Source organism: Rhodococcoides kyotonense, from assembly GCF_900188125.1.
Classification (GTDB): Bacteria; Actinomycetota; Actinomycetes; order Mycobacteriales; family Mycobacteriaceae; genus Rhodococcoides; species Rhodococcoides kyotonense.
In genome coordinates this window covers 1-44,359 of sequence record NZ_FZOW01000031.1, presented here as the reverse complement: position 1 = coordinate 44,359, position 44,359 = coordinate 1, and the positions used below count along the sequence as shown (strand labels likewise).

43 protein-coding genes are annotated in these 44,359 nt (G+C 62.9%); 28 read left to right on the top strand and 15 right to left on the bottom strand.

The window, feature by feature from the left end; all coding sequences use genetic code 11:
- Positions 1 to 543, top strand: a 543-nt coding sequence (locus CHB96_RS28270) for an ATP-binding cassette domain-containing protein (protein WP_089252638.1), incomplete at its 5' end; no start/stop codon positions are given.
- Positions 544 to 566: 23 nt separating this feature from the next.
- Here CHB96_RS28270 and CHB96_RS30335 read toward each other — a convergent pair.
- Positions 567 to 836: an FAD-dependent oxidoreductase gene (locus CHB96_RS30335; RefSeq protein WP_089252636.1), complete on the bottom strand. Its 270-nt coding sequence runs from the start codon at positions 834 to 836 to the stop codon at positions 567 to 569.
- A 313-nt stretch (positions 837 to 1,149) separates the two neighbouring features.
- Between CHB96_RS30335 and CHB96_RS28260 the strand changes: the two genes are divergently transcribed.
- A complete protein-coding gene (locus CHB96_RS28260; protein WP_089252634.1) occupies positions 1,150 to 3,042 on the top strand; it encodes a carbohydrate-binding domain-containing protein in 1,893 nt (630 codons plus the stop codon).
- A gap of 8 nt (positions 3,043 to 3,050) precedes the next feature.
- Here CHB96_RS28260 and CHB96_RS28255 read toward each other — a convergent pair whose 3' ends face one another.
- Both CHB96_RS28255 and CHB96_RS28250 read right to left on the bottom strand, forming a co-directional pair.
- Positions 3,051 to 3,452 carry a MarR family winged helix-turn-helix transcriptional regulator gene (locus tag CHB96_RS28255; protein ID WP_089252632.1) on the bottom strand — a complete coding sequence of 134 codons (402 nt, stop codon included), beginning with the start codon at positions 3,450 to 3,452 and terminating at the stop codon, positions 3,051 to 3,053.
- On the bottom strand, positions 3,449 to 4,873 hold the full coding sequence (locus CHB96_RS28250; protein WP_089252630.1) for an MFS transporter: 1,425 nt from the start codon (positions 4,871 to 4,873) through the stop codon (positions 3,449 to 3,451). Before CHB96_RS28250 ends, CHB96_RS28255 begins: the two co-directional genes overlap by 4 nt.
- A 115-nt stretch (positions 4,874 to 4,988) precedes the next feature.
- Here CHB96_RS28250 and CHB96_RS28245 point away from each other — a divergent pair, with 115 nt between their 5' ends.
- Positions 4,989 to 5,345: a hypothetical protein gene (locus CHB96_RS28245; protein WP_089252628.1), complete on the top strand. Its 357-nt coding sequence runs from the start codon at positions 4,989 to 4,991 to the stop codon at positions 5,343 to 5,345.
- Positions 5,346 to 5,358: 13 nt separating this feature from the next.
- On the top strand, positions 5,359 to 5,763 hold the full coding sequence (locus CHB96_RS28240) for a VOC family protein (protein ID WP_089252626.1): 405 nt from the start codon (positions 5,359 to 5,361) through the stop codon (positions 5,761 to 5,763).
- Here CHB96_RS28240 and CHB96_RS28235 read toward each other — a convergent pair whose 3' ends face one another.
- The 4 genes from CHB96_RS28235 to CHB96_RS30265 form a co-directional block, all read right to left on the bottom strand.
- Positions 5,764 to 6,567, bottom strand: a complete 804-nt coding sequence (locus CHB96_RS28235) for an SDR family NAD(P)-dependent oxidoreductase (protein ID WP_089252624.1) — start codon at positions 6,565 to 6,567, stop codon at positions 5,764 to 5,766. It lies immediately after the preceding gene.
- A 32-nt stretch (positions 6,568 to 6,599) separates the two neighbouring features.
- Positions 6,600 to 6,905, bottom strand: a complete 306-nt coding sequence (locus tag CHB96_RS30485; protein ID WP_176444550.1) for a GntR family transcriptional regulator — start codon at positions 6,903 to 6,905, stop codon at positions 6,600 to 6,602.
- A 146-nt stretch (positions 6,906 to 7,051) separates the two neighbouring features.
- Positions 7,052 to 7,999: an ABC transporter substrate-binding protein gene (locus CHB96_RS28225; protein WP_281254466.1), complete on the bottom strand. Its 948-nt coding sequence runs from the start codon at positions 7,997 to 7,999 to the stop codon at positions 7,052 to 7,054.
- Between the two features lie 91 nt (positions 8,000 to 8,090).
- Positions 8,091 to 8,600, bottom strand: coding sequence for a phosphorylase family protein (locus CHB96_RS30265; protein ID WP_371829064.1), 510 nt, complete (start codon positions 8,598 to 8,600; stop codon positions 8,091 to 8,093).
- On the opposite strand from CHB96_RS30265, the gene CHB96_RS28215 reads away from it, so the two are divergent.
- Positions 8,601 to 9,842, top strand: coding sequence for a DUF3500 domain-containing protein (locus tag CHB96_RS28215; RefSeq protein ID WP_371829063.1), 1,242 nt, complete (start codon positions 8,601 to 8,603; stop codon positions 9,840 to 9,842).
- Between the two features lie 66 nt (positions 9,843 to 9,908).
- Here CHB96_RS28215 and CHB96_RS28210 read toward each other — a convergent pair whose 3' ends face one another.
- Complete coding sequence (locus tag CHB96_RS28210) at positions 9,909 to 10,490, bottom strand: phosphoribosylanthranilate isomerase (protein WP_089252618.1); 582 nt, start codon at positions 10,488 to 10,490, stop codon at positions 9,909 to 9,911.
- 216 nt (positions 10,491 to 10,706) lie between these two features.
- Positions 10,707 to 12,008 (bottom strand): MmgE/PrpD family protein, encoded by a 1,302-nt coding sequence (locus tag CHB96_RS28205; protein ID WP_141136595.1) that lies wholly within the window; start codon positions 12,006 to 12,008, stop codon positions 10,707 to 10,709.
- 216 nt (positions 12,009 to 12,224) lie between these two features.
- On the opposite strand from CHB96_RS28205, the gene CHB96_RS28200 reads away from it, so the two are divergent.
- Together CHB96_RS28200 and CHB96_RS28195 are read left to right on the top strand one after the other, a co-directional pair.
- A complete protein-coding gene (locus CHB96_RS28200) occupies positions 12,225 to 13,037 on the top strand; it encodes a cyclase family protein (RefSeq protein WP_089252614.1) in 813 nt (270 codons plus the stop codon).
- Positions 13,034 to 14,446 carry an MmgE/PrpD family protein gene (locus CHB96_RS28195; RefSeq protein WP_089252612.1) on the top strand — a complete coding sequence of 471 codons (1,413 nt, stop codon included), beginning with the start codon at positions 13,034 to 13,036 and terminating at the stop codon, positions 14,444 to 14,446. Before CHB96_RS28200 ends, CHB96_RS28195 begins: the two co-directional genes overlap by 4 nt.
- Positions 14,447 to 14,495: 49 nt before the next feature.
- Here the strand turns inward: CHB96_RS28195 and CHB96_RS28190 are convergent, their stop codons facing one another.
- Both CHB96_RS28190 and CHB96_RS28185 read right to left on the bottom strand, forming a co-directional pair.
- Complete coding sequence (locus CHB96_RS28190; protein ID WP_089252610.1) at positions 14,496 to 15,335, bottom strand: HpcH/HpaI aldolase/citrate lyase family protein; 840 nt, start codon at positions 15,333 to 15,335, stop codon at positions 14,496 to 14,498.
- Positions 15,332 to 16,132, bottom strand: coding sequence for an IclR family transcriptional regulator (locus tag CHB96_RS28185; protein ID WP_176444549.1), 801 nt, complete (start codon positions 16,130 to 16,132; stop codon positions 15,332 to 15,334). Before CHB96_RS28185 ends, CHB96_RS28190 begins: the two co-directional genes overlap by 4 nt.
- A 248-nt stretch (positions 16,133 to 16,380) precedes the next feature.
- Between CHB96_RS28185 and CHB96_RS28180 the strand changes: the two genes are divergently transcribed.
- The 9 genes from CHB96_RS28180 to CHB96_RS28140 are packed head-to-tail and all read left to right on the top strand — an operon-like array spanning position 16,381 to position 25,724.
- Positions 16,381 to 17,601, top strand: a complete 1,221-nt coding sequence (locus CHB96_RS28180; RefSeq protein ID WP_089252606.1) for an ABC transporter substrate-binding protein — start codon at positions 16,381 to 16,383, stop codon at positions 17,599 to 17,601.
- Positions 17,598 to 18,590, top strand: a complete 993-nt coding sequence (locus CHB96_RS28175; protein WP_089252604.1) for a branched-chain amino acid ABC transporter permease — start codon at positions 17,598 to 17,600, stop codon at positions 18,588 to 18,590. Before CHB96_RS28180 ends, CHB96_RS28175 begins: the two co-directional genes overlap by 4 nt.
- Positions 18,587 to 19,630 (top strand): branched-chain amino acid ABC transporter permease, encoded by a 1,044-nt coding sequence (locus tag CHB96_RS28170; protein WP_089252602.1) that lies wholly within the window; start codon positions 18,587 to 18,589, stop codon positions 19,628 to 19,630. Before CHB96_RS28175 ends, CHB96_RS28170 begins: the two co-directional genes overlap by 4 nt.
- Positions 19,627 to 20,349, top strand: coding sequence for an ABC transporter ATP-binding protein (locus CHB96_RS28165; RefSeq protein WP_176444548.1), 723 nt, complete (start codon positions 19,627 to 19,629; stop codon positions 20,347 to 20,349). The genes CHB96_RS28170 and CHB96_RS28165 overlap by 4 nt, the downstream gene beginning before the upstream one ends.
- On the top strand, positions 20,346 to 21,050 hold the full coding sequence (locus CHB96_RS28160; protein ID WP_217900003.1) for an ABC transporter ATP-binding protein: 705 nt from the start codon (positions 20,346 to 20,348) through the stop codon (positions 21,048 to 21,050). Before CHB96_RS28165 ends, CHB96_RS28160 begins: the two co-directional genes overlap by 4 nt.
- Positions 21,051 to 21,061: 11 nt before the next feature.
- Positions 21,062 to 21,694, top strand: a complete 633-nt coding sequence (locus CHB96_RS28155; protein ID WP_089252598.1) for an aspartate/glutamate racemase family protein — start codon at positions 21,062 to 21,064, stop codon at positions 21,692 to 21,694.
- The gene (locus CHB96_RS28150; protein WP_089252596.1) at positions 21,691 to 23,046 is read left to right on the top strand and encodes an FAD-dependent oxidoreductase; all 1,356 of its coding nucleotides are present in this window, start codon (positions 21,691 to 21,693) and stop codon (positions 23,044 to 23,046) included. Before CHB96_RS28155 ends, CHB96_RS28150 begins: the two co-directional genes overlap by 4 nt.
- Before the next feature lie 27 nt (positions 23,047 to 23,073).
- A complete protein-coding gene (locus CHB96_RS28145; RefSeq protein WP_089252594.1) occupies positions 23,074 to 24,537 on the top strand; it encodes a dihydroorotase in 1,464 nt (487 codons plus the stop codon).
- Positions 24,534 to 25,724: a CaiB/BaiF CoA transferase family protein gene (locus CHB96_RS28140; protein WP_089252592.1), complete on the top strand. Its 1,191-nt coding sequence runs from the start codon at positions 24,534 to 24,536 to the stop codon at positions 25,722 to 25,724. Before CHB96_RS28145 ends, CHB96_RS28140 begins: the two co-directional genes overlap by 4 nt.
- A 65-nt stretch (positions 25,725 to 25,789) precedes the next feature.
- Here CHB96_RS28140 and CHB96_RS28135 read toward each other — a convergent pair whose 3' ends face one another.
- Together CHB96_RS28135 and CHB96_RS28130 are read right to left on the bottom strand one after the other, a co-directional pair.
- Positions 25,790 to 27,280, bottom strand: a complete 1,491-nt coding sequence (locus CHB96_RS28135) for an aldehyde dehydrogenase (RefSeq protein ID WP_089252590.1) — start codon at positions 27,278 to 27,280, stop codon at positions 25,790 to 25,792.
- A gap of 142 nt (positions 27,281 to 27,422) precedes the next feature.
- Entirely contained in the window at positions 27,423 to 29,363 is a 1,941-nt protein-coding gene (locus tag CHB96_RS28130; protein WP_089252588.1) for an FAD/NAD(P)-binding protein, read from the bottom strand.
- A 279-nt stretch (positions 29,364 to 29,642) separates the two neighbouring features.
- Between CHB96_RS28130 and CHB96_RS28125 the strand changes: the two genes are divergently transcribed.
- Positions 29,643 to 30,575, top strand: coding sequence for a transporter substrate-binding domain-containing protein (locus CHB96_RS28125; protein ID WP_176444547.1), 933 nt, complete (start codon positions 29,643 to 29,645; stop codon positions 30,573 to 30,575).
- A 58-nt stretch (positions 30,576 to 30,633) separates the two neighbouring features.
- Here the strand turns inward: CHB96_RS28125 and CHB96_RS28120 are convergent, their stop codons facing one another.
- Complete coding sequence (locus tag CHB96_RS28120; RefSeq protein ID WP_089252584.1) at positions 30,634 to 31,674, bottom strand: proline racemase family protein; 1,041 nt, start codon at positions 31,672 to 31,674, stop codon at positions 30,634 to 30,636.
- Positions 31,675 to 32,005: 331 nt separating this feature from the next.
- Between CHB96_RS28120 and CHB96_RS28115 the strand changes: the two genes are divergently transcribed.
- The 4 genes from CHB96_RS28115 to CHB96_RS28100 all read left to right on the top strand — a co-directional run bounded on the left by CHB96_RS28115 (position 32,006) and on the right by CHB96_RS28100 (position 35,787).
- On the top strand, positions 32,006 to 32,926 hold the full coding sequence (locus CHB96_RS28115) for a transporter substrate-binding domain-containing protein (protein WP_089252582.1): 921 nt from the start codon (positions 32,006 to 32,008) through the stop codon (positions 32,924 to 32,926).
- A gap of 61 nt (positions 32,927 to 32,987) precedes the next feature.
- A complete protein-coding gene (locus tag CHB96_RS28110; RefSeq protein WP_089252580.1) occupies positions 32,988 to 33,914 on the top strand; it encodes an amino acid ABC transporter permease in 927 nt (308 codons plus the stop codon).
- Positions 33,911 to 34,711 (top strand): amino acid ABC transporter ATP-binding protein, encoded by an 801-nt coding sequence (locus CHB96_RS28105; RefSeq protein ID WP_089252578.1) that lies wholly within the window; start codon positions 33,911 to 33,913, stop codon positions 34,709 to 34,711. Before CHB96_RS28110 ends, CHB96_RS28105 begins: the two co-directional genes overlap by 4 nt.
- On the top strand, positions 34,708 to 35,787 hold the full coding sequence (locus CHB96_RS28100; RefSeq protein ID WP_217900002.1) for a proline racemase family protein: 1,080 nt from the start codon (positions 34,708 to 34,710) through the stop codon (positions 35,785 to 35,787). Before CHB96_RS28105 ends, CHB96_RS28100 begins: the two co-directional genes overlap by 4 nt.
- Before the next feature lie 8 nt (positions 35,788 to 35,795).
- On the opposite strand, the gene CHB96_RS28095 is transcribed toward CHB96_RS28100, so the two are convergent.
- Complete coding sequence (locus tag CHB96_RS28095; protein WP_089252576.1) at positions 35,796 to 36,458, bottom strand: GntR family transcriptional regulator; 663 nt, start codon at positions 36,456 to 36,458, stop codon at positions 35,796 to 35,798.
- Between the two features lie 175 nt (positions 36,459 to 36,633).
- On the opposite strand from CHB96_RS28095, the gene CHB96_RS28090 reads away from it, so the two are divergent.
- From CHB96_RS28090 to CHB96_RS28060, 7 genes are read left to right on the top strand one after another with little or no spacing between them, the layout of a single operon-like run.
- Positions 36,634 to 37,515, top strand: a complete 882-nt coding sequence (locus CHB96_RS28090) for a dihydrodipicolinate synthase family protein (protein ID WP_089252574.1) — start codon at positions 36,634 to 36,636, stop codon at positions 37,513 to 37,515.
- A gap of 37 nt (positions 37,516 to 37,552) precedes the next feature.
- A complete protein-coding gene (locus tag CHB96_RS28085) occupies positions 37,553 to 38,659 on the top strand; it encodes a mandelate racemase/muconate lactonizing enzyme family protein (protein ID WP_245866277.1) in 1,107 nt (368 codons plus the stop codon).
- A 43-nt stretch (positions 38,660 to 38,702) separates the two neighbouring features.
- Positions 38,703 to 39,617 carry a dihydrodipicolinate synthase family protein gene (locus CHB96_RS28080; protein ID WP_089252572.1) on the top strand — a complete coding sequence of 305 codons (915 nt, stop codon included), beginning with the start codon at positions 38,703 to 38,705 and terminating at the stop codon, positions 39,615 to 39,617.
- Positions 39,618 to 39,643: 26 nt separating this feature from the next.
- A complete protein-coding gene (locus tag CHB96_RS28075) occupies positions 39,644 to 40,873 on the top strand; it encodes a D-arabinono-1,4-lactone oxidase (protein WP_089252570.1) in 1,230 nt (409 codons plus the stop codon).
- 25 nt (positions 40,874 to 40,898) lie between these two features.
- Positions 40,899 to 41,933 (top strand): proline racemase family protein, encoded by a 1,035-nt coding sequence (locus CHB96_RS28070; RefSeq protein ID WP_089252568.1) that lies wholly within the window; start codon positions 40,899 to 40,901, stop codon positions 41,931 to 41,933.
- A complete protein-coding gene (locus CHB96_RS28065) occupies positions 41,930 to 42,697 on the top strand; it encodes an SDR family oxidoreductase (protein WP_176444546.1) in 768 nt (255 codons plus the stop codon). Before CHB96_RS28070 ends, CHB96_RS28065 begins: the two co-directional genes overlap by 4 nt.
- 35 nt (positions 42,698 to 42,732) lie before the next feature.
- A complete protein-coding gene (locus CHB96_RS28060; protein WP_089252640.1) occupies positions 42,733 to 44,256 on the top strand; it encodes an aldehyde dehydrogenase (NADP(+)) in 1,524 nt (507 codons plus the stop codon).
- Positions 44,257 to 44,359 lie beyond the last annotated feature (103 nt).

Below are 44,359 nucleotides of genomic sequence, written 5' to 3'. Positions count from 1 at the left end.
GACGCACTCGGCAAAGGCATCGCCACCGTCTACCAAGACCTCGCGGTGGTGTCGTTGATGCCGGTGTGGCGCAACTTCTTCCTCGGCCAGGAACTCCGCAAAGGCCCGTTCAAAACCCTGGATGCGACCGCGATGCGCGCCACCACCATCGAAGAGCTCCACAAGATGGGCATCGATCTGCCCGACGTCGACGCCCCCATCGGATCACTGTCCGGTGGTCAGCGTCAGTGTGTGGCGATCGCGCGTGCGATCTTCTTCGGTGCCCGCGTGCTGATCCTCGACGAGCCGACGGCTGCACTCGGTGTGAAGCAGTCCGGGATGGTGCTGCGCTACATCTCCGCTGCCAAGGAACAAGGGTTCGGGGTCGTGTTCATCACCCACAACCCGCACCACGCGTACATGGTCGGAGACCATTTCGTGCTGCTGAACCGCGGCAAGCAGAAACTGGACTGCACCTACGACGAGATCAGCCTCGACGACCTGACCCGCGAAATGGCAGGCGGCGACGAACTCGACACCCTCACCCACGAACTCCGCCGATAATGCGCTCCGCGATGCCTAAGGACCTACAGGTGCCGAAAGTGCGATTCGAGTAGATCTGCGCGACGACGGAACGACCGACGTTCGGGAGAATCCCGAGAAGTAACTCCTGCCGACGTTCTGTACCTCGGTGGTCGAGGTGCCGTGCATCCGGTCGTTTCGCTCGTCGCCCGGCCACCTGCTCGGTCGGCCGCCTCCTCGACCAGAACGTCGATACCCCGACGCTGCAGCTCTCGGGCTGCCGTCAGTCCGGCCAACCCGGCGCCCATGACACGAACTGTCGTGTCTCGCTCCATCGCGCATCTTCGTTAATCGAGTGCAGTGAAATCGACTTCTGTGCGGTCTACCGTACGGCCGCACGTCGCGAATCGGGAACGTTGTCGGAGCGGGCGTGGCGGTCGTTACCGACAAGTGGTTCGAATTGCTAAGCACGACAATCGTTCTGAACAACGACGCGTGTCTCGGTTATTCGTCGGTACCAAGCCGAATGCCGGTATTTCCAGGAAGAGCAACCGCTCGGTTCCTAAAGCCGCGGAAGACAAACTCTGTGCACATTGTGAACTAGTGGGGTTCATGGTGCTATTGGGATCTCCCTACCGAGGCGGGTTGATGAACCGTTCTGCACTGGTCCCTTTTGCTGTGTTGACTGTCCTTGCGGGCGCGCTGATCCATCCATCGCAGGCCGTGGCGCAAACCGGCACTGCAGTGGCATCGGCCTTCGTGCTGTCACCACCGACGGCGGGAGCGATGTTCGACGAGTCCGCAGCGCCGGGCGGGCGGACCCTCGGCATGTGGTCCGAGTCGACGGCGACGACACAACTGACCACCCCTGCAGCGACCCGACTGACGCTGCGAGCTCGCGGTGACAGCTGCCTGGGTGCGGCGAGAGTAACGGTGAAGGTCGACGGTAAATCGGTGGGAAGTACAGCGTTGTCCAGTGGATGGGCCGACTACACGTATCGGACATCTCTCACCGCTGGAAGTCACTCTGTCGCAATCACCTTCGCAAACGACTATCGCTACGGGTCCTGTGACCGCAACGCGTACATCGGCTCGGTGACCGCAGTAGGCGCGACGACACCTACGACCACCACACCTCCGACGACGACGAAGCCGCCGACGACCACTGTGGCTCCGACGACGACGAGGCCGCCGACGACCACTGTGCCCCCGACCACCACTGTGCCCCCGACCACGACTACGCCGCCCACGACGGCGCCTCCGGTCGATACCGGCACGTGCGGCGTGAACATGTACCTGGCGACCTACTTCAACAATCTCACCGCGACCGGCACGCCGGTCACGAGTCGCTGCGAGTATTCGGTCGGAAGTACATGGGAGGGAAGGTCTCCCGCCGCCGGAGTGAACGCGGGTAATTTCTCCGTGCTCTACACGGGGTCGATCAACTTCCCCACATCGGGCACGTACAACGTCAATGCGCAGACCGGGTTCGTCGGAATTCAGGCGAAGATAGACGGCAAGACTTTGATCGACTATTGGCCGGCTCAGACGTGGGGCCGTTACAACACGACGACGACCGTCTCCAAAGGAATCCATTCGGTGTCGGTCGCGGTGTCCAACCCCACCAGGAACGGTCACCAGCATTTCTCGATCACACCGACAGGCACGAGTCCGGCATCGAACAACGGCAACTACTTTGCGGCGAACTCCTTTTGGAACCAACCGATTCCATCGAACGCCATCCTGCATCCGAACAGCGACACCTGGCGGAACATGGTCGCCAACGACTCCCGAAACAACGCGATCAACGTGAACTCATCGCAATGGTCGACCGGAATCTACAAAGCGCCTCCAGGAACACCTACTGTGTCGGTGCGAGTGACGAATTCGAACAAGACGATCACCATTCCGTACCTGCCGTCCTACAGGCCGACGCCGGATGCCGACGCGCACTTGTCGATCATCGACGAGAGCAACGGTTGCTTGTACGAGTTCCAGGCATTCAACGCCGGCAGCAAGAGTGCGATCGCGCAGGCGACGTACCCGGCGTACACCGGTTCGGGCGCTCACGCGAGCGGGCCCGCACATTCCGGTGGCGAGCTGTCCTACGTCGCCGGTATGATCACCCCGCAAGATGTGAGTTCCGGAGTGATCGACCATGCGCTTCGCTTCGCGATCCCCAACAATTCTGCCGACTTCTTCTATCCGGCAACGCGATCGGACGGCACGGTGTCGGGTGGTGTCCCGGAAGGGATCAGGATTCAGCTGGACCCGAGTATCAACCTCGACACATTGGGCCTCACTCCGTTCCAGAAAATGGTCGCCAAGGCGCTGCAGACGTACGGCGGGTTCAACGCGGACGGTGCGGAGAACTTCGCCATCTACGCTCAAAGCCCAGACGACGGCTCCACGTATCCCATGTCCCTAGACGCGCTGCCGAAGTCGCTCATCAGCAAACTGCGTTACCTGGCGCCCACCCTTACGTCGACCGACATCCAGATGGCGACGGCGTTCGACACGGGCTGCCAGCAGCAACGCTGACCGGTTCGTCAACGGAGCAACGACGACACGATCTGACCGAGTGCATGAATGTCGTTGTCGGACAACGCAGAGAGCGACGCCGGAGGCGCCGCGAGTGCACGGTCTGCCCGGGCTGCGATCTCGCGACCCTCGCCGGTGAGCTCCACGAGGCGTCGTCGGCGATCCTTCGGGTCTTCGGTGCGGACCAGATAGCCGCGAGATTCCAGCTCTCGCAACGTGATCGACACGTACGGGGGATCAGATCCGATCACTTCGGCAAGTTCGCCTGCGGACATCGGGCCGGGCTGAAGCCGTCGCAGCAGCTTGCATCTGAAGAAGCTGACGCCCGTTGCGGCGACGACGGATCCATGGGGGTCGGCTTGCTCGAACATCAGCGTCCGCAGATCTCGCCAGACGTCCTCTGCGTTCACGACACCACCTCCGGTACCCGATCGGCGACGCGCTGCGCGGTGCCTCGCGCCCAGGATCCGGTCGTCACCAACGCGAGCGTCAGCACGACTGCACCGGCACCCACCATCACGAACCACGCAGGACGGGCCGCGTCGACGAATCCGTCCGCGAAGCTGCCTACCATTCCGGCGGTCACTATCGAGCCCACCACTGCGACACCGAGGGACTGCCCGACCTGACGGCTGGTCGATGCTATCGCCGACGCAACGCCCGCCTGGCTGCGCGGCATCCCGGACACCGCGGTGTTGGTGATCGGCGCATTGACCATTCCGAAGCCGATCCCGAAGACGATGTACGGTACCGCAAGCCATACGAACGTTGTGTCGGGTCCGAGTCGAGTCAGCATGGTCGACGAGACGATGAACCCGATTCCCGCCACCACCAACGAAGTTCGGGGTCCGCGTGAGCCGGTGAGGCGGCCGGAGATCGGCGCGAGAATCAACGTCATCAACGCCATCGGCAGCGTGTACAGCCCGGCGTGCAACGGCGAATACCCGCGCACATCCTGCAGATACAGAGTATTGAGGAACAGGAATCCGCCGAGTGACGCGAACGAACAGACCGCGATGATCGTCGCGCCCGAGAAGGGGACGGACCGGAAGAATCCGAGTTCCACGAGAGGCTCCTTCTGCCGCGTCTCGACGAACAGGAATCCGATCAGCGACAGCACGGCAACCGTCGTCGACGCCAGGATGAGGGGAGAGGTGAATCCCTTCGCGGGTGTCTCGATGATCGTGAACACGACACTCGCGAGCAGGGCGATCATCAGGATCTGGCCGACGGGATCGAAACGGCGTGCATGCGCGGCCTTGGACTCGGGCACGTACTTCCAGGTCATGAACAACGCAACCAGTCCGATGGGAACGTTGACCCAGAAGATCGATTGCCACCCGGCGGACGTCACGAGTGCACCACCGATCAACGGACCCCCGGCCATCGAGATCCCGACGACGCCGCCCCACACGCCGATCGCGCCTGCGCGTTCTTTCGGGTCGGTGAACGTGTTGGTGATGATCGACATCGCGACGGGGTTCATCATCGATCCGCCCACAGCCTGCACCATGCGGAACGCCACGAGCCAGGCCAGCGAGGGGGCGACGCTGCACAGCAACGAACCGACGACGAAAGCGGCGGTTCCGATCATGAAGAACCGCTTACGTCCGTACCGGTCCGCGCTCGAACCGCCGAGCATCAACAACGACGCCAGCACGAGTGTGTACGCGTCGATGATCCACTGGAGTCCCGACACCGACGCGTTCAGGTCGGTGCGAATCGAGGGGAGTGCGACGTTCACGATCGTGTTGTCGATGCTGACGAGGAACAGGCTCATACAGCAGATCGCCAACACCAGATAGCGGTGTCGCTTGGTCAACTCGGTCATCTGATTCCAATACTTGTAGTACTACAACTATTAGCTCGAGTATGGAACTAGTTGGGGTGTACACGCAACTTCGCGGGATGCGGCCGTATCCTGGACCACTACAGAGGGAGTCGAAATGGTCGACGGTGGACAGATCTTCAGAACGATGGCGAACGTCGTGAACAAGGGGGTCGTGCCCCTGTTGAGACACGGTGGCCCTGTCGGCGCGAAACTGAAGGAATCCATGGCCGAGGTGTCCTATGTCGGTCGTAAGTCCGGCAAGGAGTTCACTCTGGTCGTCGGGTACAAGCGCACAGGCGACACAGTGATCATCGGATGTGTGATGCCCGACGCGAAAACCTGGTGGCGCAATTTCCTCGGAGAGGGCGCGCCCATGCGGTTGACGTTGAACGACACGACGTACGACGCACACGCCGTCGCCACGCGGGATGCGGACGGGGCGGTCACTATCGTCGCGACGCTCCAGGCCTGAAAGGGCGTCGACCATGCTCCTGGACGGACTCAATCACATCGCTGTGATCACCGGCGACATCGACCGACTGCGTGAGTTCTACGCGTCGGTGTTCGACGCGGAGGTCGGCCCGACGCGGCCGCACGGTAAGAAGGATGACGAGACGATGACGACGATTCGCATCGGCCCGCACACCGAACTCAACGTCGTGACCATCGAGGGTAACCGCGAGCCCGATCGTCAGACACCGATGTGGGGGCGCGGGAGGCTCGACCATTTCGGACTACAAGCCGCGTCGCGCGATGCGTTCGACATCATCGCACGGCGGTTGGTCGACCGTGACGCCAGCGACGGAAGGGTCAACGACTTCGGCCCTGTTCTCAGCCTGTTCTTCCGCGACCCCGACGGGCTCGAAGGCGAAGTGGTTCTGCCGAAGTAGTCATGGGTGTAGGTACGACGCGCCGTTGACGTCGACAACCGTTCCACTGCACCACGCCGCATCAGGCGATGCCAGATAGAGGATCGTGGACGCGACTTCGTCCGGTGTGCCGACGCGACCGAACGGGCTCTGACGGCGAATCTCGTCGCCCTGGGGTCCGGCCAGCTTCTCGTGCTGACGGTCGCTCGAGATAAACCCCGGCGCCACCGCAGTGACCGAAATTCCGTGGGGTGCAAGCGCGATGGCCATCGACTGGCCGAACGCATGGAGGCCCGCTTTACTCGCGCCGTAGGCCGGGAAGTCCGGTTCACCACGAAGCGCACCACGTGAACCGACCTGCACGATCGCACCCGGCCGACCGCGGTCGATGAGGTGCCGCGCGAACGCCCAACTCAGGTGAGCTGCACCGATCAGATTGACCTGCACCATCTCTCGCCACTGCGACTCCCATTGCTCGAACGAGGCGTCGGTGATGTTGTGGCTGTTCGTCGAGGTGGGACCGACTGCCGCGTTGTTGACCAAGACGTCGAGTCCTCCGAGTCGTTCGACGGCCTCGGCGACGAGATCGGGGCCACCCGTCGTCGTCGATAGATCGCCGGCAATGGTGATGTGTCCTGTGCCGTCGAGTAATTCGACCGTTTCGCGGGCGGCATCCGAACCCGTCGCGTAATGCACGGCGACGCGATGTCCCGAAGCGGCGAACGCAACAGCGGTAGCTCGACCGATTCCGCGAGAGGCGCCGGTGATCAGTACATTTCGGGTGGCGGACGCGTCGTCGGGACGAGGGTTGGGTTCGGTGCTCATGAATCGACTGTAGACATGCCCGTTGCGCAGACCTACGCGAATCGAAAGTCGCTGCCCTGGCGGTGCAGTCGACAGTCGCTTTCCAGCACTGCCAGAGCGGATCTCACTGTCTTCCGGCCGACCCCTGTCCACGAAGCCATGCTGTGCAACTGTGGGAGAAGCTCCCCGGATGCTATGACGCCGCGTTCGTGAAGTTCGCGAAGCTGCGTCGCAAGCTGAAAGTAGACCGGGACCGCATGCCAGTGCCGCAGCGTGAGCGTCTGGACCCAGGACGGCTTGGTCTGCGAAGTGTACGAGCGCAGGGGGTCGGCGGTACTCCGGCAAAGCTGGTCTGTCATGGCGTTCGCCTCCTGCGAGTAGTTTCGATCGTGTCGACAACGACGAAGTAACTCACATTCTGGGCCACTCGAGGCCACGGCGAACAGTCTTGAAACCATCAATTTGCCATCAGAGCGTTACGGGGATTGGATCAGCCTTTGTCGATTCACGGAACCAGAGTGTCGATGGCGTAAGGAATCGACAGGACCGAGTTGTAGGTGATCGCCCCGCGCTGATCGATCGACGTCGCGATGATGTTGTCTTCTTGCGCAGCGGGCAGGGTGCCGAACAAAGGGTGCTCGGCGACGACGTCGATGTTCTCGTCTGTTCCGAGGAACAGGATGACGTCGGCGTCGAGCATTCCGATGTTCTCGGCCGACACGGGAACGAAGAAGCTCTCGCCGGTGTCCTGGCTGGTGATGGCGTCGGGGATGGACAGTCCGAGTGAGTTCAGGAACTGCCCACGCGCGTCTCCGGGGAGAAATGCTCCGTACTGGCCGTCGTAGGGCAGTACGGCAACGCCGGTCCTACCGGCGAATTCCGGATGCTCTGCCTTTGTCTTGTCGAGCAATTCTGCTGTCTCGCGGTTCAATTCGTCTCCGCGCTCCGGAACGCCCAGAGCCGTCGCGATGGTCTCCGTGGCCTTTACCCGGCTGACGGTGTAGGCCGCGGTGTCCGCTGGGCGTGCGATTGTTGGAGCGATCTCGCTGAGCTTGCCGTAGACGGCTTCGTCGAATCCGGCATTGATACCGATGATCAGATCCGGCGCGAGCTCCGCGATCTGTTCGAGGTTGGGTTCGGAATCCGATTCGATCAGAGTCAAGGGGCTGTCTCCGACCGCGTCGTCGGTCCACGGGCCGAGGCCGGTCTCGTAGAACGAGTACCCGGTGTTTCCGACGGGCACCGTTCCGAGTGCGATCGCGGCGTCGGCGTCGGAAACGCCCAGGGTGACCACCCGCTGCGGGGTCTCCTCGATGGTGGTGCTGCCGTAGATGTGCTCGATGGTGACGGATGAACTGCCCGCATCGTTCTGCTCGGCCGAACTACTGCATGCCGCCATGCTCAACGCGAGAAGCCCTATCGTCGTGCTCGTCACCGCTACCCGAATTCGCAACTGCCCGTCCTTTACTCGGCCTTGAAGTTAGGGGAGCATAACACCGGTTGGTGGGAGCCCGACGCCCCGCCGGACCGTACGGGGCGGCCGGCTATCGGCCTGCAGCTACCGCGGCGACGGCCTCGAGTAGTGCCTTGCGGAGCCGTAACGTGTTGGCTTCCAACCCTTCTTCGACGATGCTTTGGTTGACCGGCCATGGGGTGTCCCCGATGACGTCGTGGTCGGTGACGAGTGCGACGCAGGTGTAGGCGATGTCGAGTTCGCGGGCGAGTGCTGCCTCGGGGTAGGGCGTCATACTGATCAGATCCCATCCCTGCGCTGCATACCAACGTGACTCGGCCCGCGTCGAATAGCGAGGTCCGCGGATTGCAACCATCGTGCCGCCGTCGTTGACGATCCACCCCTCTGCGCGAAGTATCCGGACGATGCTTCGGCGCGTGTTCGGGCAAAAGGGCTCAGCGAAGGAGATGTGGGTGTCGTCGTCGTGAAATGTGTCGTCGGTGCGGCTCGGCGCCGATCCGTGCGCGCACGACACCAACTCGCAGGTGGCGTCCAGCGGGCTCCCAGGGTTCTTGCAGGAACAGTGAATATCTTCCTTCACATGAAGATTCCGAGATTTGGAAAGATGCGGCGCCGGACGGCCGCGATGTCGTTGGTGATAGCTGGGGGACTGCTTCTCGGCGGTTGTGCGAACGAGGCCACCGACGCCGCGTCGACGACGACGGCTGCGCAGCAGGTCTCCATATCCCAGGCGTCGTCGACGGCAACCGATGCGTCGACGACTTCCGAAACCATATCCGCCACAAGCGAAGCCGCCGAAGCCTTTCTTGCGACTCTCTCGGACGCGCAGCGAGAGCAGGTCACCTATGCGTACGACGACGAGACCAAGACGACGTCGTGGTCGAACTTCCCGGTCACTTTCGTCGAGCGTGCCGGAATCGATCTCGCGGACCTGACCGACGAGCAGAAGGCCGCGGCGTTGAACGTCCTCGACGCCTTGCTCAGCGACGACGCGTACGAGACGGTCACCGGCATCATGGGAGGCGACGAGTACCTGCACGAGAACAGCACGTCGACCGAAGACTCGTTGGGCCAGTACTACATCGCGTTCTTCGGTGATCCCTCCGATACGAGCGCGTGGGAAGTGCAATTCGGCGGACATCACCTGGGCATCAACGCCAGTATGGACGGGTCGGCCGACTCCATCACGTTCGCGCCGACGCACCTGGGCATCCAGCCTGCCGTCTACACCGACGCCGACGGCAACGAGGTGCAGCCGTTCGACGGCATCTACACCAGTGCATTCGCGTTCTATGACAGCCTGACCGACGAGCAGAAAGCTCAGCTGTACCAGGGATCCTCGGTGGCAAACATGGTGTGTGCACCGGGTAGCACGTGCGATTACCCCACCGGCACAGGAATTTCCGGCGCCGACCTCACGGACGAACAGAAACAGCTATTGCTCGACGTCATCGCCAACTGGGCAGGTCTTGCAGACGAGGAGACCACATCCGACGCGCTCGCGAAGATCGAGGCGACGCTCGACACGACTTACGTGAACTGGTCAGGCGCAACGACATACGACATGAGTCAGGGCGACGGCATCTACTTCCAGATCTCCGGACCGGACGTCTACATCGAGTTCGCCGCGCAGCAGGGTTCGGCGGGTGCCGACGTCGCGGGCGTCACCACCTCGGGTTGGGGCCACGTCCACACTATCTACCGCGATCCGACCAACGACTACGCCGGTAGCGCAACGCAGCAAGCGTCGTCCGGGCCGGGCGGAGGTGCCGGTGGACCGGCTGGAGGGCCCGGTGGAGCCACCGGCGCGCCGCCGGCTTAGGACCGATCGGCATCGTTGGTCCGTGGCGGCCCAGGGGCAGCTGACCACGGACCAACCATGCGGGTGCTACCGCCTGACTTCGGTGACGAATTTTTCGATCAGCGCGGCATCCTTCACTCCGCGGGAGGACTCGATGCCACTGGAGACGTCGACGCCCGACGCTCCCGTGGCGGCAATACCCTCACGAACGTTGTCGACGCCGAGCCCTCCGGCGAGGATCCACGGGCGCGTCGGGCGGTCGAGTCGGTCCCATTCCCACGTCTCACCCGCACCGGCCGTCGAACCGTCGATGAGAAGTCGGTCCTCGCCGATCGAGGTGTAGTCCGCACCCGCGGAGACGGCGCGGTACACGGTGAGCCCGGCCCGATGCAGTTCTTCGACATCGCCGCCACTTGCGAGGTCGTGCACTTGAACTGTCTTCAGCCCCACGTCGGATGCCGTCTGCAGGATCTCCGGCACGGTGGCCCCCTTGAAGACACCCACTGGTTCTGCGCGGCCGGCCGTCAGTTCGACAAGAGGGCGGGCCGCGTCGACGGAGATCTGCCTGGGGCTCTTGGCGAACACGAAACCGATCGCGTCGACGTCCAAAGCCAACGCGACTTCGAGGGTCGATCGATCTCGAAATCCGCAGAGCTTGATGAACGTCATTGCGTCAGGATACCGACCCTGGATGCATCGGCGGCGCAGTGTGGGCAGCAGAGAACGCCGCAGCGCACACGAGGCAGTTGATCGAGGCGCTTCCGGCGCACGTGGGCGGTCGGACGTCGAAATATCCTCCTCCTTTTGGGATCCGAACCTCCTGCAGGGGGTTCGAATCCCAAATGGAGGAGGATATTTCGCTCGCATTCCCACTTCCCCGAGTCGCTATGACAGAAGGCGCGCCACATCGTCGGATTCCGGTAGCTGGTCGACGATCCCCGCGAGGGTGCCTGCGACGTCGTCGCCGACGAGACGGGCGATCTTCCGGTAGATGTCGGCGTGGTCGAAGGGGAAATGGTCGACGTCGCCGATGGGGTTCGAAGTCGTCGCGGCAACCGTGTCGCCGTTTCGAAACGTCACTGTCACCTCGGCCGCCCGGAGCCGGGGGAGGAGTGCATCGAGCTCGGGCGCTGCGTCGACCGTCACACGAGTGCTGAATTCCTCTGCGGCTGCGAACACTGGGCCGTTCGGATCGAGCGCATCGACGTCGATCGCGTCGGCAACGAAGGCGGCGGCGACTACGAAGGGCAACGAGAACATCGCTCCGAGTCGTGTGCTGGGGTGGCGCCGGAACAGTGGTGTGGCCAGGGAATGCGTTCGCACACCGACCAATTCGATGTCATCGGGTTCCCAGTGCGCTCCCGTGCGCAAGTTTTGAACCGAGTCCACGGCGGCATGGGTGTACGAGCAACTCGCGTGCTGTTTCGAATAGCCCTGAAGCAATAGCCATCGGTCACCGAGTCCGTCTGTGAGGCGGTCGAGATCGAGAGTCCCGACGATGTCGCCGAGGCTGTGCGAGATTGCCCCACGGTTGTGGACCAGGCCCGCAGTCGAAAGTCGAGCGGCGTCCAGGCCTGCTCGTACGGCACCGGCTATCCAGAGGTTTCGACTGAAATTGCCGTCGAGCACCACCTCCCACGGTGCGACCTGAATCAAAGCGGATGACGAATCGATTGCTGCAGCAACACCTTCGGAATCGGCACCCCATATCGACGCGGCAGCGGCAGCCGCGCCCGTAGCGCCCCAGTGGCCGTGGGTATGCCACCTCGGATCTCGGGCGAGTGCGTGTCCGAACCGTGCGGCGACTTCGTATCCCGCGACAACCGCTGCAAGGAATGCGCGACCGTCCACCGGCGTCGGTGACATTCGTGCTGCGGCGACCGCGGCAGGAACGACGTGCGCAGCCGGATGGCCTGCGGCGTACTTGTTGCCCTCGTCGAGTTCGAGGCAGCACGACGCGATCGCGTCCAACTCCGCTGCAGTGATTGCAGTCGTACCGAGTGTCGTGCCGAGCGGAGTGAATGGGCCGGGCTCGACGAACCACCTAGAGTGCAACGACTGCATTTCGGAGGTGCGTGCACCGGCCACAGTGACGCCGAAGAGGTCGAGGAGGATGATGCCGGCTCTGTCGGCGAGTGTGGACGGCATGAATTCGTCGCGCAGCCGGCAGACCATCTGCGCAAGCACACCGACATACTCTGCGTGTTCCGCTGAACGAAACAATCGATTCTCGATCACCGAATTACCGTAGGTGCGGAATCAATCCTGGTCAATGCTGATCGGCCGGACTTGCTGCAATGATACCGTGGTACCTACCGCAGCCTCGCTCATATTCATGTTTCGGTGAGCGGAACGGCAACAGATCGGTACAAGCATCTGGGATGTAAGCGAAGGAGACGTGCAATGTCCGATCAACTCCTCCAGGCCGTCCGGGCCGGGGTTCAGATCGTCGATTTGGGAAGGCAATTGCGTGTAGGTATGCCGCAGTCTCCCAACCACCCGCAGTTCTGGCACACGTTGCCGCGGCGACACGGCGACATGACTCGTTCCGACGGCGGTAGCGCGGCGAACGACATGATCACCACCGGCACACACGTCGGCACCCACATCGATGCCCTGGCGCACGTGTCGCACGACGGCAAACTGCACGGTGGCGCCGATGCAGGCCAGTCCTGCTTGGGCGGCAAGTACGTCGAACACGGTGTGCACACGATCTCGCCGATGGTGAGGCGCGGCGTTCTGTTGGACGTTCCGGCTGCCCTGGGAGTCGGACGGTGCGAGGGTGGATACGAGATCACCGTCGCGGATCTGGAAGCAGCAGCCGACGCGGAGGGGATCGAGGTCGCGGAAGGCGATGTCGTCCTGATTCGCAGCGGCTGGGGCCAATTGTTCGACGAGGGGCAGTCGTACGTCGGGGGCCCGTCAGGAGTCCCGGGGGTCAGTGAGGCCGGCGCCCAGTGGTTGGCGCAGCGGAAGATTCACGCAGCGGGTGCCGACACCATCGCGTTCGAGCGGTTGGCTCCAGGCGGCGGGCACGCCCTGCTTCCGGCGCACCGAGTCCTGTTGGTGGAGAGTGGAATCTACATCGTCGAAGCGCTCGATCTCGAAGAACTGTCCGAGAAGAAGGTCTACGAGTTCACCTTCCTGCTCGTTCCGTTGAACATCTTCGGTGCAACCGGATCCCCGGTACGGCCACTGGCGGTGACGTCGGCATGAGTGAACGGACTCTTGCACAGCGCCTCGCCCACTTCGCTGTCACCACGGCCTTCGAGGATTTACCCGAGGAGGTGGTCGAGAGCGTAGGAATGCGTGTACTCGACACGCTCGGAATTGCAATCGCTGCAACAGATCTCGACACCAGCCGCGCTGCGATCGCGTGGGCGACCGAACAAGGTGGCGCGGCGAAGGCCTGCGCAGTCGGTGTCGAGGAGGCTCTTCCCGCGCCGTTGGCGGCGTTCGTCAACGGAGTCTTGGCGCATTCGCTCGATTTCGACGACACGCACCTTCCTTCGATTCTGCATCCGAGCGCCAGTGTGGTGCCTGCCGCGCTTGCGGCGGCACAGCAGCACGACGCAGACGGCAAAGCATTGGTGCGCGGTATCGCGATCGGGCTCGAAGTCTGTGTGCGACTGGGCATGGCAGGCTTCGACCCAGAGACGAAGAACTCGGTCTTCTTCGAACACGGCCAACACGCCACATCCATCTGCGGAGCGATGGGAGGGGCCGTCGCGGCCGCGGTGATCGGTGGCGCACCGGAGAGTCAGATCGTCGACGCCCTCGGTATCACCGCGTCGATGGCGTCGGGAATCATCGAGGCCAATCGAACGGGCGGGACCGTCAAACGACTGCATTGTGGGTGGGCGGCGCACTCTGCATTGTCCGCGGCCGGGCTTGCGCGACATGGTATTACAGGGCCGCCGACGGTGCTGGAGGGTCGATTCGGTTTCTTTCAGGCGTGGCTTCACGAAGCGCCACGCGAATCGGAGATCGTCGACGGTCTCGGTTCGACGTGGGCGGTTCCGGGAATCTTCTTCAAGCCGTACCCTGCGAATCACTTCACACACGCTGCGATCGACGCAGGTGCTGCGTTGCGTGGCCGTGGAATCATCGCCGAGGATATCGAGAAATTGACCCTCGGTGTGCCTGCCGCCAATCTGCGCACCATCGGCGAACCCATCGACGTCAAGCGAGCACCCGACACGGGGTACATGGCTCAGTTCAGCGGCCCGTACGCAGTGGTGGTGGGACTGCTCGGTGGAGGCGGTCTCGGTGCTGCGCTCGAGGACTACACGGACGAGTTGGCTCGGTCGGACGAACGAAGAGCGTTGATGGCCAAGGTCGACGTGGTTCCCGACGAACGGTGCGACGCAATCTTTCCGCACCAGTTTCCAGCAGTCCTGACCGCTACGCTCTCGGATGGGACAACGGTCGTCGAGGACGTGCTCACCACGCGTGGGGGGCCGGAACGTCCGCTGTCGTTCGGAGAGGTCTCGGCGAAGTTTCGGGCCAACGCCGGTGCATTCTTACCGGAGGGTGATGTCGATGTGCTTGCGGCGCAGTGCCGTTCACTTCCTCGATTGAACGACGTCGGCGAGTTGCTTTCGCCGCTGACGAATCTTCATTGAGTCGAGGCGGCGTGGAGAGTCCCTCCCGGGACTGTCCACGCCGAGTGGGCTAGGCGCGCGCCAATATCTCTCTGGCTCCGCGTACGACGGCCTCGTCGACGAAGCGCCCGCTGTCGTCGACAGTCGGCCCGCCCTCCGCGAGTTCGTACAGCTCGAGCAGTCGAAGCGCATGCGTGACGTCCTCGCGTGTCGGGGTGAGCGCGTCGTTGATGATCGGAATCTGGCTGGGATGCAGGGCAGTTCGTCCGCGAAACCCCATGTCCACGAATCGTGCCGTGGTCGCGACGAATCCCTCCAGGTCCCGGAAGTCGGTCGATGTGGGAGCCACAGGAGCCGCCGTACCGGCAGCCGCACAGTCGATCACCACCTGTAGCCGAAGTGCATCGATCACCGCGGCCGTGCCTGGCGTACGTGTGATGCGAAGGTCGGCGAGAAGATCCACTTCACCTATGCCGAACGTTCGAACTCGTTCGTATTCGGCCATACCGGCTATCGAACGCAGGGACCTTGCAGTCTCGATGAGCCCGATGACCCCGACCGACGGGAGCTCACGCGCGGATTCGAGCTCGCGAAGAGACAAATCCGCCTGTGCGAGAATCTCGACCGAGCACTTGGCGATCATGATGCCGTTCACACCGAGTCGGGCGGCCACATCGAGATCGTCCGCGAGGAACTCCGGCGTGACCCGCACCCAGACTTCGGTGTCGGTGGGTGTGCGCAGATCGAGCCATCTGCCGACGTCGCGGCGAGCTCTGTCCTTCTGCGACAGCGGAACTGCATCTTCGAGATCGATGATGATCGCGTCGGCGTCACCGGCAACTGCTTTGTCGAAGAGCGCGGGTTTGACGGCAGGGACGTACAAGAACGAGCGAGGTACAGGGTGTTTCATCGAGAGATCCGCGATTCGAGTATCTGAGTTATCGACTGTGCAGCAGTGATCACTTGGCGGGCATGGACGGTGTGCTCCTCGTCGGCAGTCGCCGAGTATCGGAAGGCGGGACCGGACGAGCTCACCGATCCGAGAACGTGTCCTGCACCGTCGAAGAACGGCGCAGCAATGGACGCTGCCCCGGTCTTGCGTTCGTTGATGGACGTCGCGTAACCGTCCTCCCGAATCCGTTCGAGACGATGGCCGAACGCGTCCTCGTCGACATCGGCTGTACTGCCCTGCAATTCCCGCACTGCGTCGACGGCGAAATGGGAGGGCAGGAATGCAAGTATCGCGAGACTGGATGCGCCCGAATGCAAGGGGAACTGCGGTCCGATTTCGACCACCATCTTCACTTCCTGGGGACTTTCGTACTGGTCGAGGTAGACGCGACGGTGGCCGACGAGAGCGGACAGAGTCGCAGTCTCTCTGGTCTCCGCGCGAAGCTTGCGTAAGACAGGCGCGGCGATAGAGCGCACGTCCAGTTGGCTCCACGCCTTGGTGCCGAGCCCGATCGCTGCAGGTCCGAGTGAGTACGTCGATTCGCCCGCCATCGGCTGAACGATCGAACGCGAAGCCAACGATTGAAGGATGCGGTGTACCACGGCTTTGCTCAGCTGTAGCCGCCGCGCGATCTCGGTGACACCGAGTGCACGATCGGACTGCGCAAATGCAAGAAGCACGTCGGCGACGCGATCTGCCGACTCGGTACCCGTCGATGTCTCGACCGGGGGTCTGGAGTTGGGCGGCGTGACCATGCGGGTCATCCTTCCTGATACGTGCGAACTTCGTAGTCCACCGGATTGCAGAGACCTTACCGTTCCGCTGGGCGAACCGGACGATTTACAAGAAAGTCATGAAACAGCCTGTTCTAACAACGTGTCGCGTGCCATACTCGTCTTCAGAAGAAACCTTCATCATTCAATTGGTGCGCTCAGCGGAACGCATAGGCGCCGCATGGATGATTCGACTCGGTGCCTAGTGGGCGCGAAAGGCAGACTCGACAATGAAGAAGCTCGTAGGCGTGTTGACGGCCGCCGTGGTGATGAGTGCGGCGGCATGCGGCTCGTCCTCCGGAAGCGACGACTCGGGGGCGATCAAGATCGGTTCGGTGCACCCCACTACCGGCGCACTCGCCGGCGTCGGTGGACTGATGAACGACGGTGCGGCGCTTGCCGTTGCCGACATCAACGCTGCGGGCGGCATCGCAGCGCTCGACGGGCGACAGCTCGAACTGCTGTCCGGCGACAGTCAGGGCAAGGCCGAGGTCGGTCAGAGCGAAGCGCAGCGTCTCATCGACGACGGTGCAGTCGCGTTGATCGGCACCTACCAGAGTGACGTGACGCAGAACGTCGCGTCGGTAGCCGAGAGGTCTCGGGTGCCCTTCGTCATCGACGTCGCCGTCGACGACAAGATCCTCGATCAGGGTTACCAGTACACGTTCCGCATTCAGCCGAATGCGTCGAGCATGGGCACCGATGGTGCAAAGGCGTTGGCCGCCATCGAGCAGCAGACCGGTCAGCCGATCGACAAGGTGTCCTACCTACATATCGAGGGGTCGTTCGGAGACAGCGTCTTCAACGCATTCGAGGCAGAGGCGGCCAACCAAGGAATCTCGTCGGTTCAGGAAATCACCTACCCCGCAACGAATTTCTCGGATGCCACCACTCAGGTGCGCGAAGCTGCGGTGAGCAACCCCGACGTCATCGTCGCAACGGGCTACTACCCGGATTCGCTGCTCATCGCTCGCGCGGTCGATCAGCTGGGTCTGAATGTCAAGGGACTGTACGGGATTGCGAACGGAGGGTTCGACGACAGTTCCTTCCCGGCCGACGCCGGAGCAGCGGGACAAGGCGTGCTCAGTGCCAACTACCACTACGACGCGACCAGTGAGCGCACCAACGACATTCGCGCCCGCTTCGAGCAGCAGTTCGGTCGCCCGATGGAGACAGCCGCGATGCTGTCGTACCAGGCAGTCGAGGTCATCGCCGAAGGGCTGGAAAGCGGAGCAGACAGCGATCCGGAAGCGCTGCGAGAGTCCATTGCCGGAGTGTCGATCGACGATCCTCTGCTGGCGTTCGCAGGTCCCATCGAGTTCGACGAGACCGGGCAGAACAAGAACGCGACCGTCATCGTGACGCAGGTTCGTGACGGCTCGGTTCTGCAGGTGTTCCCCGAGGAATTCGCCACGGATGCACTGCAGTTCCCGGCCGGAGCCGGACAGTGACCGCTGGTACCACCTCGGCCACGACGTCGAAAGGTCTCCTCGGCATCTCGGGGCGCAGTCCCGGGGTCGCGGTGGCAGGCGCGATCGTCGTCATCATGGCCGTCATCTACCTGGTCGGCGGTAAGGACCAAGGGTTGGTCACCCAGTCCGTCGTGTCGGGATTGCTGTTGGGTGGCGTCTACGCCTTGATCTCGGTCGGGCTGACTCTGATCTTCGGTGTACTCGGGATCGTCAACTTCGCTCAGGGCGCCATGCTCACCATGGCCATGTACGTCGTCTACGCGTTGTCGACCGCAGGATTGCCCGTCTACCTCGCGACGATCATCGCGGTTCCTCTGATGTTCGTGTTCGGCATGATCGTGCAGGCGGCATTGCTGACCAAGCTCACCGTCAGCGGAAGCCACGACGGTCCGTTGCTCGTCACACTGGGCTTGTCGCTGCTGATCATCAACGTCCTGCTGATGATCTTCGGCGGTCGTCCCCAGTCGGTCGCGGCGCCGGTCGACGGTTCCCTGTCCATTTTGGGTGCGGTCGCGTCGTGGCCGCGAGTCATCGCGTTCGTCGGCGCTGCTCTCGTCGCGTTCGCGTTGACTGCCGTGCTCAAGCGCACCCCCCTCGGCCTGTCCATTCGTGCCGTGGCGTCGAACTCGGAGGGCGCCAAGCTCGTCGGTGTCGATATCGGCCGCGTGTACGCACTCACCTTCGGCATCGGAGCGGCGTGTGTCGCGGTGGCCGGGGGACTGATGACTCCGTTCACCAGCCTCACGCCTTCCGTGGGTGAGCAATTCACGATTCTGGCGTTCGTCATCGTCGTCCTCGGTGGTCTCGGCAGTGTCGTCGGCGCCGTTGTCGGCGGTCTGGTGATCGGACTCGTGCAAACGGTCGGCGCGCTGTACCTACCCGGCACCGGTTCGCTCATTCTGGTGTTCGCAGTGTTCATTCTCGTTCTGTTTCTCAAGCCCGAAGGACTGTACGGAGCTCGCCGATGACCGCAACCGTGACAGCACCGACGCCGGTGCCCGAGGATTCGAGACTGAAGGACACGTGGCTGCGACGCCAACTACTCACGCTGGCAGTGGTGTTCGTCCTCGTTGCGCTTCTGCCCCTCGCGCTGGGTGAACAAGCGCAGACAGTCGCCGTGCGCACGCTGATCTTCGCCATCATGGCGGTCGCATGGAACATCATGAGTGGCTTCGGCGGCATGTTCAGCTTCGGCCACGCTGCATTCTTCGGGATCGGTGCGTACACCGGCGCCTACCTCCTTGTCGATCACGGCATCTCCCCATGGGTCTCCATGGTGCTGGCAGCAGCGATCGCGGCGACCGTCGGCACCCTGTTGGCGTATCTGTGTCTTCGGTATCGGCTCGCCGGATCGTATTTCGCGCTGGCGACGTTCGCCTTCGCACAGATGTTCCTGCTCCTGGTGCAGAATCTCGAGGTCTTCCACAAGACCGAGGGCTTCAACGTGCCTATCCTGCCGCGTGATTCGTGGTGGATGCTGCAGTTCGAGAAAGGCAGCCCCAATTACATCTGGATCCCGCTCGTGATCCTGACCCTGGCGGTGCTCGGAACGATCTTCTACGTGCGTTCTCGGCCTGGACAATTCGTCCAGGCGGTACGTGACGACGCAACGGCTGCAGCGTCTCTGGGTATCAACACCATGAAGTACCGACTGATCGCGGTCGCCGCGAGTTGCGCACTCACCGCTGTCGCCGGCGTGTATTACACCCAGTACTACTTCTTCGTCGGGCCGGAGCAGGCTTTCGGTTCGGCAGTGTCCGTGGAGGCCATCGTTCCGGCCGTCATCGGCGGAATCGGAACCATCTGGGGACCTGTGCTCGGCGCCGCCGTCATCGGGCCTCTGTCCGAGGTGATCAACGACTTCATGCGAAACCCGCCTGCCTTCCTCGACTTCCTCGGAGGCACGATCGGTCTCGACGTCGCGACCTACTCGATCATCCTGATCCTCATCGTCATCTTCCTCCCCAAGGGAATCTTCGGCACGATTCGTGAGAGGTGGTTCCGGTGAGCCTGCTGAGCATCGAAGGCCTGAGCAAATCGTTCTCGGGAATTCACGCGGTGCGTGACGTGACGTTGGACGTCAGCGAACACGAATTCCTGGGAATCATCGGTCCGAACGGCGCGGGGAAGACCACGCTGTTCTCGCTGCTGTCCGGCGAACAGCCGCCCACCGAGGGGCGGGTGATCTTCGACGGCACCGACATCACGGGTTGGCCCGCCGACAAGATCGCGCGCCACGGTCTCGTGCGGACGTTCCAGCTGATGCGTCCGTTCGAATCGATGTCGGTGCTGGAGAACGTCACCATCGCCGCGCTCACCAAACGCCGCTCGCGCAAGGACGCTCGCGCGCACGCGTTGGAAGTCCTGGACCGCGTTCAGCTGTCCGACCAGGTCGGTGGCAAGGTGTCGACGATGTCGACGGCGGGTCTGAAGCGCCTCGAACTTGCTCGCGCGCTGGCCATGGAACCACGTGTCGTACTGCTCGACGAGGTACTCGCCGGACTGGTCCCCGCAGAACGCGCGCCCATGATCGAACTGTTGCGCACCCTGCACGGCCAAGGTCAGACGGTTCTGTTCGTCGAACACATCATGGCGGCAGTCATGGCTCTGTCCGAGCGACTCGTCGTCATGCACGAAGGCGCGGTGCTCCTGTCCGGGGAACCGCGGACGGTCATCGAGGACAGTCGTGTCATCGAGGCCTATCTCGGTGAGGAGACACCCGCATGATGCTGGACATCGACGACTTGCATGCTGGATATCGACGGCTCGAGATTCTGCACGGACTGACGATGTCCATCGCACGCAACGAGATCGTCTCGCTGATCGGCGCGAACGGCGCGGGAAAGACAACGACGCTTCGTGCTCTCTCCGGGCTCGTGACACCGAGTGGCGGGCGAATTCTGTTGGACGGCACTCCTGTTCACGGAATGCGCGCCGACCGGATCGTCAGAGAAGGGCTGGTTCACGTCGCGCAGGATCGGGCGTTGTTCGGTAGCCTTCCGGTGTTCGAGAATCTCGAAATGGGTGCCTACACCCAGAAGCGAAGTACGGTGAAGGAATCGTTGGACCGGGTGTTCGACTTGTTCCCGATCCTTGCCGAGCGTCGAGAGCAGCGGGCCGACACGATGTCGGGCGGACAACAGCAGATGCTCGCCATCGGGCGTGCGATGATGGCTCGGCCGCGAGTGCTCACGCTCGACGAACCGTCCGTCGGCCTCGCACCCAAACTGGCAGCGCAGGTCCTCGAGGCCATCGTGCGTATTCGCGACACGGGCGTCACCGTCTTGATCGTGGAACAGAACGCAGCTCAAGCTCTGGAAATCTCCGATCGCGCCTACGTGATCGAGAGCGGCTCGATCGTGTTGGCCGGTAGCGGGGCAAAGCTTGCTCACGACGACCGCGTCAAAGCGGCTTATCTCGGTATTTAGGAGTCCTGCACATGCACCTTCTGGCCTTCACACCGATCGACGTCGACGCAGCCGAACTGCGTCGACGTCAGCAACGGTACGACGAACTGTCGCCGAAATCGGTCACGGTCGAACTGCGCAACATCGGCTCGGTAGCTCCGTCGGCTCTGAACACCGAAGCCGACATCAGAGCATCGGAAGATGCTCTGGCCGAGGCATTCCGGGCCGCGGATCTCACCGGGTTCGACGGCTTGCTGCCCGACTGCGTTCTGGACCCGTGCGTCGAGGACACAGAGAAATTCGATCTACCTCTCTACGGCTTGTCGCGGCTGACGGCCTCGTTCTACGCATCGCAGGGGCAGCGTGTCGGTGCATTGGCCCGCAACGATGCCATCGCCGCCGAACTCGATCGTCGCCTGGCGTTCTACGGGTTCGACGCCGAAGCCACTCACGTACTCGGGCTGGAGGTCCACGACATCGCCGACACGGCAGCGTGGGGGCGTGCGGTCTCCGAGCATGCACGGGGACTGGCGTGTTCGGTGGCCATCAATGCATGTTCGGCCGTCGAACTCGTCGACCCTCCGCGTCGACCCCTCGTCGTGGATCCGACAGCGACGGCACTGCGTCTTCTCGGCCTGAATGTCGAACTTGGGTCGGTCGCATGAGCGAGACCGGTCCGGATCTCGTCGTCGCAGGCGCGGGCGGGGGCCTGGTCGCCGCTCTGCGCGCTGCTGAGAGAGGCATGGACGTCCTCGTCGTCGAGGCGAGTGAGCACTTCAAGCGCGGCAACAACACAGCGATGTCGACGGCGATGATTCCGGGTGCGGGCTCGCGCTGGCAACGCGATGCCGGCGTAGAGGACACGCCGCAGAACTTCGTCGACGACGTGATGCGCAAAACCAAAGGCGCAGCCGACGAGCGACTGGCTCTGACGCTCGCGAATGTCAGTGCGCCACTGGTCGAATGGCTTGCAGATCATCTGCGAATTCCGTTGGAACTAGTGACCGATTTCGCGTATCCCGGACATTCGAGCTTTCGGTGCCACACCGTGGAAGGTCGGCACGGCAGTGTGCTGCTCGATCATCTGGTTCGAGCCGTGCAGGACGAGCCGCGAATCGACATGCTGGTTCCGGCGCGACTCACCGACGTCACGCTCGACGCAGAGGGTGGGATCGACGGCGTGATCGTGACGTTGCCCGACGGTACTACCGAGTCGATCGCGACCAGTGCGGTTCTGTTGGCTACCAATGGTTACGGGGCCGATGCCTCGCTCGTCGCAGACCACATTCCGGAAATCGCGTCGGCCAGATACCACGGTAGTGAACATTCTGTGGGCGACGCGCTGTCCATCGGTGCCCGCCTCGGCGCGAAGTCGAACTACCTCGACGCCTACCAGGGGCATGCGGCCTTGTCGAAGAAGGCGACGACTTTGGTCGGGTGGGCGACGGTGATGCACGGCGGCATCGTCCTCGATCTCGACGGTCGTCGGTTCGGCGACGAAACCACCGGTTACTCCGAATACGCGGCACAGCTTGCTGCGCAGCGTGATTCGGAGGGGTGGATCGTCATCGATCGGGTCATCTACGACAAGTGCCTGGCCTTCACCGATTTTCGGCAGACCGTCGAGTCCGGTGCGGCCGTCTGGGCGGACAGTCCCGCAGAACTCGCGGAGACCACCGGTCTACCGCGTGAAGCCGTCGAGAACGAGTTGGCGGCGGTTGCGCAGTACGCTCGCGGTGACGGCCAGGATCCGTTCGGGCGCAACTCTTTCGAGCGCATCCTGGGTGCACCGTACGCGGCGATCAAGATCGTTCCTGCGCTGTTCCACACTCAAGGCGGACTGGTCGTCGACGAGCACGCACGAGTACTGCGCGCCGACGACGAACCGATCGACGGCTTGTTCGCCTCCGGTGGTGCAGCGATCGGCATCTCCGGCCACGGGGCCGCAGGCTACCTCGCGGGCAACGGCCTGCTACCTGCCCTCGGACTTGCGTATCTCGCGGCCAGCTACATCTGAATTTCTCCCTTTCGAAAGGATCTCTCGATGTCCACGTTGATCACCAATGCTCGAGTCGTACGCCCCGGATCGGACGCACCCGAGGACGGCGAATTCCTCGATCTGTTGATCGAGGACGGAAAGTTCACGCGAATCGAAGCGAACATCCCAGCCGACGCTGCCGACACCGTCATCGACGCCGCAGGCAAGGTGGCTTTTCCAGGTGTGGTCGATGCTCATCAGCACTGGGGCATCTACAACTCCCTCGGTGAGGATGCGGAGACCGAGTCACGCGCGTGTGTGCAGGGCGGCGTCACGACATCGCTGTCCTACATGCGAACCGGTCAGTACTACATGAACACGGGCGGTTCCTACGCAGATGTGTTCCCGACGGTGCTCGAGGCGACCGAGGGCAGGCCCTACGTCGACTACGCCTACCACCTCGCGCCTATGTCGAAGGAACACATCACCGAAATCCCGTCGCTCATCGAGGACCACGGCGTGACGTCGTTCAAGATCTTCATGTTCTACGGTAGTCACGGATTGCACGGACGCTCGAGCGACCAGAGCGAATTCCTCATGACACCGGAAGGCGAGCGCTACGACCTGGCGCACTTCGAGTTCGTCATGCGCGGCATCCAGGCAGCCCGGGAACAGTTGGGCGACAAAGCAGATCACATCTCGCTGTCGTTGCACTGCGAGACCGCCGAGATCATGAGCGCATACACGAAGATCGTCGAAGAAGAGGGCACGCTGCAGGGTCTCGCCGCCTACAGCGCGTCGCGGCCACCGCATTCGGAAGGACTTGCGGTCACGATCGCGTCGTTCCTCGCCGACGAAACCCAGCTGCCCAACATCAACCTGCTGCACCTGTCGTCGCGCAAGGCACTGACCGCTGCGATGCGCATGGCAAAGGCGTTCCCGCATGTAAACTTTCGTCGCGAGGTCACCATCGGGCACTTGCTGGCCGACATCGACACGGCATACGGACTGGGTGGCAAGGTCAACCCGCCGCTGCGTCCGCGCGAGGACGTCGAGGCGCTGTGGGAGCACCTCATCGCGGGCGACATCGACTGGGTCGTCAGCGATCACGCGTGCTGCAAGGACGAGAAGAAGTTTGCCGAAGATCGCGGAGACATCTTCGCGGCGAAGTCGGGATTCGGTGGCGCCGAGTACCTTCTGCCCGGTCTGGTCAGCGAAGGGCGCAAGCGTGGCTTGAGCTGGCGTCGCATCGCGGAGCTCACGTCGCTCAATCCTGCGTCGCGCTACGGACTTCCGGGCAAGGGCGACATTGCTGTCGGGATGGACGCGGACATCGCGCTCGTCGACCCGGACCACACCTGGACCGTGCGTCCCGAGGACTCCGAGTCGACGCAGGAGTACACGCCGTTCGAGGGCTTCGAGTTGGGCGCCAAGGTCACCGACACCTTCGTTCGCGGGCAGCGTGTACTCGCCGACGGTGCCGTGTCCGGTGCTCCCGCCGGCCGCTACCTGCACCGTCCGTACAAGTGACCGGCCCGCTCGAGGGCATCAAGGTCCTCGACATCTCGACGATTCTCGCAGGCCCGCTCGTCGCGCAGATTCTCGGTGACTTCGGTGCCGACGTCATCAAGATCGAACATCCCACCCGGCCCGACGGCATGCGCGGGCACGGGTTGGACAAGGACGGTCACCCGCTGTGGTGGACGATGATCAGCCGCAACAAGCGGACGATGACGTTGAATCTGGGTAGCGAGCAGGGTGCCGAGATCTTCACGTCGCTCGCAGCGGAGGCCGACGTCGTCGTCGAGAACTTCCGGCCGGGCACCCTGGAGCGTTGGGGCCTTGGTTACGACGTGTTGTCGGAGAACAATCCTGGTCTGATTCTGTTGCGCGTCACAGGTTTCGGGCAGACAGGTCCGTATTCGACGCGGCCGGCGTTCGGAACGCTGGTGGAGTCGATGAGCGGGTTCGCGCATCTGACGGGAGCCGCGGACGGTCCACCGACGTTGCCCGCCTTCGGTCTGGCGGATTCCCTTGCGGGCATCGCCGGTTCGTCGGCAGTGTCGATGGCGCTTCTGCATCGCACCAACAACGGCGGCAAAGGACAGGTCATCGACCTGGATCTGCTGAGCCCGATCATGGCCGCGGTGGGACCCGGAATCATCTACGCGGACCAATTGGGGATCGATCAGGAGCGAACGGGCAATCGGTCGAGCAACAACGCGCCGCGGAACCTGTACAAAACGTCCGACGGTCATTGGTTGGCAATTTCGACGAGCGCCAACTCCATCGCGGAACGAGTGCTGACGCTGGTGGGTCACGCCGAAGTGATCGAGGAACCATGGTTCGCGACGGGCCGCCAGCGTGCTGCGCATGCAGATCTGCTCGACGACTACGTCGGCGGCTGGATCGCCGAACGCACTCGTGACGAGGTCGTCCAGGAGTTCGAGAAGGCAGGTGCGGCAGTTGCACCTGTCTACAAGCCGAGCGAGTTGCTCGATGACCCCCAGGTCAATGCAATCGAGATGGTCACGACCGTCGAGGACGGGGATCTCGGTCCGGTGCGCATGCAGAATGTGATGTGGCGAATGGGCGATTCGCCCGGAAGCATCAGGCATACGGGTCGTGCTCACGGCGAGGACACCGACGCGGTTCTCGCCGAATTGGGTTGCGACGCAGACTCGATAGAGGACTTGCACAAGGCCGGCGTCGTGTAAGGCGGCTTCGCCGCTCGTGAGCGAAAATGTATAGCCCGCTATACATTTTCGCTCACGAGGGGTACCTATCGAATTGTTACCCAGATGGTCTTCAGTTCGGTGTACTGATCGAACGCTTCGAGGCCCTTGTCATGACCGCCGAAGCCCGAGATACCGAAACCGCCGAACGGCGTCGAGATGTCGCCTTCGCTGAAACCGTTGACGGCGACCGTTCCTGCACGAACGGCCCGAGCAACCCGCAGGGCGACGTCGATGTCGTGGGTCCAGACGTTCGCGGCGAGTCCGTATTCGGTGTCGTTGGCCAGCGAGATCGCCTCTTCTTCCGTGTCGAATCCGACGATCGCGACGACCGGGCCGAAGATCTCGTCGCGGACGACGGCGGAGTCCTTGCCGACGCTGTCGACGACGGCCGGCGAGACGAAGAAACCGCCCGTCTCTTCGAGGATCGCCGCACCGCCGTGCACGACCGCGCCTGCAGATCTTGCGTCATCGATGTAGCGCAGTACTCGCTCACGGGCGGACGCCTCGATCAGCGGTCCGATCTCGGTCTCGCGATCGAGTGGGTCGCCCACCTTGCGTGCGGCGGCCTTCTCGGCCATCAGCGTGACGAAAGCGGACTTCACCGAGTTGTGCACGAGAATTCTGGAGCCGGCCGAACAGTTCTGGCCACCGTTCCAGAAGGCAGCGCCCGCGAGATCCTCTGCCACCTCGTCGAGTTGACTTTCCATGTCGGCGAACACGATCTGGGGACTCTTGCCGCCCATTTCCAGTGCGACCTGCTTGAGGTTGCTGTCGGCGGCGTACCGGAGGAACATGCGGCCGACTTCGGTGGATCCGGTGAAAGTGATGACGTCGACGTCGTTGTGTAGACCCAGCGCCTTGCCTGCGACGTGACCGAGACCGGGGACCACATTGAATACGCCCGCGGGAATGCCAGCCTCGGTTGCCAGTTCCGCGTAACGCAGTGCACTGAGCGGGGACAGCTCGGCAGGCTTGACGACGATGGAGTTTCCTGCAGCGAGGGCGGGACCGATCTTCCATGACAGCGTGTTCGACGGAAAGTTCCATGGGACAACGATTCCCACGACGCCCGACGGCTCCCGAACGATGAGTCCGAGGTTGTCGGAACCGGTGGGGGAGACCTTGCCGAACACCTTGTCGATCGCTTCGGCGTACCAGCGAATCGTCAGGACGACGTCGGGAATGTCGAGTTCTTCGCAGTCGGTGATCGGCTTGCCAGCATCGATCGAGTCGATCAGCGCGAGTTCGGCTGCATTCGCTTCGATCAGATCGGCGAACTTCAACAGCACCGCTTTTCGTTCCGCGGGCGAGATTTTACTCCAAAGTCCGGCGTCGAACGCGCGTCGTGCAGATTCGACTGCTGCATCGACGTCTGACTCCGACGCCGCAGCAACATGATTCAGCACACGTCCGGTTGCGGGTGAGAGGTTCTCGAACGTCGCGCTGCCCTCGGCGTCGACGAAGGCACCGTCACGGTACATCTGTGTCCGCACCGAGGTGGGTAGTTCGATGGTGGATGCGGTGGCGTGCGTCATCGGATGGTTCTCCTGTCGAAATGCGTATACGAAACGTTGACGTGCTGTGTGCGTGAAGCAGTGTCGTCGTGTGAGTGCAACGCGTCCGGGAACAGAAGGGACGGCATTGCGTTCATCCAACGGTCGAGACCGAGAAGGGCTTTCATGTATCACTCCGTCCGTCGATCAATATGCGTGCGAGAGTGTCGTTCTGGCGGAAGAATCCGGCGTTCTGGTTCGGTCGTGGAAATGCGTGCGCCCACCCTGCCCCGACGACCCATGGCCCCACTGCCCATCGCGACGAATGCGCGGCACCGTCCGAGTGGAGAAGCCTGCCATGCTCGTCGACCCGAATTCTCCCGCTCTTGGTTCCAGCGATTTCGTCGCTGATATGTCCGCGTGCCGACAAAGAACGGACGAGTGAGTCGACGGTCCGATTGATGTCGGCAGGTGGCAGACGAGCGTCGATGAGCGCATCGGCGTGAATCGGGTTCGGGTGGGCGTCGCTGACGGCAGTGAATCTGCCCGCGTCGTCGTCGACGGACGCACGAAAGCCTCCGCCCATGAACACGACGACGCCTGCGTCGCACATCGCGACCAGCTGGGCCAACCGCTCCGGAGGTGGGCCACTGGTCATGTGGCTGAACAGGCCGTGGAGCCACCCGTCGACATCGGCGACGATCGACGACGGCGCGAGCATCTGACGCCGAACCATCTCGCCGAACACACCGTACACAGAGAAGAAGGCAAGAGAGACAGCAGCATCCACGCTGCACCGCGGTTCGTCGATTCGATCGAGCATGTCTGCGGTGTACTGACGCACGAACCGATTCATGCGCTCGGCGTCGGTGAGGTCAACGCCTGCCGCACGAGTCGAGAGCGGCTGGTCGATGGCCTCGATGTCGATTCGGTGCTTTTCGTCCGGAACGGCTGCGGCGACAAGTCGATCGAAACGGCCGGAGCCGTAGTCCGATTCGGCGAACTCGGCGAGGAAGTCGCCCCATTGCATGGTCGTGCAGTCGGGGTGCGAGTGGAACAGCTCGTGGTAGTGCGCGTACGCGATTTCCTTGCACGCCATGGGCCACAGTTCGGTTCGGAAGTGCGCGTCTCTGGGATCGCCGACGCGTGCGACGACGGATTCGACGTCGAAGAAGTGCGGAAGCGGCGGTGGATCCGACAGCAGTGGGTGAGTCAGTTTGGGGTGGTAGGGAACTCCCCGTCGAGATCCGACGTACATGATCGGTTCACGGCCCGACGCGATGTAGGACAAGCTGCCGGCGTCGTCGTGTTCGAAACGGCCGCCGCGGCTTTCGCCCAACAGGACCATCCAGTCGATGAACGCCAGCCCCAGCCCGCTGACGATGACGGGCTGTCCTCCGGGGATGCGGTCGGCGTCGCAGTCCGCGGTATACGCGGGCGGCATGTAGACGAGTCCGTGACGGTCGGCGAACTGTTCGTACATCACTTCGCGCGGGCCGAGCTCGTCGTCGAGATGGCCTTGCGCCAATACGACTCGATCGACCGTGTACTCGGTGTCGTCCGCACAGAGAATGCGTTGAACTGTCGCGCCCTCGACGACGTCGTCGACCAGATCGACGACCGTCGTTCGATGCACCACGAAACTCAACGACGCAGGAGCAGTGGACACGATTCGCTCGTACGCCCATTCGAGGTAGGCGCTCTGAAGTCCACGGGAGACGAACGAATCTCCGGTCACCACGGCAACTTCGGCAGCGAGGTCGGGATCGGCGGACAACTCGGTTCGGTGGTCCTCGATCCAGGTGGCCAGTGTCGGACCTGGTCGTAGATCGCCTTGGACGTCGCATGTGTCGTCGGCGAACACGGTGACGGCGTGCGCCGGGACATTCATCCACAACAGCGACGGCTGGTCACGGCGCCAGACTCGGCCACCGCCCACGGGAAACGGATCGAAGATGTGGACTACGGTGCGCGGCTCGGTGTCTGTCTGCTCGGACGCATTGGCACACAATCGGTCGAGCAATCCGAGGCAACGGGGCCCACCGCCCACGACGGCTATGGACCTCGGTGCGGGAGACGAGGCGACGGCCGCCTTGTCGACGTCCTGCACGTGAGTTTGCGTCACTGACTGCTCCTAGCGGATGAAGAAGGTGCTTCGACTGATCCACCGAGGGTAATCGGCTACCGATTACCGTACAGGGTCGCCGACGTTTCGGCTCGATGAATGACTGAATCCCGGTCGACCTGTCCTGGGTGGATTGCGGGCGGTACGCGCTCTCAAACTGTTTGAGCTGCCGAAGTATTCGAGGAAATTTACGCGACATTTACCAACTTGGTAGCAGGTGGGGGAGTGAGGCTTTACCATTCGACTGGAATGTTACCGGCTACCGATCAGAGGATTTGTATGTTTCGCACTGGGGTTTCACGCCGTGGAAAGGTCGCGGCGACCGTCGCACTGGCTGCTGTGCTGGCGGTGAGTGCTGGCTGTAGCTCGGACGGAGAAGCCGAGGAATCGGCCGCGCCATCCGTCGACGTTCAGGTGGACGAGAGCGTTCAAGCGCTCGTGCCGACTGCGGTGCGCGACCGTGGATCGCTGCGGGTGGCGACGATGAACAACTACAAGCCGTACTCCTACACCGACGGTAGTGAACTCGTCGGAATGATCCCCGAGATGGCGACCGCCGTGGCAGGGGTCATGGGTTTGACCGCGGACATCACCGCGATCGAATTCCCTTCCATCCTCACCGGGCTGCAGGCGCAACGGTACGACATCGGAATGGGCGAGTACTTCGTGCGCGAGGACCGTTTGGAAGTCGCCGACTTCGTCACCGAATGGAGCAATTACAACGCCTTCGTCATCAGACAGGGGAGTGAGTACAAGCCGGAGTCGATCGACGACGTCTGTGGACGTGCGGTTGCGATCCTCGCCGGCTCGTCGGGCGTCCCGGCGATGGACGCGGGAGTCGCGAAATGTGCCGAGGCTGGTGAACCGGCGCCGATCGTCAGCACCTTCCCGGTCATGAGCGAAGCTGTTCTGGCACTCACCAGCCAGCGTGTCGACGCGGTGCTGACCGGCCGCGAGGTGGGTATCGCTCTCGTCGACGACGGGGTTCCCGTCGAGGCGTCGGGTCGCGTGGGTGGGGGGCCGACGGCCACGGCTGTCGCCCGGTCTACGGAGACGGAAGGGCTGCCGGAGGCGATCGCCGCTGCATACGCGAAGCTGATCGAGGACGGAACCTATGCATCCATCCACGAGAAGTGGAAGACCGACTACGGCATGATCGAAGATCCGACCGTGTATCGGATGGGTGACGTACCTCCGACGTACGCAAGCTGATTCGGTCTCGTGTGGACTCGATGCCGAGGCGCCGAGTCCACACGAGTGAGAACGACGATCAGTCTGCAGCCCGGGGTGTTGCGTCCGAGGCGTATCCGACGCCGAAGCCCTCGGGGAACGGATCGTCGGGGTCGAGCACGAACGTCGACATGGCGGTGATGAGCGCGCGGCCGCGGATCGTCGGGACGACGGCTTCGCGGTCTCCGAGTTGTTCGGTGCGCACGAGGGTGCCCTCGAATTGGGATCCGATGATCGACTCCTGCACGTACTTCTCGCCCAATTTCTGCTGGCCCTTGCCGTAGCGCTGGGCCATCCGCGCCGACGTCCCTGTCCCGCCTGGCGAGCGATCGACGCCTGCTTCGCCGAAGAAGACCATGACTCGGTATGCGCCGTCGGCTTCCGGGGTCTCGTGGGTCAGCAGGACGTCGGGTATCCGTGACTTGGCGCCGGTCGCAGGGTCGAACACCTCGACGGCAGCATCGACTGCGTCGCGGACCAGGCGCCCGACCTCCGCGAGGCGAGCGCTGTGCTCGGGGACCACCGCCAGGCCGAATTCTTTCGCGGGCACGATGGCATAGAAGTTGCCGCCGTAGGCGATGTCGACCGACACCGAGCCGTATCCCGGAACCTCGACCGCGACATCGGCGGCGAACAGGAACGAAGGTACGTTCTCGATCGTCACACCCTGCACGACGCCGCCGGCGACCTCGACCTGAGCAGTGACAAGACCTGCAGGAGTGTCGAACACGACCGTCGTCACCGGCTCGACGACAGGTACCATTCCGGTCTCGACGACAACCGTTGCCGCACCGATGGTTCCAGCGCCGCACATCGTCAGCCAGCCGCCGGTCTCGATGAAGACGATCCCGATGTCGGCCGCTTCGTTGCAAGGGCGGACCAGGATGCTCCCGCTCATCTGCGCGTTGCCGCGGGGTTCGTACATCAAGAACTTGCGTATGTCGTCGCGGTGCGTCATGAGGTATTCACGTTGTTCGGCGACCGTGGCGCCCGGGGCTGGTGCAACACCTCCGGTAACAACTCGTGCTGGCGTTCCCGCACTGTGAGCGTCGACGACGGTGTAGGAGTACTGGGTTCTCACGTAGGAATCCTCGAAGAGTCGTGTGTGAAATACCGAAGGAAACCGCTCCGGCTACAGGTAGTCGGTAACACTCTACCGTCCAGCGGTGGAACGTGTCAGCCGTTTGGAGAGATAGGGCTCAGTTCGACACAATATGGTCATAAGTCCAGGCACCGGCCATGTTTCGTCTGTGTGAACCCGCTTGACAGCCGGTTGGACAGGTTGCAGGCTGTTCAACACTACCGGTAACCGATTACTGGTAGGTGATAGCGATCCGGTGTCTACTGGAGGCCGCTTCACCTCGACATGGCGAACTTCTCCGAACTCGTCACCCGAACTGAGAGTCAGAAGAATGAACTCAATTACTCGTCTCGGATCCGTCGTTGCCGCTTCTGTCGTCGTCGCAGCCACCGTTGCAGGCTGTAGCAGCGACGCGGCCTCGGAAGCGGACACGACCGCAGACATCGCCACTCCGGCTGCCTCGGATGCCGTCGTCGCGCTGGTACCGGAAGAGATCAAGGCTCGCGGGACTCTTCGCGTCGCGGTGCCCGACATCGGTGCGCCCCTGGGATACCAGGAGAACGGCGAGATGAAGGGCATGGACCCGGCGTTGGGCGAAGCCGTCGCTGCGGTGATGGGCTTGACCTACGAGCCCGAGATGGTTCCGTTCGCGTCGACGCTTCCCGGCCTGCAAGCCGACCGGTACGACATCTCGTACGGCGAGTACTACGTGACGGCCGAACGGCTTCAGGTGGTGGATTTCGTCAGCAACTGGCAGGACTTCAGCAGCTTCATCGTCCCGTCCGACGGCGACCTGAAGCCCGAGTCCCTGACCGACGTGTGCGGCAAGCCGATCGGCGCCATGGACGGTTCGGTGGAACTGCAGATGCTGCAGGACACGCAGGCGAGTTGCACGGCCGCGGGCGAAGCCGAGATCGACATCAGCGCATTCAACAGCATCTCCACAGGTGTGCTCGCGATGTCCAGCGGACGAGTCGACGGTGTGCTCGTCGGCCGTGGTGCGGGAGAGAACGCGATCGACAAGGGGCAGCCGGTGGAACTGGTCGGCCAGATCGGTGGCGGTATCACGGCGACCGCAGTCGCCAGGACTGCGTACTCGGACCAGATGCTCGAGGCATTGCAGAAGGCATACGAATCGATCATCGAATCCGGTGTCTACGAGAGCATTCTCGAAGCGAACAACACCGCGTACGGGGCGATCGACGACCCGACGATCTTCACCGCGGATTCCACTCCGCCGATCTATCAATAATCCGAGCGAGCGAAAAGATGACACTCATGATGCACATCTGGACACCCAGCGAGGCGCGACAATGACAACACAAATCCCCACGGCCACACCGCAGCAATCAGTCGATCTACCGGTCGTTCCCACCCGCCACTACGGGAGGTGGGCAGGTGGTGCCGTGCTGCTCGTTCTCCTCGCCATGCTCGTCAACACGTTGTTCACGAACCCGCGGTTCCAATGGGACGTTGTCGGCGAATATCTGACGTCGACCCAGATTCTCGACGGTCTGATCACCACCCTGTGGTTGACGTTGGTCGCGATGGGGATCGGAATCGTGCTCGGGACCGTCCTGGCAGTGATGCGCATGTCGCCCAACCGATTGGTGTCGGGATCCGCGTCCGCCTACATCTGGTTCTTCCGCGGCACACCGCTTCTCGTCCAACTGATCTTCTGGTTCAACCTGTCCGCACTGTATCCGCGTTTGTCTCTTGGCATTCCGTTCGGGCCGGAGTTCGTGTCCGGAAGTGCGAACGCCTTCATCACGGTCTATGTTGCGGCCTGCCTCGGTCTCGGCCTCAACGAGGGCGCCTACATGTCAGAGATCGTGCGGGCCGGCATCAACTCCGTCGACCCGGGCCAGCGGCAAGCTGCCGAAGCGCTCGGCATGAGCCAGCGGCGAATCTTGACCAAGATCATTCTGCCGCAAGCGATGCGGGTCATCATTCCGCCGACGGGCAACCAGCTGATCGGCATGCTCAAGACGACGTCGTTGGTCAGCGTCATCGCATTGCCGGATCTGCTCTACTCGGCGCAGCTCATCTACTCGTCGAACTTCCAGACCATTCCGCTGCTGATCGTCGCCAGTATCTGGTACTTGATCGTCACCACGGTGTTGTCGATCGGACAGTTCTTCGTCGAGCGACACTTCAGCAAGAGCGACAACAAGCCGACGTTGACGTTCAAGGACATCAAACGCATCGTCACCAACTCTCGTCGAGAGGTAAGCGCATGAGCACCCAGACCGAGCCCGCCGCACCGATCCACTCCGACGAATGCGCTGTCGAGGCGCGCGCGGTGCACAAGTCGTTCGGCACCATCAAGGTTCTGCAGGGAATCGATCTGCAGGTCAGGCATGGTGAGGTCATGTGCATCATCGGGCCGTCCGGTTCCGGGAAGAGCACGTTCCTCCGCTGTATGAACCACCTCGAACGGATCGACGGCGGGAAACTGTCGGTAGACGGTCAGTTGGTCGGCTATCGCGAACATGCCAGCAAGCTGTACGAATTACGCCACCACGAGGTGGCCAAGCGGCGTGCGGACATCGGCATGGTGTTCCAGAGCTTCAACCTGTTCCCGCACATGACGGTGCTCGAGAACATCATCGAAGCGCCGATGAGCGTTCGCAAGATCAGCAAGAAGGACGCGACCAAGGACGCCATGCGGCTGCTGGAGAAGGTGGGCCTGGCGATCAAGGCCGACGCATACCCGCGGATGCTCTCCGGCGGCCAGCAGCAGCGTGTCGCCATTGCTCGGGCGCTCGCCATGCACCCCAAGATCATGCTGTTCGACGAGCCCACGAGCGCGCTGGACCCGGAACTCGTCGGCGAAGTCCTCGGAGTCATGAAAGAGCTTGCAGCAGAGGGAATGACGATGATCGTCGTCACGCACGAACTGGGATTCGCTCGGGAGGTCGCCGATACCGTCGTCTTCATGGACGGTGGCGTGATCGTCGAGAAGGGCTCGCCCGAAGCCTTGTTCGGCAACCCGCAGACCGAGCGCGCACGTGAGTTTCTCGGAAAAGTGCTGTGAGCGTCTCGATTCCACTCGCATCGACCCACTCGTGGCCCGCGGAAGTCGAGAGTTGGATCCGCCGGGAACCACGTGAAACCGTCCTGGTCGTCGACTCGCACACCGCGGGCAATCCGACGCGCATCGTCGTCGGCGGCGACGCGATTGCCGATCTCGTCGTCGGCGACGTGCCTGCAGTGAGACAACATCTGCGAGACGATGCGGATTGGCTACGGACCAGGCTCGTCCACGAACCTCGCGGTGGTGCGCTGACGTGCGCCGTCCTTCCCGTGTACGAGACGGGGGAGGACTGGGACATCGGGGCGGTGATTCTCGAACCCGGCTCGTATCCACCGATGTGTGGCCACTGCATGCTCGGATTCACGGTCGTCGCAGCCGAAATGAATCTTGTGCCTGCGGTTCGGTGGGTGGAGGACACGCTGTCCTTCGGGATCCGTACGCCTGCGGGCGTCATCGGCGCGACCGCGCGTCGTGAGGCAGGCGCGGTCGTGTCCGCGACGATCGTCAACGTCGAGAGTCGGGTGGTGACGTCGTGGCCGATCCGAATCGGCGACGCGGATGTCGTCGTCGACTTGGTCTACGGCGGGGACTACTACCTCTGCGTCGATGCTGTCGAACTCGGTCTCGATCTCGTTCGCTCCGAAGCCGACACCATCGTCGGTCTGGCGCGCGAACTCGCGGAAAAAGCTACGGCGACGCCGATTCTCGATCCGCGTACGGGTGAACCTCTCGATGTGTATCAGGTTCTGTTCCACAGAAGGTCGAAGGCTGAGGCTCTTCGGGAGCGCGTCGTCGTCGTGGCCCCGCCTGGAGTCATCGATCGGTCGCCGTGCGGTACGGGTTCCAGCGCGCTGTTGGCGCTTCTGGCCGACCGCGGAGAGATCAGAACGGGCGAGGTACTGGAGACGGAAAGCATCATCGGCTCGGAGTTCCTGCTGCGCGCGGAGTCGGTTCGGATGGAGGGCGGCATCGTCGTCACGGTGCCGTCCATCACGAGTTCCGCGCACATCAACGGGTTCTCGGCCGTAGTCGTCGATTCACGCGATGCGTTGCGGGACGGATTCGCCCCGCTGTGACCGACGCGTCACTCCCCGGCGGCGTTCCAGTCGCCGGGGATGTGATGCAGGTGCTTTCGCATGACCTCTTCGGCGCGGGCGCCGTCTCCGGCGATCAGGGCGTCGAGCAAGGTGTGGTGTTCGCGTGCGGACTTCTCGAGAGAACCTTCCTTCGACAGCGCCTGCACGTTGACCAGGCGTGTCCGGTCGCGAAGGTCGCCGACGATCTCGACCAACCTCGAATTTCCCAGCAGTGCAAGCAGTCCGAGATGAAACTGTCGATCCGAGTCGAGATACTGGACCATGTCGCCGTTCACGGCACACACCACCGTGTCGGTGGCCAACTCGCTGAACTTGGGGTCGATCTTCGTCCTGTTCGCAGCGAGGCGTCCCATTGCGGGTACCTCGAGCATGATCCGCAGATCGTAGATGTCCGAGCGATCCTTCTCGGACAGCGGAATGAGACGAAAACCTCTGTTGCGCACTGCTTCCATGACGCCCTGGTTGACGAGCGTCAGCATCGCCTCGCGAACGGGGCTGTTGGACACTCCGAGAGACGATGCGATGGCTGCAGCCGAATAGATTTCGCCCGGCACGATGTCACCGGTGACCACTTGCTTGCGAATGACGCTCAGTGCCTGGTCGCGCAGGCTGAATCGCCGAAGCGACGTGTCGTCCGTCAGATCCGTCATGTGCGTTCCTCCCGCGGTGTGACCCGGCTCTTCCGATCCGGGCAAGTACATACTGCACAGTTTGACACCGCAAACCATGCTGCGGCAACCGGTGACATGTAGTACGTTACCCATTACCGGCAACGCAGCCGATTCTCTTATCACTCGGTCATCCCTCTACTTCGAAGGAAATCCCATGAAGCCTTGGCACGGAATCGTCGTCGCGAGCGCAATCCCGATGCGTACCGACCTGTCGATCGATTACGACAAGTTCCAGGAGCACGTCGCGTTTCTGGCGGCGAACGGCTGCCACGGAATCACGCCCAACGGATCACTCGGTGAGTACCAGGTGCTCACCGACGAGGAGCGCGCGAAGCTCGTCGAACTTGCCGTCGAGGCTGCTCCGGACGGCTTTTCCGTCGTACCGGGTGTGTCGGCCTACGGTTCTGCCGAAGCGACGCGCTGGGCCCAGCAGGCCGCCGATGCAGGGGCTCACGCTGTGCTGTGCCTGCCCCCGAACTCGTACAAGGCGAACGCGGACGAGATATTCGACCACTACAAGGCGGTCGGTGAGGTCGGAATCCCGATCGTCGCGTACAACAACCCGTTCGACACGAATGTCGATCTGAGCCCGGACCTCGTGGCTCGCCTCGCGGAGATCGAGCAGGTCGTCGCGATCAAGGAATTCTCCGGAGACGTCCGTCGCGTGCACGAGATCGCCAACCTGGCTCCGTCCATCGATATCATCGCCGGCGCCGACGACGTGGTCGTGGAGTGCTTGTTGATGGGCGCGGTGGGCTGGATCGGCGGTTTCTCCAACTCGATGCCCCTCGTATGCGCCAAGCTGTACGAGTACGCGACGACCGGCGAGGTGGACAAGGCAGTGGAGCTGTACCGCACGGTCCACGCCGCCTTCCAGTGGGATTCGCGGCACACGTTCATCCAGGCGATCAAGCTGTCGATGGACATGGGCGGCCGCTACGGTGGACCGTGCCGTCCGCCGCGCCACCCGCTGTCGTCCGAGGACGAGGCGCAGGCGCGCAAGGACTTCGAGCGCGCGTTCGCCGTGAACGTCTGATTCTCTGTAAGCACGATCTTCTACGAAGGAGTCCACCGTGAGCGCGATCACCACGATCGATGTGTTCGGCTACCAGTTGACGTACGCGCACGGCGAATACGTCATGTCGAGTGGTCGCGCCGCAACGGCGCAGGATTCGACGATGATTCGCATCTCGTGCGCCGACGGCTCGTACGGGTGGGGAGAAGTGTGCACGTTGGCCGGCACCTACTGGCCCGCGTTCGCAGGAGGCGCTCGGGCCGCCCTACAGGAGTTCGGCCCAGCCCTACTGGGAGTGGACGGCACCAATCTCGGTGCCGTCCACGCAGCAATGGAATCCGTACTGATGGGCCATGCTTACGCGAAGAGCGCCGTCGACATCGCGTGCTGGGATCTGCTGGGCAAGAAAGCGGGGCTTCCACTCCACGAATTGCTCGGCGGCCGAATGCAATCGGACTTTCCGTTGTACGAGGCTGTTCCACTCGCCTCGCCCGACGCGATGGCATCGTTCGTGAAGGAACGATCCGCAGCCGGAATCACCGCATTTCAGGTCAAGGTCGGTAACGACCCGGCCGAGGACGCGCAACGGCTGCACGCCGTCGCAGAGGTCGCGCCCGACGGCACCACGTTGATCGCCGACGCTAACGGCGGCTGGACACTGCAGCAAGCGGTCCAAGCTGTTCGCCTCATCGACGGCCTGCCGATCTACCTCGAGCAGCCATGCGCTCGCGTCGAGGATTGCGCGCACGTTCGCCGATTGACGACGTTGCCGATGGTGATGGACGAATCGGTGATCACCGCGACCGATCTGGTCTCGGTGAAGAACGATCTCGGCGCCGGTTCGGTCAACCTGAAACTCGGACGGCTCGGTGGCATCACCGGAATGCGCACCATGCGCGACCTCGCGGTGTCGATGGGAATGAGTGTCTCCCTCGAAGATGCTTGGGGCGGCGACGTCACCACCGCTGCGGTATCTCACCTCGCGGCGACCACGCCGGCCGAGTCGCTGCTGTCGGTGTCGTTCTTCAACGACTGGACCAACGAACACGTCGCAGGTTACCTGCCTCGGTCAGCATTCGGGCGTGGAAGTGCTCCTACCGCACCGGGTCTCGGCATCGAGGTCGACGCCGATCTGCTGGGGCAACCGCTGTTCACGATTGCCTGACCGAATCCTTTCGACACAACCAGATTTCACAGGAGAAAACGAAATGACTATCAAGCCGATCCTCGGTTCCATCACAGCCATGGTCACGCCGTTCACTGCAGGCGGTTCCGACATCGACGAACCTGCGCTGCGCGCGTTGGTCGACCGCCTCGTCGACGACGGCAACCACGGCTTGCTTCCCTGCGGTGGCACAGGCGAATTCGCGTCGATGACCATCGAAGAACGCCGTCGCGTCCTCGAGATCGTCACGGACCAGAACGCCGGACGTGCCGCTGTCCTGGCTCACACCGGTGCGCTGTTCACCGACGAAGCCATTCGCCTGTCGGTGCACGCTCAGGAACACGGTGCGGACGCGCTGATGGTGTCCACACCGTTCTACGAGGCTCTCGGACTGGATGAAGCGGCCGCATATTACGCAGCAGTGGCTGCAGCGGTCGACGTCCCGGTATGCCTCTACAACTACCCGAACGCCACCGGCATCAACCTCGATCCGGAATTCGTCACGACCCTGGCAACCGAGATCGAAGGCGTGAAGTACGTCAAGGACTCCGCCGCCGACCTCGGCCAGTACATCACCCTCATCACCGACTGTGCGGACAAGGTCACCGCACTCAACGGTGAGGACGTCCTCCTCGGTCCGGCTTTGACTCTCGGCGCACCCGGATTCGTCGTCGGGACAAGCAATTTCATCGGACCAGGCCTGTCCAAGATGTTCGCCGCCAGTACCGCGGGCGACGACGCCACCCTGTTGTCGATCTGGCGCGCCGTCACACCGGTGCTGCAGGTTGCTGCATCCATGCCCTACGCTGCCGCAGTCAAGGCAGCGTGCAACTACCTCGGACATCCCGTCGGCGATGTTCGTTCGCCTGGTCGCGCACTGACCACCGACGAGCATGCACGCCTGGTCAAGGCAATCGACGCGCTCGACTCGTCGTTGCTCACGACGCCCGCGCGCTGACCGACTCCGCGAGAACAGGACGACTGATGCACACCGACCACGACACGACATGGACCAACTGGGGTGGCAACCACACCAGTGCCGTTCGCTCCTTGGAAATCCCGGCCGACGAACAGGAGGCCATCACGGCGATCCGTTCGGCCGTCGGCTCCGGGAGGCACGTGTCCGTCGCGGGAGGTGGGCATTCGTTCACGCCGATCGTCGACACGTCGGACACCTTGTTCGACCTTTCTCGGGTGAGCGGCATCATCGACGCCGATCCCGTCGCATCCACCGTGGAGGTGTATGCGGGCAGCAAGATCGCCGATCTCGGTCTTCCTCTGTGGGAGCGTGGATTGGCCATCGCCAATCAGGGCGACATCGATGCCCAGTCGATCGCGGGCGCGGTCGCGACCGGAACGAAGGGATCGGGAACGACGTTCGGTTCGATGTCGTCGACAGTGCGGTCGGTTCGACTCGTCGACGCGCACGGTGATGTCGTCGACATCGGTCCGGACGACACCGATCTGTTGCATGCGGCCCAGGTGTCGGTGGGCATGCTCGGTCCGGTTCTACGGCTCGGTCTCGATGTGGTGCCCGCGTATCGGCTACGCGAGGAGAACGTCGTCATGCATATCGACGAGATGTTCGACCGATTCGACGATTTGCATGCCGAATACCGTCATTTCTCGTTCTGGTGGATGCCGACCGACGCCTCGTCCGCACTCTACGAACTCGGCGACGTCCCCGCGAACCACTGCTTCGTCAAGCTGCTTCGTGAGATCCCCGAATCGGATCCGGAAGTACCTGTCGGAGAACTGAACAAGCGCACCGACCGGGCGTACCGGATCTATCCGGACGGGACGACCGAAGCGCAGTTCCACGAGCTCGAATACATGGTCGACGCGGCCGATACACGTGAAGTCGTCGACATGATGCGCGACTTGATGACCCGCCGCTTCCCCGAAGAGATCTCACCGCTGCAAGTACGGTGGCAGAAGGGTGATCAAGGTTTCCTGTCGCCGCAGTACGGACGCGACAGTGCGTCGATCTCGGTGTCGGGAGAGCGATACAAGAACTACGGGCCGTTTCTCGAGGCCGTCGACAAGGCTCTCCTTCCCTTCGGCGCGAGGCCGCACTGGGGCAAGCTTCATTTCCTCACCCCCGATCGGGTGCGTGAAATCTACCCCCGCTTCGACGATTTCCAACAAGTACGACGACACATCGACCCACAGGGCTTGTACTTGAACGACCATCTTCGCCCGCTGTTCGGCTGACCCGTCATCAACCAGGAGTATTGAAGTGCGATCTCGAATTCAGTTCTCGGTCATCGATTCTCACAGTGCAGGCGCTCCTGCACGCGTCGTCGTCGGCGGTATGCCACCGGTGAAAGGCGAGTCCATCGCCGAGATCCGCACCTATCTCGAACGTGAACGCGACGACATCCGCAAGCTGCTGATGTACGAACCCCGCGGGCATTCCGAGATGTGCGGAAGCATCCTGTTGCCGCCGTGCAACCCCGAAGCAGATCTGGGCATCGTCTTCATCGAGACCGGTGGATGGATGACGATGTGCGGCGCTGGAACCATCGGTGCGGCAACGGTTGTCGTGGAGACCGGAATGGTTCCTGTCGTCGAGCCGGTGACGACGGTCGTGTTCGACACTCCCGCCGGGTTGGTGACGGCTCAGGTGGAGGTCGCCGGCGGCGTCGTGCAGGGTGTGACGATCGAGAACGTGCCCTCGTTCCTGTTCGCCGCCGATGTCGCGGTCGAGGTTCCCGGGTACGGCTCGGTGTCGGTCGACATCGCCTACGGCGGCAATTTCTATGCGATCGTGCCCGCGAAGGAATTCGGCCTGGCGGTGGTTCCCGAGCACAGTGCTCGCCTCGCGGAGGTCGGGCGCCTGGTCCGCGACGCCGTGAACAAGACCGTGACCGCGGTCCACCCCATCGACGGTCCGGCAGACCACATCCCACTCATCATCCTGTCCGAGGAAACACCTCAGGCGGACGGCGCTTTTCGTAACCTCGTCTTCTTCGGTGAATCGGGTGTCGATCGCTCGCCCGGTGGGACAGGCACGTCGGCGCGGATGGCCCAGCGCTACGGCAAGGGGCAGCAGAAACTGGGTGAGAAGTACGTGCAGGAGTCGATCATCGGATCCCAGTTCGAGGGCACCCTCGTGCGCACCGAACAACTCGGAGACCGCGAGGCCGTCGTCCCGACGATCCGGGGACGCGCGTTCATCACCGCCATGTCGACGTTCGTGCTCGATCCGGACGATCCGTTCCCCGAGGGTTTCGGCGTCGGATACGCGTCCGACGCCAAAGGTGCACGTTGACGGTCGGTGTCGCACCGCTCGACGGCTGCACCGCGCTCGTGACAGGCGCTACCAGCGGAATCGGACGGGCCACAGCACTCCGGTTGGCCGCATCGGGTGCGCACGTCGGAGTGCTGGGCCGGCGCACCGACCGCCTGGACACCTTGGTGTCGGAGGTGCAGGGAAGGGGCGGCAAAGCAACAGCTTTCACGATCGACGTCGCCCAACCTGGCATCGGCGCCGAGATCGCCGGTGCGATAGCGACATTGGGTTCACTGGACATCGTGGTGAACAACGCAGGTGTCATGATCCTCGATCTGGTGCACGACGCCGACGAGGACGACTGGCAAGCCATGGGCGAGACCAATGTTCGAGGCCTCATGGCTGTCACGAAAGCATCGATTTCCGCCTTGAAGGCGGCAGCCGCAGGTGCCAGGGGCGTGGCCGACATCGTCAACATTTCGTCACTGTCCGCGAGCGATCCGCTTCCAGGTCGGGCGGTGTATGCGGCAACCAAGGCGGCGGTGAACGCTTTCGGCGAATCGCTTCGGCGTGAGCTTGCACCGTCCCAGGTGCGCGTGACGACGATCGAGCCCGGACTCGTTTCCTCCGACCTACGCCGCAGTTCCGACCCAGCCGTGATCGCCGCTCTCCAGAGCGGCTACGACCCCACTGCCCCGCTCACTCCGGACAACATTGCCGACGCCGTCGCGTATGTCGTCTGCTGCCCGCACGGTATGGCAGTGAGCTCCATGACGATTCGGCCGACGTCCCAGATCGGTTGACCAGAAACAACTTTTCGCGAAGGAGCATGTTTTCGATGACGACGATTACCGCCACCGATCCACGTACCGGTCTTCCGTCCGGCGCGGCCATTCCCACCACGGACGTCGCCTCCGTGTCCGAGATCGTCCGGGCCGCAGCATCGGCGTCGCGCATTCTGTCGGGTCGGTCGCGGCACTGGCGTGCGGGCTTGCTAGACGCCATCGCTACCGGACTCGAGACACGCCGCACGGACATCGTCGTAATCGCCTCTGCCGAAACAGGATTCGCCGACGCCAAACTCGACGGTGAATTGACACGGACCGTGTTCCAGCTCCGCTTCTTCGGCGACGTCGTCCGGGAGGGGAGCTACCTCGAGGCGACGCTCGACTCGGCCGGGGACACAGCGATGGGGCCGCGTCCGGACCTGCGTCGCATGCTCGTTCCCATCGGACCTGTTGCTGTGTTCGGGGCCAGCAACTTTCCGTTGGCGTTCTCGGTTCCCGGCGGTGACACCGCGTCCGCACTCGCCGCAGGATGTGCGGTCGTCGTCAAGGCACACAGTTCGCACCCCGGTACGTCGGCGTTGTGCCACGAATTGATGCATACCGCAGCGACAGCGTACGGCGCACCCGAAGGAACAATCGGAATCGTCTTCGGGACCCAGGCGGGCGCGCATCTCGTCGCAGAACCAGCGATCAAGGCCGTCGGATTCACCGGCTCTCAGTCCGGCGGGCAAGCGTTGCTCGACATCATCTCCGAGCGTGACGAACCCATACCTTTCTACGGTGAGCTGAGCAGCATCAACCCGGTGCTGGTCACCGCCGACGCTGCATCCGAGCGAGGCGCTGATATCGGCGCGGGACTGGTCTCGTCGTTCACGATGGGCGCGGGGCAGCTGTGCACCAAGCCGGGAATCGTGTTGGTGCCCAGCGATCCCGGTGGCGATGCACTCGTCGAGTCGGCACGAAAGGCCGTCGCCGCGACGCAATCGATGGTTCTTCTCAACTCGCGAATCCACAGCAGCTACGACGAGAACACTGCCTCGCTCGCGTCGGCGACGGGGGTGCGCGTCGAGAAGTCGAACGCCGCAATCGACGATGCAGGCTTCCACGCTGCACCGACGCTGTTCGAGACCGACCTCGCGGGTTTCAGCTCCGAACTCGCCGAGGAGACGTTCGGACCGATGTCGGTAGTCGTGCGATACGACCCCGCCGACACTCTCGGGGCATTGACCACGTTGCTGGCGCAGCTGCCGTCGTCGCTGACCGCGACACTGCACACAGGTGACTCGGAGGACACCAGCGCGCTGGTCGGACCACTCGTCGAATCCGCGGGGCGCATCGTCTACAACGGCTTCCCGACCGGCGTCGCGGTGTCCTGGGCGCAGACACACGGTGGCCCATGGCCGTCGACGAACACGCTGCACACGTCGGTGGGTGCAACAGCGATTCGTCGATTCGGACGCCCGGTGACGTTCCAGAATGCGCCGCAGGCGTCGTTGCCCGAGGAACTTCGCGATGCGTACGCCGAGATTCCGCGTCGCGTCGACGGCACGTTGGTCGTGAGCGAAAATGTATAGCCCGCTATACATTTTCGCTCAGTGATACTGGAGTTGTTCGTCGATGCAGGAGTTTGACTCGTTTTCGCTCTGACGCCGATGGCTGTCTTCCTCGTGATGTGTC

Bases quoted from the DNA above. Each gene is read 5' to 3' on its own strand.
- CHB96_RS30335 (WP_089252636.1), bottom strand. From the start codon at position 836: ATGGAGCGAGACACGACAGTTCGTGTCATGGGCGCCGGGTTGGCCGGA.
- CHB96_RS28260 (WP_089252634.1), top strand. From the start codon at position 1,150: ATGAACCGTTCTGCACTGGTCCCTTTTGCTGTGTTGACTGTCCTTGCG.
- CHB96_RS28250 (WP_089252630.1), bottom strand. From the start codon at position 4,873: ATGACCGAGTTGACCAAGCGACACCGCTATCTGGTGTTGGCGATCTGC.
- CHB96_RS28245 (WP_089252628.1), top strand. From the start codon at position 4,989: ATGGTCGACGGTGGACAGATCTTCAGAACGATGGCGAACGTCGTGAAC.
- CHB96_RS28240 (WP_089252626.1), top strand. From the start codon at position 5,359: ATGCTCCTGGACGGACTCAATCACATCGCTGTGATCACCGGCGACATC.
- CHB96_RS28235 (WP_089252624.1), bottom strand. From the start codon at position 6,567: ATGAGCACCGAACCCAACCCTCGTCCCGACGACGCGTCCGCCACCCGA.
- CHB96_RS30485 (WP_176444550.1), bottom strand. From the start codon at position 6,905: ATGACAGACCAGCTTTGCCGGAGTACCGCCGACCCCCTGCGCTCGTAC.
- CHB96_RS28215 (WP_371829063.1), top strand. From the start codon at position 8,601: ATGAAGATTCCGAGATTTGGAAAGATGCGGCGCCGGACGGCCGCGATG.
- CHB96_RS28210 (WP_089252618.1), bottom strand. From the start codon at position 10,490: ATGACGTTCATCAAGCTCTGCGGATTTCGAGATCGATCGACCCTCGAA.
- CHB96_RS28200 (WP_089252614.1), top strand. From the start codon at position 12,225: ATGTCCGATCAACTCCTCCAGGCCGTCCGGGCCGGGGTTCAGATCGTC.
- CHB96_RS28195 (WP_089252612.1), top strand. From the start codon at position 13,034: ATGAGTGAACGGACTCTTGCACAGCGCCTCGCCCACTTCGCTGTCACC.
- CHB96_RS28190 (WP_089252610.1), bottom strand. From the start codon at position 15,335: ATGAAACACCCTGTACCTCGCTCGTTCTTGTACGTCCCTGCCGTCAAA.
- CHB96_RS28185 (WP_176444549.1), bottom strand. From the start codon at position 16,132: ATGGTCACGCCGCCCAACTCCAGACCCCCGGTCGAGACATCGACGGGT.
- CHB96_RS28180 (WP_089252606.1), top strand. From the start codon at position 16,381: ATGAAGAAGCTCGTAGGCGTGTTGACGGCCGCCGTGGTGATGAGTGCG.
- CHB96_RS28170 (WP_089252602.1), top strand. From the start codon at position 18,587: ATGACCGCAACCGTGACAGCACCGACGCCGGTGCCCGAGGATTCGAGA.
- CHB96_RS28160 (WP_217900003.1), top strand. From the start codon at position 20,346: ATGATGCTGGACATCGACGACTTGCATGCTGGATATCGACGGCTCGAG.
- CHB96_RS28155 (WP_089252598.1), top strand. From the start codon at position 21,062: ATGCACCTTCTGGCCTTCACACCGATCGACGTCGACGCAGCCGAACTG.
- CHB96_RS28150 (WP_089252596.1), top strand. From the start codon at position 21,691: ATGAGCGAGACCGGTCCGGATCTCGTCGTCGCAGGCGCGGGCGGGGGC.
- CHB96_RS28145 (WP_089252594.1), top strand. From the start codon at position 23,074: ATGTCCACGTTGATCACCAATGCTCGAGTCGTACGCCCCGGATCGGAC.
- CHB96_RS28135 (WP_089252590.1), bottom strand. From the start codon at position 27,280: ATGACGCACGCCACCGCATCCACCATCGAACTACCCACCTCGGTGCGG.
- CHB96_RS28125 (WP_176444547.1), top strand. From the start codon at position 29,643: ATGTTTCGCACTGGGGTTTCACGCCGTGGAAAGGTCGCGGCGACCGTC.
- CHB96_RS28115 (WP_089252582.1), top strand. From the start codon at position 32,006: ATGAACTCAATTACTCGTCTCGGATCCGTCGTTGCCGCTTCTGTCGTC.
- CHB96_RS28110 (WP_089252580.1), top strand. From the start codon at position 32,988: ATGACAACACAAATCCCCACGGCCACACCGCAGCAATCAGTCGATCTA.
- CHB96_RS28105 (WP_089252578.1), top strand. From the start codon at position 33,911: ATGAGCACCCAGACCGAGCCCGCCGCACCGATCCACTCCGACGAATGC.
- CHB96_RS28095 (WP_089252576.1), bottom strand. From the start codon at position 36,458: ATGACGGATCTGACGGACGACACGTCGCTTCGGCGATTCAGCCTGCGC.
- CHB96_RS28090 (WP_089252574.1), top strand. From the start codon at position 36,634: ATGAAGCCTTGGCACGGAATCGTCGTCGCGAGCGCAATCCCGATGCGT.
- CHB96_RS28080 (WP_089252572.1), top strand. From the start codon at position 38,703: ATGACTATCAAGCCGATCCTCGGTTCCATCACAGCCATGGTCACGCCG.
- CHB96_RS28075 (WP_089252570.1), top strand. From the start codon at position 39,644: ATGCACACCGACCACGACACGACATGGACCAACTGGGGTGGCAACCAC.
- CHB96_RS28060 (WP_089252640.1), top strand. From the start codon at position 42,733: ATGACGACGATTACCGCCACCGATCCACGTACCGGTCTTCCGTCCGGC.